The organism is Spirosoma agri (assembly GCF_010747415.1).
Lineage (GTDB): Bacteria > Bacteroidota > Bacteroidia > Cytophagales > Spirosomataceae > Spirosoma > Spirosoma agri.
Map to the genome: position 1 here is coordinate 403,699 of NZ_JAAGNZ010000001.1, position 57,671 is coordinate 461,369.

A 57,671-nucleotide genomic window follows, 5' to 3' on the forward strand; every position below is an offset into this window, starting at 1 on the left:
GCAATCGGGGCGGAGACGGCGAGGTCACATTTGCCAATGCCGGCGCTGACTGGGGATTGACGCAGACGTCGAACAGTACCGGTGCTGCCTACGCTGATCTGGATAATGATGGGGACCTAGATCTGATCGTGAACAATACCAATCAACCCGCCTTTATCTTCCAGAATGAAGCGAATAAGGAGCGTAAACACCATTACCTATCTATAAAGCTTGCGGGGGCGGGAGCCAATACGCAGGGTATTGGCGCGAAACTAACGCTCTACCGGGCTGGAAATCAGCAATATGTTGAACAGATGCCAACACGCGGCTATCAATCGAGTATGTCGCCCCGGCTTCATTTTGGATTAGGCACCGATTCGCGAATCGATTCACTGCGCATTGTCTGGCCAACCGGTAAGCAACAGCTGCTGACAGGTATGAAAGCGGATCAACTGCTGACAGTGCAGGAGAAAGACGCGCTGGAAAATTTTAAAGCCCCGAGAATGGCACCGGCCCTTTTCCGGGAAGTAAAAGCACCGATGGCCTTCGCTGATCCGGTGAATACAGCCAATGATTTCAAGCGGCAAACGCTGTTGGTTAATGCACAGTCATTTAACGGTCCTTGTCTGGTTAAGGCCGATGTAAATGGGGATGGGCGTGAGGATGTCTACGCCGGAGGGAGTGGCGAACAGGCGGGTGCTTTGTTTATTCAACAGGCGAATAATCAGTTCAGTCGATTGGCGCAGCCTGCCTTCGAGGCTGATAAGGCTTGTAACGATGCCGACGCGGTTTTCTTCGATGCCAACGCCGATGGGTTTCCGGATCTATACGTAGGTAGTAGCTACTACAGCGATTGGCTGGCGGACGACCCCCGGTTGCAGGATCGCCTGTATCTGAACGATGGGAAAGGCCACTTTACCAAAAGCCCTAAGGCGTTGCCTGCTCTGTTGATGAGCACGGGCTGCGTGCGCGTTGCCGACGTTAATGGGGATGGGAAACCGGACCTGTTTGTCGGTGGACGCGTGACGCCGGGCCGCTATCCCGAACCGCCCCGCAGCTACCTGTTGATCAATGATGGGCAGGGTAAGCTGCCGCATTTTACGGATAAAACAGCTCAGATCGCGCCAATGCTGGCGCAAATCGGTATGGTTACCGATGCCGCCTGGACTGATCTGAACGCCGATCGCAAACCGGAATTAGTCCTTGTTGGGGAGTGGATGCCCATTACGGTTTTCGGGCTGAACAATGGTCAGTTGACTGACCAGACAAAAACGTACTTAGGAAAAGAATACCGGGGCTGGTGGAATAAACTGTTGATCGACGATTTCAACGGCGATGGCAAACCCGATCTAGTCGTTGGTAACCAGGGGCTGAATACGCAATGCCGAGCCAGCGATCAGGAACCCGCCGAACTCTACTACAAAGACTTCGATAATAACGGCAAGATAGACCCCATTCTGTGCCTGTACGTACAGGGCAAGAGCTATCCACACGCTACCCGCGACGAAATGCTCGAGCAGGTGGGTATGTTGCGCCATCGCTTCACCAACTACGACAGTTATTCGAATGCGACGCTCACCGACGTATTCAAGAAAGAAGAACTGGATGGTGCCAAGCTCCTGACGGCTAACTACTTCAAGACCGCTTATTTCGCCAGTACGCCAGATGGGAAACTAGCCGAAAAATCGCTTCCATTGGCTGCCCAGACAGCTCCTATTTTCACGTTAACGGCACTAGACTACAATCAGGACGGACGAAAGGATTTGCTTTTGTGCGGTAACACAACACAGGCTCGACTGCGGTTTGGCCGGTCAGATGCCAATTCCGGACTTTTGTTGCAGGGCGATGGTCGGGGGGATTTCTCACCTGTGGCGCAGCAGCGAGCTGGTTTCATGTTGTCGGGCGATGTCCGATCGGTGCTACCCGTTGGCAATACATTGCTATTCGGCATCAATCAGCAGCCAGTACGAGCGTACACGGCTCTGAAGTAAGTTGGTAGCGGGTAACGTCTTTTGTACAAGCGATTAAGTAGTCGTCTGACAGGCTGGTTGTAACATAATCAGCGCTTGCGTAGTTTATTTCCATCAGTGCGTCTTTTATCACGTAACTAGGTGGCCATCGTTCGAAATTTACTTAGCAAAGTCTGTCGGTTTGGAAGTCTTTTAGCCGTAACTGCGTCATTTTCTGTGGCGCAGGTGCCCGCATCAGAATGGCCCGATCAGCCGGAAATTTATTTTCCCCAAGCACCCCGTCCCGGTCAGTGGCGTAAGTCACTGGGGGCCGTATTTACAACAACGCCCCCTGAACTGACGGAAGAAGTCCGGGTCAGCGTTCCGGCCATTGATTTTCACCTTCAGCGGGGTTTGTCGAAACATTTTTTTGCGATCAGTCGGCTACAGACGCAGTTTGTGCAAAGCAATCTGGCCCTTGGCCTACGCTGGGTTACGCCCGTAACCGATCGTCTGCATGTAGGCGCTGGTTATGATGTGACGGGCTGGTTTGGTGCCTTGCAGATCAAGGACGTGTTCAATAGCCAGGCTTACGGTATACAGACGTTTCCCAATTTGTCTGTAGGGTATCGACTCACCCGCGATCTGGAAATTACCGTCAAGGGCGAAGCTATCATGGATCTGTACTATCGGTCACAGGTGGGTAGTTTGGCTGTTGTGTACGATCGGCGGCAGGTCAACGGTGTCGCTTTCACGGTTATGCTCGAACAGCCGTTCTATAATAACCGCCACGTGTCGATCGGTTTCCGAGCGGCTTACTCCAACTTCAACTGGCAGCTCTGGTCGCTCTACGATACGTTTGATCGCAATTTGCTTTATCCCCAACTCATCTTCGGCTTTATCCTGTGATACGATCCATTTATCTTCTAGCAAGCTTAGGAGCGCTGCTCTTTTTCGGGTGCCGAAAAGAATATGAGGCACCTGTGCCCTATTCCTTCGCGGATCAGGCTGGTTCCGGTAAGTTCACACCGTCCACCCGGCGGGCCATTGAAGGCGTTTACCGCGTGACGGACGGGAACGGGGATTTTGGTGATCAGGTTGCGTTGAAGTGGACCTATACCCATGTCGGCACGGACACGACGCATTACCTGTCTATCTTCACCGGGACGGATGCGGGTTATTTTAATCTGGAAATCAATACACAAGCGGATAGTCTGGCAATGGCGGGCTACTGGCGGAAGTTGGTCAATACAAAAACGGGTATTACTCGTCTGGCTGTTCAAGTTCGGCATTCGGGAGCGTTAAAGCCATTTACGGGTAATAATCTGGTGGAGGGCGATACGCTGGTTGTCAATGGCGTTTATGGCAATCAGGAAGCCGCACCCACCCAAAAGCTAACGCTTACTTACAATAGACCGCTCAACCCAAGGCCATTTGCTATTATGGCCCACCGGAGTGGTGGACGAACATCGGATCTGCTACCGGCGTCTGAAAATTCGGTCGAGATCATCAAACTGGCCTCCCGGTTAGGAGCGACGGGTATCGAAATCGATGTGCGTTATACGAAAGACGGCGTACCTATTCTTTACCACGACAACACGCTGAATTTAAGGCTGATCCGTAAAAACGGACTGGCCGGACCAATCGAAGATTATACCTATCAGCAACTGAACACGTTGATTCGTCTTGTTAACGGCGAAAAAATCCCGACGTTGGAGGAAGCGCTGGAAACAGTTGTCAACAACACATCGTTAAATTTCGTCTGGCTCGATACGAAATACATTGGTTCGATGGATCGGGTGCAAGCTATTCAGCAAAAATACCGGCAACTGGCAATCCTAGCCAAGCGTGATCTGCGCATCGTGATTGGTTTGCCAACAACCGACGCGGTTGATCAGTACAATGCCCTGAAGAACAAAGAAAACACGCCCATCCTGTGTGAACTGGACACGTCGATAACCCGAGGTCTTGGGGCCAGGATTTGGGCTCCGCGCTGGACACTGGGCCCGCAAACCGACGAAGTGAAAGCGATGCAGGCGGAGGGAAGAACGGTGTTTGTCTGGACGCTCGATGAGCCTGAGTTTATCCGGGAATTCATTGCTGAAAATACGTTTGACGGTATTCTGTCAAATTATTCACCGGTTGTTGCTTACTATCACTACGTAGATCAATAGTCGCATGAACGCTCGTTTACATATAGTTGTCTGGGTAGCTTGCTTCCTTCTGCTGAGCGATTTGGCTAGTGCTCAGGTAAGGCGACGGTCATCGGACTCAACCCGAGTCCGTCGCCCCTGGCGGTTGTCGTCCGACTCAACCCGAGTCCAGCGGCCCCGCCTTGCTGACTCGATCCGAACCCGACGCTGGGATTATGCGCTGGTGGTAACCGCTGGTGGTGGCTTATCCTATTACGCCACGCACCTGAGAGTCCCGATTGCACTTGAACAAACTCAGGTCAGCAGATTCGGTGTTCCCGCTTCGCTTCGGGTTATGTGGTATCCCGATCATCGTCTGCGGGTAGGCGTAGAAACTGGCTGGACGACCATGTACAGCTACAAAGGGCAGCTCGCAGACGAGCGTGCGCACGTCTACGTGTCTACCGTGCCGATACTGCTGGTTTTCTCGATGCCGCTTGCCTGGGTAAAAGGATTTGAGCGCAACCTGGTTCGGCGCATGGCGCTGACGGTCGGGACGGGTGCATATATCAACCATTCACGGCTGGACTATGTTGGTACCGTGCAGTCTAACACAATTAGCCCCGGATGGATGGCAGCTGCTTCGTACACTTATCCGATAGGTCGTCGTTTTAGAGTAGCGGGCGAACTGAAATGGTTTGATGCCGTGGCCGTCGAGAATGCCGCCTTTACGGCTGAACTACAACTCGTATGGCGGGCGTACTCATGGTAGTGTTCTCTTTGGGCTTTCAGAAGAGTTTGAGAAGACTTCATACGCCGTATCTTGGAGATACGGCGTATGAAGTCTTCTCAAACTCTTCTAGAATCACCGGTCCTAAACGAGTAATGTAAAACTGACTTAAGAAAAAGGGTATGAATCAGGACGATAATCATAGAGAAATTCTCTTTTTAAGCGATACACAAGCCCCGATGTGGGTCGAACGGTTAGTGTTGCGAACGCATCAGAATACGAAGGCGACCACAACCATCTTCGCCGAAATTATACGCCTGAAACCCGCTGTGCTCTACTGGCTTGGTGACATTGTATCGTTAGGCTATCGGACGACCAAATGGCGGGTTATTGACCAATTCCTGGCAAAATGTACTGAAGTCGGCACTGCGGTCTATGCGATCATGGGTAACCACGACGTTATGGGACGTCCCCGGAAAGGAGCCCGTAATTTTCAGCAACGGTTCCCCGAACACATTCCGACTGGCTACGTGAAAACAACGGACAGTATTGCGGTGGTTATGCTGAATTCAAATTTTACGACTCTTTCGGTAGCTGATCTGGTCAAGCAGCAGACATGGTATGAGCAAACCCTTCAGGACCTCGACGCCGATCCAGAGGTAAAGGTTGTCATCGTCACCTGTCACCATGCGCCTTATTCAAACAGCAAGTTGGTCGGCTCGTCGAAGCTGGTTCAGCAGCGGTTTGTCCCTGCCTACACAAAATCGCAGAAGGGGCGATTATTTATTACGGGTCATTCGCACGCCTTCGAGCGGTATCAGTTCGAGGGGAAAGAGTTCCTGGTCATTGGTGGTGGCGGTGGTCTGCGCCAACCCCTGAATATGTCGCCGAGCCGTCTGCCGGATATGGCAACGACGTATAAGCCACTGTTCCATTATCTTTCCGTTCGTCGGGAAGGGGAAGGGCTGATGCTGACATCCTATTGCCTGCGCAACGATTTTTCGGGCTTCAATCAGGGCTATCAGTTTGAGATTCCGGCGGAGGTTACTGCCTCATAAGAACAACCTACTCTTCGGCCACCGTTCCAACGCCTAATTCTGAAAATAATGTCTGCCAGTACTGCGTCACGGCGGGGTTGTTTTCCTTAACCGACGCATTCGGTTCAAAGGGCAACACCATCGTGATTTCCGGACTACCCAGGGTATAGCGTTTCAATTGGTTAGCATCGGCTTTGGCCCACTCGTCGGCCTGTGCGTTATCTTTAGGTGCTTTCACCTGAAAATCACGTCGGCTTGCACCTTTCACGCTTTCGATCATGTCGCTCAGGTAGTAAACTTTAACCGTTGCCCCCGTCTCGTTTGCTTTGGCGATAACGGGCAAACTGGCCCAGATATCCGTTTCCTGGTTCGATGAGCCCGTATTTTGGGAAACGAGCTGTTGCAACACCCGCTGGCGGATCTGTGCTTTTTCGCGGTTAAGCGTCATCGTAAACTCGGTTTCGGCCATTTCGCGGTCGGTTGGGCTGGCTGCTGAAACGTCTTCCATCTCCGAACGAACTGATACATTCAGCGCACGGGCCTTCGACGTGTTCTCATGGATGAAATACACCTCAAGCCGGTCGCCTTTCTGCCGGATATTTTGTTCGATAAGATCGGTGATAGCCTGCTGGTATTTTTGCGCGACAAATGCCTTATTGACATTGACGCTTCGGGTTTTATCCAGAAAAATCAGCGTGTATATAGGGCCTTCCGTGTTTACGCTTGCTTTCTCCTTGTCGCCGGAGCAGGCCAGGAATGCTATCAAAAAAAAGCCGGTTACGGCCCAACTGAGCCGAAGCCGACCAATGGTGAACATACGTTTCATACTACAATAAATGCCGGGCCTTACCGGTTCGATAACAACGTTTTGCGCAATGTGCTGTCAGCAGGTGCGTTGTGGTTCCAGTAATCGGTCAGAATGGTTTTCTTTAAAACGGCTCTGGATGTCAGAAGGTTGTCTTTGCTCTTATAGATTTCTTCCCAGCCAACGATTTTATGGGGAAACTGGCTCTCAAAAATAATCGTCAGCGTCCGGTCGTCGGTGGGGTATTCAATAACATACGATTTAAGAAATTTACCCGGATACAGCACTCCTTCGTAGTTGTCGATTTTTAGTTTAGCGGGTAGCGGATCAAGTTTCTTATGCCGCAATCGGGCCGCCATTGTACCGGGAATCAACTGAATTTCGCCGGTGGGAAGCTTCTCCGGATTGAGCCGGATGCGGTTCCAGAGTTCATCTTCGAGCATTGCCTTGCCCACCGTATAGTCTTCATCAACTTCTTTCTCGAAATACGATCTTCCGGTTATCCGATAGCCGTTATTTTGATAATTGAGTTGCAGGTAACTATGGCCACACCACTCCTGTCCTGAGGTACTGACTTTTAACGTATTGGGGAAGAGGGCTGGGTTATCAATACCGCTGTTGATCGGCGTAAAAATCGATGTAAAGAGCGAGTAATCGTAAATGCCTGTCACGAATTTCTTGGAAATGTTGGTCTTTAAAACGGGTACCGCTTTATCACGGCTCTCCGGCGTTTCGGCCTTTACCTGCTTATCGGTCCGGAAATCTTCCGTCACAAAAATCATGACCGCTTCGCCCGGATGTAGGGCACCGTACTGCGCCTGTTCGAGCGTATAGCTATTCAACTCGGCTTTGCCCCCAAACCAGTACCCGCTAAAATCAGCCGAGGTGGCGGTCGTTGTTGGTTTTTGGGTCGGTGGCTGTTGAAAAATAGTCGCTTTCATCGCGAAGGCGAACACGACGGCCAGCGCGAGAACGATCAGAAGAAAGTTTCTGGTGATGGTTTGTTTCATAAAAATGAGTAGGTCAGGCGTAATCGTCTAAGCTACCTGCATACAAAAGTCAGGCTGTTTCGATTATCTTACAACTCTTTATCAAACAATTGCTCCTCATGATACAACCTTACTCAAGACTACGCCTACTAGTTTACTGTACGTTCTTCATGTGTCATACCCTGTTCGCACAGGTCGAAAAAGCACCGGCCCGGCAGGAAGGCGAAGGCCCGTTCGGGAAACTCATCATTCGGGGTGTTACACTGATCAACAGCACGGGAGCGCCACCGGTCGGACCGATTGATATTGTAGTCGAGAAAAATCGCATTACCCAAGTGAAGCAGGTGGGTTATCCCGGCGTGCCCATTGACCCCAAAGGACGGCCAAAAGCGGCTCCCGGCGATAAAGAGCTGAACTGCGAAGGCATGTACCTGATGCCCGGTTTTGTGGATATGCACGGGCACATCGGCGGACAGGCGCAGGGGGCAAATGCTGAGTACGTATTCAAACTCTGGCTCGCGCATGGCATCACAACCATCCGCGATCCATCGTGCGGCAATGGGCTGGACTGGGTGCTCGAACACCGCGCCAAAAGCGAACGCAACGAAATTACCGCTCCTCGCCTGAAAGCGTACACTGTGTTCGGGCAGGGCGCGAAAGAGCCGATCAGTACACCAGAACAGGCCAGAGCGTGGGTGCAGCAGAACGCCAAACGCGGAGCCGATGGGATCAAATTCTTCGGAGCAGAACCCAACATCTTCAAAGCCGCTCTGGAGGAAAACAAAAAATTGGGCTTACGGTCGGCCTGCCACCACGCTCAACTGGAAGTGGCCCGGATGAACGCACTGGCAACGGCTAAAGCCGGTCTGACCTCCCTCGAACACTGGTACGGTCTGCCCGAAGCGTTGTTCGATGATAAAACAATCCAGAATTATCCGGCAACCTACAATTACGGCAACGAGCAGAATCGATTCGAAGAGGCTGGTACCCTGTGGCAGCAAGCTGCTAAACCCGGCACCGACCGCTGGAATAAAGTCATGGATGAACTGATCGCTATGGACTTTACGCTCGACCCGACGTTCAATATCTACGAGGCCAATCGCGAACTGATGCTGGCCCGTCGAGCTGAGTGGCACGATGACTATACGATGCCGAGTTTATGGCGGTTTTACGGCCCCAGCCGGATTTCGCACGGGTCGTACTGGCAATCATGGGGCACGGAGCAGGAAGTCGCCTGGAAAAAGAATTATCAGCTCTGGATGGCCTTCATCAATGAGTACAAGAACCGGGGTGGCCGCGTAACGGCCGGTTCGGATTCAGGCTTCATTTACCAGCTCTATGGATTCGCCTACATTCGTGAACTGGAACTCCTGCGCGAAGCTGGTTTTCACCCGCTCGAAGTGATCCGGGCGGCAACGCTGAAAGGAGCGGAAGCACTCGGCATGGCCGATCAGATCGGTTCGGTAGAAGTAGGTAAGCTGGCCGATTTCGTGATCATTGATCAGAATCCACTCGCCAATCTGAAGGTACTCTACGGTACGGGTGCTATTCACCTGAACGAGAAGAACGAAGTAGAACGGGTTGGTGGCGTAACGTATACCGTAAAAGATGGCGTGATCTACGACGCCAAGAAACTGCTGGCCGATGTGCGCAAAATGGTAGCTGATGCTAAAACGAAAGAGAATTTCGAAATCAGCCAGCCGGGCGTGGCTCCTAAACCGGGAAAGGTATCGACCGGTAAAAACTAAGCAAAGTCATTACTGAAATCGTATAGTGGCTGGTTCAGGCAAATTGCCGGGACCAGCCACTTTTTTATTGAAAGGCCGAAGAGTAATAGCAGGGGAGGAAATTACTTTTAGGCAGTACTCATCAACAGCTATTCACAAACCCACTTAAGAAAAACAGGAGCATGATTTATCGGAAGTTGTGGTGCTTTACGCTGTTTGTACTGTTCGCCGTTGGCCATATTGATGCGCAGAAACTACCTAAAAAGAAGGCTATACTGGCTATAATGACCTTAGCCAACGAGTACTTCATGAAAAAGTGGCCCGATACGGGTAAAGAAATTGTCACGAACAAAACGCGGCCCAGCAACATCTGGACGCGGGCCGTTTATTACGAAGGCCTGATGGATTTATACAAAACCGACCGTCAGCCCCGCTATTACGCCTATGCCGTTGACTGGGGCGAAAAACACCACTGGGGTATGCGTTCGGGCAACAAAACGCGCAATGCCGATGATCAATGCTGTGGCCAGACGTACATTGAGCTATACCTGATTGATAAAAAGCCCGAACGTATTCATGACATCAAGGTGTCCATTGATTCGATGGTAGCCAGCCGAAAAGTCGACGACTGGAACTGGATCGATGCGTTGCAGATGGCCATGCCCGTCTTTGCTAAATTGGGCGTTATCTATTCCGATACTGCCTATTTTGAGAAAATGTACCAGATCTACCAGTTCGCGAAAACGCAGCACGGCGGCAGTGGACTGTACAATCCGGTCGATCATTTATGGTGGCGTGACAAAGATTTCGTTGCGCCTTACAAAGAGCCTAATGGGAAAGACTGCTACTGGTCGCGGGGCAACGGTTGGGTGATCGCGGCACTGGTCCGGGTGCTCGACGTTATGCCCCCAAACGCTCCACACCGCGCCGAATATCAGCAACTGTTCCTCGACATGATGCCCGCTTTAGTGCCAATTCAGCGACCCGATGGATTCTGGAATGTGAGTCTGCTCGATCCGACCAATTATGGCGGGAAAGAACTGTCTGGTACCGCCCTGTTTACCTACGGTATGGCCTGGGGCGTCAACAACGGTTTACTGGACCGGAAAGTCTACCTGCCCATCATCGCCAAAGCCTGGAATGCGATGGCTACCGAGTGCGTTCATCCCGACGGTAAACTGGGTTTCGTGCAGGGGACGGGTAAAGAACCGAAAGATGGTCAGCCGGTGACCTACGAGAGTACGCCCGATTTTGAGGATTACGGATTAGGCTGTTTCCTGCTGGCCGGAAGCGAAGTGTATAAAGTAAACGAGAAGAACTAATGGAAGAAGTTGCGTTCACCATGAAGCTCAAACCGGGCGTCGAAGCGGAGTACAAACGGCGTCATGACGAAATCTGGCCGGATTTGTCGGCAGCTTTAGCTGAAGCTGGTATCCGGGATTATTCGATTTATCTGGATCGCGCAAGTGGCACACTATTTGGTGTCCAGAAACGCCTTGACGGTCATACCGCTGATCGGTTGCCGGAACTGCCCGTTATGCAACGATGGTGGGCGTATATGGCCGATCTGATGGAAGTCAACGCGGATAATTCACCGGTCGTGACGAATCTGGAGCCGGTTTTTCACGTAGCGTAAGGCAATTAGGCGGAATGCTCATGGAGTCGACGGGCTTTCTGGCGGATCAAAATGGGTACGATCAAGAAGCTAATACTGCTGAGCAACAGGGCAAAGCCGGTCTGTACCGCGTGCATAAAGGTCGCTTTGGCTACACTTTCGGCTTCAGGCATTCCATAGAGCATTAATACCCGACTGACCAGAAAATGATACGTACCAACCCCGCCCTGGGTAGGTACGGCTAAGCCGCCAAGTGAACTGGCTGCCATAACCGAAAGGGCCGCTGCCGGGGGGAGGGTAACTGTCTGCGTCGACGCAGCAAATAGCGTATAATTAGCCAGATAGATCAGTACATAACTCACCACGGTTAAACAAACGAACCAACCGGGCTGCCTGAGTCTTTGAATACTCATAAAGCCACGGCCAATCTCACGACCGATGGTCATAAGTTTACGCACGAGGGTATGCTGCCGGAAGCCTTTGGTCTGGACGAACCAGCCCACGAATCCGAGTAGAAGTAAGCCGGCCAGTACCGCAGTCAAGAACAAGGGAGCAAGCGGTTGATTCGGTGCTAATCGGGCTAGTAGGGGAGTGAGCAAGTCTGAAAAATAGACGCCAACCCGCTTAAATTCAACGAGTATCGTCAGGCCAACCAGCAGACCCAGCATGAGCAGATCAATAACGCGTTCGGCAACGACGGAGCCAAAGCCCTGAGCCAGCGGAATATCGTCGGTCCGTTGCAGCGTACCGCAACGAGTCAGTTCACCCGCCCCCGGAATGATCAGGCTGGCCAGGGTTCCGGCGAGGATCGCAATGGTTGTTCGGACTAAAGAAGGTTGATAGCCAAGCGCCTGTAAGGTTAACCGCCACCGGGCTGCTCGCACAACCGTATATAAACCAATCTGAAACGCCACCAGAAGCAGCCAGCGATAGTCGGCTTTGCGAAACTGATCGCCAATACTGGCAAGCGACGTATCTTTAAGTGCGTACAGTAAAAGCAGGATGGCCAGCCCAATCGGAAAAATGCGCCGGAGTAGTCGCTTCATGAACAGGATCAATAAACGGGTGCAAGATAAATAAACATACTGAGAGAGTATGGCACAGAATTTGGACCATACGCGCCGTAGCCTTAATTTTGAGTAGCTCCCTCATAGACAGGGTCTGGACAACCTCTTTTCTGTTTTTTTGACGAATGAAAGTCGCTCTGAGCATACTGGTTGTTGTACCGTGTTTTAATGAAGAAGAAGCGATTACGGGGGTTGTGTCGGAGCTGAACGTTGTCCGTGATCAGCATAAACTGAATCTGGATGTCCTGGCGGTTAATGACTGCTCGACCGATGGAACGCTGGCGGTTATCAGAACGCTGGATTGCCTTTATCTGGACTTACCCGTAAATCTGGGCATCGGTGGGGCTATGCAGGCGGGTTACCGCTACGCCTTTCGTCACGGCTATGCTATTGCGATACAGGTGGACGGTGATGGGCAGCACCCCGCCAATGAGTTGCTGAAGCTTATCCAGCCCGTATTGGAAGACCGGGCTGATGTCGTTATCGGCTCTCGTTTTCTGGAGCGCGTCGGTTTTCAGTCTTCAGTTACCCGGCGTCTGGGCATTCGTTACTTTCGCTGGCTGAATCAATTGCTCATTCGTAAAACCATTCACGACAGTACATCGGGTTTTCGGGCGTTCAACCGCCGGACCATTGAACTGGTGAATCGCTATTATCCGGACGAGTATCCGGAACCCGAAGCCATTGTTCAGTTTGGATTGAATAAACTGCGTATCGCCGAAGTGCCGGTCGTGATGCGGGAACGTCAGGGAGGAAAATCATCGATTACCTTTATCCGGTCATTGTATTACATGTTCAAAGTGACGATGGGTACGTTATTCGTCTATATTCGTTTACGCAAACAATGACCTTGTTATGGAATCGTTACCGATAACAATTCAGGTATTGAGTCTGCTGGGGGCCATCAGTTTCATGGTGTTCATTGCCCGGCTTATTGTGAAAGGCAAGTTGCGGGAAGAGTATTCCTTTATCTGGATTGCCTGCACGATTGTACTGATCATCTTCTCGGTCTGGCGAACGGGTCTGACGCAGATTTCACTGCTGCTGGGCGTTTATTACCCGCCGTCGCTGATCTTTCTGCTTGGCCTTTTTGCTGTCATTGGGTTCCTGGTTCACCTGTCGGTCGTTATTTCTAAGTTACAACAGTCTATAAAAGATCTTACCCACGAAGTGGCCTTTCTAAAAAAGGAAATGGCCGAGAAAAAACGCCATGATGGGCTGGTATTGAGTGAGGATACAGAACAGACTCCTGCCCATTAAGACGCTTTTTCGGTAAGGCTCATCCGGGTAAGTTACGGGTCGTCAAAAATAGCCTTATCGCAAAATCCGCGTATTGATAAATGGCCGCTTACTTTTGTCATAACTTCTTGCCTAACCCATGTCAAAAAAGAAAAAAGCCGTAGTGCCCAGCCAACCAAGTCAACCACAACCGGCTAGCAAAACAACCCCCCTACCTGTACAAAAGAACGCCGTTGGTAAATCGGCTACTCCGCCTGAACCCTTCGTTGAACCGGCTGATCAACCCTTTGAACTGATCCGTTTTGATAAACGGGTAAAGTGGTTCACCGCCATCTGGCTCGGGTTGTTCCTGATCCTCGCGCTGAGCAAAATACACTTCTCGTCGATCCCCTACTGGAACCAGGTCATTCCAGATGGATCAAATCCGAAACGAGGGCTTATTGCGGGCACACCACGGGCTATTCGTATGGATGAGTGGGCGGCTATGGTTCCGTTTGTGCTGTCGCAGGCAAACAATGGGTATCCGCAGGAAAATCCGGCTATCGGTGGCGAAAAGCCGGGACTAGTTGTTTATCTGCCGATCAAGCACTTTATCACGGTTTTCAGACCCAACTACTGGGGGTTCACGTTTCTGGATACCGATCGGGGATTTGCCTGGAACGGTTTGTTCTATCCGTTTTTTGGCTTGCTCGTTGTCGTTTACCTGTTTCTGGTCCTGACGAAAAATCAGTTCTGGCTATCGCTGTTTGGTGCGGTTTGGTTTGTGTTATCGCCAGCCATAGCCTGGTGGTCTTTCTCCCCACTGACCCACGTTTTTTCGGGCTCGCTGATCTTACTGGCCTCATTCTATATCTTCTATGCCCGGCAGGCAAAAACGCTGATTTGGGCCGGAGTGCTGTTTGCCTGGGCGTTGATCACCTTCTCACTGAACCTCTATCCGCCTTATCAGGTCCCGTTTGGCTATCTGCTGATCTTCTTGCTGATTGGCTTTGTCTGGAGCAATTACCGCAAAGAGCTTCTGTTTAATCAGCTAATCGGCAAAATAATCACCTTTGGTCTGGCTGGCTTAGTGATTGCCGCGGTGGTTTATGCCTATTACGTGGATGCGAAACCGACCATCGATGTCATGTCGAATACCGTGTATCCGGGTAAGCGCAGCGATTCGGGGGGAACGGGCTTCATTGCCAACTGGCTCTCCGAATACTATTCGGGATGGTTATTGAATGATCAGCGCTTTCCTAAAGAGTGGCTGAATATCTGTGAGTTATCGCACGCGGTCACGTTTATGCCAGTCATTGCCATTTCGCTGGGACTTTACTTTTCAAAAACGAAAAAAATCGACCCGCTGCTAACGATCATACTGGCATACAGCGTTATTCTGCTTGTCTGGATTCAGTTTGGTTTCCCCACTTTTCTGGCTAAAGCAACGCTGCTGGATGTAAGCCCCACCCGTCGAACCCAGGTGCCACTGGGTATGGCGAATGTGGTGTTGGCGGTGTTGTATCTGGCTTACATACGGGGTCGTAGTCTGGCAATCTCGGCCTCCGTGAAGACAGCTCTGATTGCATTTGTCGTTGTGTTTATGGTCTATGCCGCCTGGCTGAATCTAACCGACTCAAATGGCTATTACAAAGCATACCAGCTGTTTATTCCAACGCTGTTCTTCATGGTGCTCAATTACCTGATGCTGCCTGTGCAGAGTTTTCGGTATAAGGCCGTTTTGGTCAGTGGATTAATGGTACTGTTTTCGCTGCCTAGTCTGGGAATCAACCCGTTATCGGTCGGTTTATCGCCGATTACGGAACACGTATTGTACCAGAAGGTCAGCGAGTTGCACAAACAGGAGCCTAAAGCCCGGTGGGTCGTGATTGGGAGTCAATACCTGACCTATCTGGTGACCGCTACCGGTGTCAATCAGTTGAGTGGTATCAAATTCATGCCCGACTTTAAGACGATGCGGGTACTCGATCCGACGGCGAAGCGTGATTCGGCTTACAACCGGTATGCCCACACGGTCTATGCATCGTATATCGACGGTCGCGATTCCACGATTATCGTCAATCAGTTTGAAGATGGGTATACAGTTGCGCTGGACCCCTGTTCGCCGAAGCTCAAGACGCTGGACGCCAAGTACTTTATTTTCGAGAAAAAACCACAACCTGTCGAAGTTCGCTGCATGACGCAGGTCGCTACCTTGGGGTCCATTGAAATCTATAAACGCAATGACTTCTGATCCACAACTAGCGGTGAATCTGTACGCCAGCAAATCGCAACAGTACTACACCAATGTCCGAACCGATCTGGTTAGTCTATTGCCCGCGTCGCCCACGCTGAAAGTGCTGGAAGTGGGCGCGGGCGGGGGCGACACGCTGGTGTATATCAAGGCGCAGAAACTGGCCAGTGAGGTGGTAGGCATCGATATCTTCGATCTTCCCGACACGAACCAGCGAAACCCGCTCATCGATCGCTTTATCATCGTTGATATCGAAAAAGATGCTTTAGATTATGCGCCCGGCTATTTTGACGTCATACTATGTGGTGACGTTATCGAGCATCTGGTCGATCCCTGGGCTACCATAAAAAAGCTGGCAACGTATCTTAAGAAAGACGGGCTGCTGGTGATCAGTACGCCTAATTTTCGGCATCTGTACAATTTTATCACCATTTTTCTGCAGGGCGATTTTAAATATAACCCCGCCGGAGACTTGCTGGACAGAACTCATCTGCGCTTTTTCTGCAAGAAAAATATTGAAGAGCTAGTTCGAACGGAGGAGTTTGCTTTTCAGTCGATAGCACCGATTATTGCCTTTAAAGACTACAAACCTCGATTCTTCGTCCGGTTCTTCAATGCCGTTACCGGACGCTTATTCGAGCAGTTTATCGTGTCGCAGTACGTCGTTGTGGGCCGTAGGCGATAAGAAATTAAACGCGAAACCGCCTGTTCAATCTTGTGAGAGAGGCCCCTTTCGATAACGGATCGCGTCATGGATGGCTTTCAAAACCAGGCGGAGACGAACAAGTTTTTGATCTTCGAACAAGCCAATCTTAGCTGCTTCGATCAGAATCGTCAGGGCTGCCGTCAGGCTATAGCCGGGAGTGTGTTTCCAGTGATGCCGGGCTACAAGAATGCTATTGCGAATGAGGTAGTAATTGCGGGCCGGGCTGTGAGAAACAAACGTTAGAGACGTTAGAGGTAGCCGTTTTTGGGTGCCGAGTCGGTGAATTAGATACAGGTTGGTCAGTTCAACGATGCGGTAACCGGCGGCTTTTAAGCGCAGGTCAAAATCATGATCGACAACATCGATGAACAGGCCATCGTCGAAAGGGCCGACCTGTTTGTACGCGGCTAAATTGACTAGATTGCCCGATGTCATCGTCGTGATCACCTCATTAGCCCGCGCCCGTTCGGGTGTTGGCTGCTCCGAAACAAGGGCCGACAGGATATGTTTCGGCGCTAGAATACCTACGGAATCCGACTGGTTCGTGGTCAGATAATGGATCATGCTCGAAACCAGATTGGCTGGAGCCCGGCTGTCGTCGTCCATCGTTAACAGATACTGATACCCGTCGCTGATGGCCTGTTGAGCCCCTACATTCAACGCCGTAGCGATGCCAACATTCTGCGGGAAAGGATAATAGCGGATGCCTGGGTCATTGAGTAGCGTGCTCGTGATCCACGGCGATGTGATAGGTGAATTATCAACGACGTAAAGCCGGTCGATCTGAGCGCGGTACGTTCTAATGTTTTCCAGACAGTCGGGTGGGCTGTTGTACAGAACGACAACACCGGCAATATCGGTCTGGCTAATCGATGGGTCTGCGCTCATGGTGTGGGTTAGCCAATAGCGGTGTCGCTTTCTCGCCGTTTGCCGAGCAGTGTTTCGTATACCTGAACATGCAAAGCGAGTGTCGCTTCATTTGTGAACAAGTGAGCCGCTTGCTGTGACGTGGTCTGGTTCCGACTATCGATAATGCCTTGAGCCAGCGCCGAACTATTGGCGGGAGTGACCAGGTAGACGTTACCGCTGACCACTTCAGGAATCGATCCCGCCTTTGTGGCAACGACGCTCTTGGCGAGTCGACAGGCTTCTATCGCGGCATAGCCAAAACCCTCCGCCAGTGACGGAATTACCACGCAATCGACGCTTTGAAGGTAGGCAAACAGGTCGGCCCGCGTCTGTTTGTCCAGTACCTCGATGGCATCCGGTCGATTGAACGAGTGCAGCCGCTGAACCAGTGAATCCCGAAGGGAAATGAAGTTAGGGGCCGACGGCCAGATAAAGCGAAAGGACGCCCTGGGCAATGTGTCCAGTACACCGGGAACGGCATCTACCAGGTAGTCGAATCCTTTCGAGATACCGGGCCGCCCAAAGCCGAGTACCACGTAATCCTCCGCCGACCATCCTTTCGACCGTCTGAAAGCGGCCTTCTGCTCTTTGGTAAGCGTAACGTTGTCCATACTCGCGTAGTCAACGCCCGGATAAATGCGCTTGGCCCGTGACGTTGGAAAAAGTTGCTGATAATCCCGGAGTGTACTGTCTGAAATACAAATGACCTGATCGAAGTGGAAGCTAAGCAGAATACGCTCGATAAGCCGCAAGATGGTCGCTTTCAGCCGACTTTGTCCACTCAGGCTATACCATTTCTGATCCCACACTTCGTAGACCGTCAGCACCGTTTTTGTGCCGGTTACTTTTCCCGCAATCCAGGACGGGACAATTGAATTATAGGTAGCCGTATGAATCAAATCGTGCTTCCGGGCCAAGGTGATCGCCTTAACAATCGCCCAGAACGTGAAAAAATACCGCTGGGCAAAGGGAGGTACGCGCTGGCGAACGATGCGAACGCCGTTGTGAGACTCGTTATCTAGATAATCCGGGAAATTCTTTGGCGCGAGTACCGTTACCGTGTGGTTTTGCGCGGCCATACCCTCCGCCAACTGCTGAAACAGCAGTTCGGCCCCGCCAATATGAGGGTAGTAGTTGTCAACGATGTAAAGCAGCTTCATAGAGGAGAACGTTACATCGGTTTCTTGATCAGCGATTGCAACGACCAGAGCGTCTGAAATGTCCCCCGGAACAGCGGACGCAGCAGTTTGGCCTGTGGATTACCCAGCGACCAGAGCAGCAGCGAACTCCAAATGGGTTGCCGGGCGATCTGCTGCTCAACCTGATCGATACCGCGTCGGGTTTTTTCGACAGAGATGTTGCCCCGTACCGACCAGAACAAAGCGACTAGCAGCCAGCGCCTGGCCTGAAACAAACGCCATTCCCGAACGGTCGGATTGCCGGGTGCCAATACGGATGACTGTTCGACCAGGGTGCAGAGTTTGCCGGCATCACTGATAAACTCCAGAAAGCGGTCGTCGCTTGTTTTACCGTCAATGGCTGTCCAGTAACGCACCTTGCCGAGCGGTTTGTTGAGGTAAAAAACATCACCCAGTTCGTGCAGGGAAAAGACAATCGCTACGTCGAAAGCGAAAAAGAATTCACCCGAAAGCAAATGCCTGATTTGTTGATAGGCACTCCGGCGCATGATCAGTGACGGGAAGAAGCCCAATAGTGGCCGAACGTTGAGTAACTCCAGCAACGATTCGTTCGCTGGACGGTAAGCAGTGTCTTTTCGATGGTAGAAAAACCGAATCTTCTCCAGGTCATAATGTTCGACGCATTCCAGTTCCGCGTAGCCAAATGACGTGTTGGGTCGCTCGATTAGCTCGGGAATCAGGGAGCGGACAAAATTGGGGTAGAGGTAATCATCGGAGCACAAAAAAACGACGAACTCTCCCGTTGCCTGATCGGCGGCAAACTGAAAATTCTGGGCCATCGGCAAAAACTGATCGGGCTTGCGAACACGCAAGCGTGTATCAGTGACCGAAGCCAGATAAGCCGGCACGTCGTTGGTCGAATGATTGTCGGATACAACGACTTCCAGATGGGTGTAGGTTTGGGCAAAGGCGCTTTCGAGGGCTTCCCGCAGGTATTGCAGCTTCTGATTATACACCGGAATGACAATACTGACGAGCGGCTGCGACGGGGTGGGTGTAGACATGGCGGTTTCTGGGGACTATGCGGTGAGGATCGTTTCCAATTTCTGGCTGTTGCCCCAGAAAGCCAGCGGTTCGTAGTCTGGATACGGATAATAACCGAGGTTCAGCGTCAGCCGGTATTGATGTTCCTCCATAAATTGTTCCACCAGTGTTCGTACGGCAATCGGCCGACCACTACAGCAATTGATAACCCCGGTAACGGTTGTCTGCAAAGCAGCCTGTACGATGTAGTTCGCGACGGTATCGATGGGTAGATAATCGCGGAGTTGTTCCCCTTTCGACATGTTGAACACCATCTCGTTGCGTTGGGCAGCGGCTTCGACCTGGGCCAACAGCGACCTTGGATTTTGCCCTTTCCCATGCATATAGAACAAACGCAACCACCTGAACGATACGTTTTGACCCGTCAAAAATAAGTCGAGGGCTTTGCGCAGTGTATCTTTTGCCAGGCCATAGGCCGTTGTGGGCTGGGTCGGCAACGCTTCGGATAAGCAACCACTTTGCAGACCATATTCCAGGCAGGTACCCGTTACGGTCAGGTTGGTTAGGCCGTTTCGGAGCAAATTGGTCAGAAACCGATAATGCTGGAGCCAGTACGTGTTGATGTGCGCCAGAGATTTATAATCCGGTAGCCCCTGCCATGCCAGATGGATAACGAGATCGGGCTTGTTGAAATACGTAAATAGGTCAACGTCACTCGCGTCAGTACGTAGATCGAAGGGGATAAATTGCGTCTTTAATCGCGGAGTCGCTGGCTTAGTTCGGGCCGTAGTAATCACACGAACGCCATCCAAAGTCAGCAATTGATCCACAACATAGTGACCAACAAAGCCCGTTGCACCGGTGACCAGCACTGTTTTTACGTCGCTCACCATACGGTTAATTCAGGAATAGCTACAACAAATTGACCGCCCCACTCGCGGATGTAGGCCAGTTGGTCGGTAATTTCATCACGCAGATTCCAAGGCAAAATTAGGACATAGTCGGGTTCCTGCGCTTTTAAATGTTCTTCCCGTACTACCGGGATATGGCTGGCCGGCAAGAACTTATCCTGTTTGGCCGGGTTCGCATCAACGACGGACGCAATCAGATCATTTTTGACCCCGCAAAAGTTGAGCAGCGTATTGCCTTTAGCCGCAGCCCCGTAAGCCGCCACCGACTTGCCTGCCCGCTTCTGCTCGATCAGAAAACGGAGCAGATCAATTTTTACCTGAGCCGCTTTCTGTTGAAAATCGGAGTAATAAGCCAAATCCGTAAGCCCGGTTTCTTCTTCTTTCTGACGTAAAGCGGCTACGTTTGGGGAAATAGCCTTCGTGGTATCGTCCGCGTGTTTGGCGTAAATCCGCAGTGACCCGCCATGCGTCGGAATTTCCTCAACGTCGAACAGCACTAATCCCTGCGATTCAAAAATCTGGCTAACGGTATGAAGCGAGAGGTACGAAAAATGCTCGTGATAGATCGTATCGAACTGGTTTTGCTCGACCAGATTCAGCAGATGGGGGAATTCCATCGTGATCACACCCGTCGGCTTCAGCACGATCTTCATCCCGGCCACGAAATCGACAATATCCGGTACGTGGGCTAAAACGTTGTTGCCCAGGAGCAAGTCGGCCTTAGTGCCAGCCTGCGCCAGTTCGCCAGCTAATTGGGTTCCGAAGAAGCGCGTGATGGTGGGAATACCTTTCTCGATGGCTATGGCTGCGGTATTGGTCGTTGGCTCGATCCCCAAAACCGGAATCTGTTTCTCGTGAAAGTATTGAAGCAGATACCCGTCGTTGGAGGCAATTTCGATTACCTGTGAGTCGGTATTCAAACCAAAGCGTTCGGTCATGTCGGCTACGTACCGTTTGGCGTGGGCCAGCCAGGAGGTCGAAAACGACGAAAAGTAAACGTACTCGCTATCGAAAATAGCGTCCGACTTTTTGTACTCATCAATCTGAACGAGCAAGCAGTTCGAACAGGTGTAAACCTTCAACGGATAAAACGTTTCTGGCTCGTTCAACTGCTCTTGCGTCAGAAACGAGTTCGACGCGGGCGAGTTGAGCAGATCGATGAAGACGTGTTGAAGGGGCGTTTGGCAAAAGCGGCAATTCATAGTCGTATCACACAGGTATGCCGACGAATCGGTCGGTTAAGAGCGCGTGATTGGCATCGCGCTCCGAAAGGTCTGTAATGGGTAATGGCCAGGAAATGCCAATGTGTGGGTCGTTATACCGGACAGCTCCTTCGTGATCGGGTGAATAGGTTTCGCTATGGCAATAAATAAGCTGACAGTCAGTCGTAAGCGTCTGAAAACCATGCGCAAATCCTTTGGGAATATACAGCATCTGCTGGTTTTCGGCGGATAGTTCGGTCCCGAACCAATGGCCTAACGTTGGCGAACTCACCCGCAAATCGATAATAACATCGAATACCCGGCCCGCCACGCAGCGCACTAATTTTATCTCGGCTTTGGGCGATCGCTGAAAGTGCATACCCCGAACAGCACCCGGCTGATGCGTCATCGAGTGGTTCATTTGAACCCAATCGGCAGTGTGACCAATTTGCGCAAAAGCCGCCTTGTCGTATGTCCGGGCAAACCACCCGCGATGATCGCTGCGGGGGGATAGTTGGATCAGGTAAGCACCCGCTAGTGGAGTTTCGGTGAACGTCATCGGGTCCAGAGTAGGTTAGCGGCCTGCGCCTGTTGGATATACGCATTCAGATCAGCCTCCGTACGTAGTGGCTCATTGTCATAATACGCTTTGTACCAGTCAATGGTGCGTTCGATCGTGGTTCGCATGTCCCAGACGGGATACCAGCCGAGTTGCTGGTGTGCCTTTGTGATGTCGAGCCGTAGGAGCTGGGCCTCGTGCGGATTATTGGCCGATGTTACTTCGTCGATACCGATAGCAGACCAGCGGGTTTTTGCCAGTTCAACAACCGCTCGTACCGGGAGAATGTCATCCGGTGGAGGTCCGAAGTTCCAGCCGGTAGCTGCTGCCGTATCGCCCATGAGCAACCGCTGTCCAACGACTAGATAGCCCGATAACGGTTCGAGGACGTGTTGCCAGGGCCGCACCGCTTCGGGATTGCGAATAGCCACGCGCTGGTTGGAAACGCTCCCCCGGATCAGATCGGGAATCAGCCGGTCTTCGGCCCAGTCACCCCCACCGATCACGTTACCGGCGCGGACGCTGGCTACTAGGGTCTGGTGTGTTCTGCCGTAATTGGTCAGGCTGAAAAATGAATTTCGATAACTGTTCGTAACTAGTTCAGCGGCACCCTTCGACATGCTGTACGGATCATAGCCCCCCATGCGGTCGGCTTCGGTCAGGGGGCGGCCATCCTCCGGATTTTCGTAGCACTTATCGCTGGTCACGACCACGACAGCCCGCACCGATGGTGTCTGACGGGTGCATTCCAGCACATTCGCCGTTCCCAGTACATTGGTTTCGATGGTTTCAAGCGGATTTCGGTACGAATACCGAACCAGCGCCTGAGCTGCCATGTGAATGACGATGTCGGGTTGATGCGCAGCAAAAACAGACAGTAGCCGCTGTTGGTCATTGATTGTACCAATCTCTCCGACGATAGGTAACCCGAGCAGCTGCCAGTGGCTTGGATCAGTTGGTGCTGGCAGCGAATAGCCAATTACCGTTGCCCCCAGTTGATGCAGCCAGTATGCCAACCAAGAGCCTTTGAATCCGGTATGGCCCGTGAGCAGTACAGTTTTGTTGCGATATTGATCCGCGAAAAGGGGGGGCATGGGAGAGGTTTGTCTTACCAGATTTTCCATTCGGCAGTACCCGCATTCCAGGCTGTTTCGAGTTCCAGCTTATCGCGGAGGGTATCCATCGGCTTCCAGAAACCGTCGTGTTTGAAGGCCATCAGCTCGCCCTCAGCGGCCAGCGTTTCCATCGGATATCGCTCCCAGGTTGTTCTATCGTCAGCAATGTACGTAAATACATCCGGCTGGCAAACAAAGAACCCACCGTTGATCCAGGCCCCATCGCCCTTGGGTTTTTCCAGAAACGAGCGAACGCCGTTGGTATCGCTTACGTCTAGAGCACCAAACCGGGCCGAGGGTTGTACGGCAGTCAAGGTGCAACGCTTCCCGTGCGCCTGATGAAACGCTACGAGTTCGGTAATATTCACGTCGCCAACGCCATCGCCGTAGGTGAGCAGAAACGGTTCGTTACCAATGTGATGCCGAATGCGCCTGATGCGCCCACCCGTCATGCTGTCGTTTCCGGTATCGACCAGCGTAATTTTCCAGGGCTCCGCCTGTGAGTTATGCACCTGAACCTGATTAGTACTTAAGTCGATCGTAACGTCGGACTGATGGAGGAAATAATTAGCGAAATATTCTTTTATAAGGTAGCCTTTGTAACCCAGGCAAACGACAAATTCATTGAATCCGTGGGCCGAGTAAATTTTCATAATATGCCAGAGGATTGGCATGCCGCCAATCTCAACCATCGGCTTGGGCTTAACGACCGTCTCTTCACTCAGGCGGGTGCCCAGACCGCCAGCCAGTATGACCACTTTCATAGAGCAGGATTAGATACTGATTCGGGATAACAAGTTACTACGGACCTGACAAATATCATGCGAGCTGCTCCGATAGAAACGACGAAAGATCTGCTTTTTTTGCAATTTTTTTCGGGAAATCGGAATTGGTCACTGATTGATCCGTTGCGCTACACGTCTAGTGTAATCGTCAACGGTTGATACGCGTTTGTTTCGCCATCGACAAGGTGCAACCACAGCATATAATGACCTGGTCTGAGGTCTTTTTTGTCGAGGACACAGGAGAATCCAGGCTGGGTATATTTTCTGTCGAGCGTATGATCATCCAGATCGTCCCAGGCATGTTTCTTCACGTCGAACGCATAGCAATCCGTTGCTGAACGAGCTAGTAACTGAATGGTTGTTTTTCGGGATAACGAGCCATTCAATAAAGCCCCTGCCCGGTATAGAACCAGAAAATTACCTGTTTCGTACGGGTGTATGTCAGTTGTTATGTTATTGGTCGCGGTTAGCTGAGCCGGGCTGATGGGTTGAGGAACGGTTTTAAGATCGCTGAAGGTAACCGCTGGTACCTGGAAAATTTTCTTTTGCTGGGCATCGGCAAAAATCGTTTTTGCGATCCCCGGATTAGCCCAGTGCAGAAACAGGTTAGCCGGGTTGTCGTTGTAAAAGGCACTGCTGTACTGCAACGTGCGTTTGCGGTCGTCGATTCGGCGACGGTTGTCCTGGTTGATAGCCGACAAATAAACGAACAGGGCTACCGACAGATAGCCGATCAGGACACCCAGTCGCAGGTAGCGATGCGTAATCGTTTCGAGCGCCAGCACCGACTGCGTAGCGAACAGCATCACCACCACAATGCCGTAGCGAGGTGTAGCCGCTTGCCCAATGCCCATTCCCGACCGGGTAGCCATGAGCGACAGGCAGGTGAGGTAAAGAAACAGCAGCCAGCCGATAAGCGGCAGGTAGTCCGTAAATCGTTTGGTGTACAACAAGTAGCCAAGCAAGCCGACCGACACCAGCAGCGACAACGCACCGAACAGGATACTCAACGTTGCCCGGCCCGGTCCCACCAGCATTCCGGTTAGCGTGAAAAAATAGCCAATGGCTCGTCCGGTATGGTTAAACAGCGAATCGACAATGTCGGGGTGATAAGGCGGTCGGATGTAACCCCAGAAATAAAGGGCAATCGTGCTGGCCATGATCACTAGCCAAAGCACCAGTTTTCGGTACGATTGGGTCAATAGCAACAAGGCCGCCCCCGCCAGAAAGGTAAACATCCCATTTCCGCTGGTGAAGGTCGCCAGTATAGCCGCTCCGCACGCCAATAAAAACGTATTTCGGCCGGACTTACTCAGGCTGTACAGGCTGAACATCGCAAACGGAATGACGTACAGATTTTGTAGCGCGGCCATGCTCCACGTCGATAACTCCCAATACTGAAATAAAAAGAGCGAATAAGCGACAGGAAGTAGGTAAAGCAGTTTCTGATTGAGCGGTAATCGCGGAAAAGCAACCGTCAAAAAAAGAGCGCAGATTAGCAGTAACGAAAGATTACCTATGATGATCAGATGGCTGAAATTCAGTTCGCTGAATAGTGCATAATCGGTCAGAAAAACCAGCCGGTCGAAGACGATCCGGTGTTCGTTGTACTGCGAAAAAATCAGTTTTAGTTTTCCCCAAAAAGTCAGGTTTCCAAAAGCGTAGTCAGAAATAAAGCTCAGCGCACTGTTAAAATCGTCTTCGTAAGGAAAGTTAAATGCGTTTTCGAAAATCGTTTTGTAGTAGATGAATACAGGTATCGCTAATAGGAAACACAGAAAGAGGCATTGAAAAACGGCCACTCGCCGGGATTTTTCTGATGAACCAGCGAGTGGAACCCCGAACCACGAAGGATGTAAAGAAGTTGTTGACCGGGCTTCCTGGTTCTGGTAGTTTTCAACGGGAAATAAGCGTCGGAAAATGTGTGCAGCCTCGGCGGTAAACGTTGCCATTGAGCAGATCATGAGAAAGTTGACGCGGTAAGTATAGCGCATTATCGACTAGCAGACAAGGAAGGGCTCCGCCTAAGTTATCCTGCGATAACTCGTGATAGAACGGTTAGTCCTGTCCGGCTTCGGCGTAAAATCAGTCGTTTATACGACAGAACGCAGATGAATTTGTGCTTTGATCAGCTGGTTGGCCCCTTGACAGAGTCAAACAGCGTTAGCTTATTAATCTATTCATTCCCAGCTCATAAAACTGCCCAACAAAGCCCCTAGGATCAAAAGAACTGACGCGTTGAAAATTGCGTTGGATTGACACAGAATCCCTGGACAAGTGGGTTGATGATACCTCTTTTTACCGGACGGTTGTGTAAATTTGCATCTTATACAGAAGCTATCTCTCAATGAAGTTGAACCTTCGTTACCAGGAGTCATTTGAAGAGCGTCACCACGGTTCCGGTCAAGCCGACGCATCTCAGGCCGAAATGCTCCAGACTATTTCTGCGACTGGCTTGCCGGTCGACTCCATCGACAAACTTATTGATCAGACGGTTCCGGCCACAATCCGGCTCCCTCGCCCGCTTAATCTGCCAGCGCCCAAATCGGAAACGCAATTTCTGGCCGATTTTAAGAAGCTGGCTGGTCAGAACAAAGTTTTTAAATCGTACATCGGTACCGGTTACTACGATACCGTCACGCCGAATGTTATCCTTCGTAACATTCTGGAAAATCCAGGCTGGTATACCGCTTACACGCCTTACCAGGCCGAGATTGCACAAGGGCGTTTAGAAGCACTGCTTAATTTTCAGACGGTCGTGTCTGATCTGACTGGTATGGATCTGGCCAATGCTTCGCTACTCGACGAAGGTACGGCGGCTGCGGAAGCCATGCATATGCTGTACGCAATGCGTCCGGCTGCGCGGAAATTGGCCAGTACCTTCTTCGTCTCGGAGCGTTGTCATCCCCAAACGATCGATGTCCTGCTGACGCGGGCAACCCCGATTGGCATTAACGTGCTCGTGGGCGATCACCGTACTGTTGACCTCACCAGTGGCGACATTTTTGGTGTTCTGCTTCAATACCCAGCCTCCGACGGTGAAGTATTTGACTATACAGACCTTATTTCGGCTGCTCACGAACTTAACATTACCGTTGCCGTAGCGGCTGACTTATTGGCGCTGACACTGCTGACCCCTCCGGGTGAAATGGGAGCCGATGTGGTGGTTGGCTCGGCACAACGCTTTGGCGTTCCGATGGGATATGGTGGCCCACATGCGGCTTATTTCGCTACCCGTGACGCGTTTAAACGACAGATTCCTGGTCGGATTATCGGCGTTTCGCAGGATGCCGAAGGAAAACCCGCCTTGCGGATGGCTCTGCAAACGCGTGAACAGCACATCCGTCGCGAAAAAGCAACGTCGAACATTTGCACCGCGCAGGTTTTACTCGCTGTTATGGCGGGTAGCTACGCCGTTTACCACGGCCCACAGCGGTTACGGACCATCGCCGAAAAAGTGCATGGTCTAACGAAAGCGTTTGCTACAGCCCTTCGCTGGAGTGCACATGAACTCAGCACCGAAAATTATTTCGATACGGTTACCGTGAAAGTTGGCGATACCGAATCGTTGAAGAAGTCGGCCCGTGCTGCCCAGATCAACCTGCGGTATCTACCCGACGGCGAACGGGTGAGCGTATCGTTCGATGAGACAAAAACGCTGGATGACCTTGTTGAACTGCTTGGCGTTTTTGGCGTAAAATGCGATCTGGAAGCAATTGAGAATGAACTGGAAATTGGCTGGCCCGAACGGCTGGTACGTCAGTCGGCTTATCTGACCCATCCTGTTTTCAATACGCACCATACCGAACACGAGATGCTGCGTTACCTGAAATCGCTGGAAGAAAAAGACCTGTCACTGGTTCATTCCATGATTTCGTTGGGTAGTTGCACCATGAAACTCAACGCCACCGCCGAAATGATTCCGGTAACGTGGCCTGAGATTGGTAAGCTGCATCCCTTTGCCCCCAAAGACCAGACCGCCGGTTATCAGCAATTATTTAGCGATCTGAACGACTGGTTGTGTGAAATCACGGGTTTTGCCGCGATGTCATTGCAGCCTAACTCGGGTGCACAGGGTGAATATGCCGGGCTGATGGTCATTCGGGCCTATCACGAAAGCCGGAATGATCACCACCGTAACGTCTCGCTGATTCCACAATCGGCGCACGGTACTAATCCGGCCAGCGCCGTGATGGCAGGCATGAAAGTCGTAATCGTCAAATGCGACGAACGCGGCAACATTGACGTGGCCGACCTGAAAGCTAAAGCTGAACAGTACAGTAATGACCTGTCCTGTCTGATGGTCACCTACCCATCGACCCACGGCGTTTTTGAGGAGAGCATCAAAGAAATCTGCGAAACCATTCACCAGCACGGTGGACAGGTTTATATGGATGGGGCCAACATGAATGCGCAGGTTGGCCTGACATCGCCCGCAACGATTGGAGCCGATGTTTGTCACCTGAATCTGCACAAAACGTTCTGTATTCCTCACGGTGGTGGTGGTCCTGGTATGGGTCCTATTGGCGTCGTTGCCCATCTGGCACCGTTCCTGCCCGGCCACGCGCTGGTACAAACGGGTGGTGATAAGGCCATTCATGCAGTATCAGCAGCTCCGTATGGTTCAGCAAGTATCCTGGTTATTTCGTATGCCTACATTGCCATGATGGGCGGTGAAGGACTGACAAATGCGACGAAGCGGGCGATCCTGAATGCGAACTACATCAAAGCACGGTTGAATGGCCATTACGAAGCATTATACGCGGGTGCCAATGGTCGGGCTGCTCACGAGATGATCATTGACTGCCGTCCGTTCAAAGCGGTGGCGGGTGTTGAGGTGGAGGACATTGCAAAGCGGTTGATGGATTACGGTTTCCATGCACCGACGGTTTCGTTCCCGGTAGCCGGAACGATGATGATTGAGCCAACGGAATCGGAGTCGAAAGCTGAACTCGACCGTTTCTGTGATGCACTGATCGCAATTCGTGAAGAAATCCGCGAGATCGAAACGGGTGCCGCCGACCGGACAAGTAACGTCCTGAAGCACGCGCCACACACGGCTATGGTAGTACTAGTCGATAACTGGACTCGCCCCTATAGCCGCGAGAAAGCTGTTTATCCATTGCCCCAGGTTCGCGCCCGTAAGTTCTGGCCGAGTGTGAGTCGGATCGATTCAGCTTATGGTGACCGGAATCTGATCTGCGCCTGTGTGCCAACAGAGGCTTATGCTGCGGAAGCTGAAGAAGCCAGCCTAGAACAACAGGCCTAGTGCCGCTATATTTTTGCAAAAAGGCCTGTCTGTTACGTTCAGACAGGCATTTTTTTTATCGGTAGAGACCGGCGGACCGGTCTTTATCGAAATGGCAATTCCAACAACAGGATAATGGCGTCGTTAGACAGCGCTTCAAACTCTAGCTGATCCGGCTGGTTGTAGCGTAAGGACAGGCTATCTTTTGCGTGAAGGAGTCGATTCGCTACTTCGAAGGCACCCTGTAGAACGAACACAAACATACCGGTATCGACCAATTCTGCCGCTGGAGCGATCGGATACGTACCTTCCTGACGACCAGTATAGCGGCCAATAAATCCCTTTACTGTCGGGTGATCGCTATGGTCAAGATTGGTTGACCCAAAAATTGGTAAGAGTGTATTAATCGTCGTCAGGTCGAACGGAATTTGGTCAATCGTGAGCTGAAGATCGTCAGATGGGTTCGTTAACCACAGTTGTAAAAAATTAATCTGTTCCTGCTCGTATGGATTACTGACGGAATAAGTCGTTCCGGTGGGTACTGCCAAAACACCGAGTTGCCCAGGTTCCAGAAAGTCAATGCTCCCGTCAACGGTATATTCTAGCCCACCCATCACCGGAAACAGTACGACCGTTGTTGGTTGTTCTACTCGCATGGTAAGGCTGGCCCCAACGCGAAGTGTGTCATCGTTCAACAGGTGCAACGGGCCAAATGGCTCCCGATCCTCGGCCGTATACGGCCCGAAATTGAAGGTGTGATAGCTCCGAAAGAAGGGCGTTTCGGAGCAACCACGCTGATCGGCCAGATAGATTTGCGCTTGCGTTTGAGTGTCCATCATAGGATTAACTGACGAGGTGTGGCTGGAATGACCAAATATTGAGATAGGGCTGTAAAGCGACGAGGTCGGTGCTGACTTCATGACCGGATCGGATGGCTTCCCGCTGATCACCGTACGCAATCAACAGGTTATTGTCGATCGTATCCAACCAGGTTAGCGGATCACTGTAGAAATAAATAGCGATCTTATGCGCTGCTTTCTGCTGAACATGCGACGCCAGGATCTCAAACTTAAATTGGGTAAACGGCAGGCACTGATTACCGAACGCATTGACTACATCCGGCATAACCTGATTCAACTGTTTTAGGTAGCCCATCGCTACGCGGCTGGTCAGGTAATGTAGTTGCTCGGCCCTAGGTACATTAATCAGCAGATCCTGAAAGGTCTGGTATCGATTCGCCTGATCGTACTGTTGGGCCTGTATAAAGAACTCCTGGTGCGTTTCGTCAAAGACGGCTTTGTCCCAGCTTTTCTGCGATGATGCGTCGATAATTTTACAATAGCTTAACCGAACCAGCCCTTTCACCATGAGTACGTTTAATCTGCATTTGCGGAATAGCCCGATGAACGATCTACACGAGTTCACCGAGCTACTTTCCTGATCGAGATAGACAAGTCAATTAAGCACTAACGACAATCGTATGCGTCAGGGTATAACCCGCCGAAATACTCCCGGCAACAGTAGCCAGTTCCGTCGTGAATCCGTCTGAAAATACGTTATCACTTTCGTTTTTAGTATCCTGTGATCCCTTGGTATAGCCGTACGACTGAGCGGTAGTATAAACGGTGTTCGAGATGTCGTACGGGAAGGCAATCTGCGTGACCAGCAGTGATTTTCCGGTCGAGCTGTAAACGTGAACGTGAATATGGGGAGCACGACCCGAATACCAGCCAGGGAAAATCGAGGTGAACGACACCAAACCATTCGCATCGGTTGTCTGTCGACCACGTAGAAAATCGACCGTAGTAAAGTTGACGCTTTGCATGCCCGTACCGCCGTACTCAGAGTAATAACCATCTTTGTCGCAATGCCAGATGTCGACCAAGGCACCCGACAGCGCGGCACAGCTACTGTTCGAGTTCTTGATGGTGATGTTGATGGTGAAGGCTACACCGGTCCGGTCATCGCGAATATCTTTGCGGACGAAGTTAGCTGGCACTTTGGTTGGAAATGGGCCTTCGGTTTCTGAGGGCGTAACGGAGCAGTTGCTGGAGGAACTTCCGTTCGTTGAGCCAGTCGATGTGCTCGTGCCGGTGGTCGTGGTTGTACTGGGCGTGACATCCGTTGATGAGCAGGCATTAATGGCGGGCAAAACAGTGGCTATGCCCAATAAACTCCCGAAGCCTCGTTTCAAAAACTCTTTACGTTCCATGTCAATCAGTCGATAGGTTGATTTATATACTCTAGTACGCTGATAGTGAGCAGAACGTTGTATTGATAAACGACTTTGAGGTAAACAGGCTGATTGTGTCGGTTAATGCAGGCTTTTCCTGTTTCGCTAAGAAACGGTGACGTGATTATGGCAACCTAGGTCCCAAATTGCCGGAAAAAGTCAGCTTCATAACTCGCCCCAATCGGAATTTCGTGGCCCGCCAGTAAAATGGTTTTGTTGCGGACAGCTTCAATGCGATTCATGGGAACGATAAATGAGCGATGAACGCGACTAAAGCGTTCGGGTGAGGCCGCCGTTTCGGGAAGTTGTTGCAGGATCGCCTTCATCGTCATGCGACAGACAACGGGCTTTTCCTGCTGCCGGTGGATTTTAAGATAATCGTCCAATCCCTCAATGAACAGAATGTCGGACAACGGAATCTGATACAGCCGGTAGTCGGCCCGAACGTATAAATAAGCCGGTTTACCCCGTTCAGTCTGCTGCTGCCTGAATTGATAGGCGTCACGTGCTTTGTTAACCGCCTGCTCGAATCGGTCGAATGTAAACGGCTTAAGCAGATAGTCTGCTGCGTTGAGCGTAAACCCTTCTACGGCATATTCAGAGTAAGCCGTCGTAAAAATAACCAGCGTGGGCTGCGGTAATAACTTATGAAAATCAAGCCCCGACAAGGCGGGCATATTGATGTCGAGAAAAATCAGATCAACGGCGTTGGTAGCCAGAAAATCCAAGGCTTCGTTAGCCCTGAAGAACGTTTTTTGCAGCTCGATGAAATCAACGCGCCCGCAAAAATTGCTAAGGATCCGGAGAGCTGGTGGTTCATCATCGACGGCAATGGCTCGAATCATGTCAGCGTGAGGTATAAATCGACCGTGAAGTCAGCAGGCTGGTCGTTGATCTGTAACTGGTGCTGCTTCGGATATACTAACTGCAAGCGGGCCTGGGTGTTTGCCAGGCCAATACCGCTGGTGGTAACGGTGTCCTGCGAAATACGGACTTTCTTATTGAAAACGTGGCAGTGCAGTTCATTCGCCTGAACCGACAAGCTGATTTGAATGTGCGAATCGTCGCTGGGATTTACGCCGTACTTGAACGCATTTTCGATGAACGAAATCAGAATCAGCGGAGCAATCTGATGACCGTTGGGTTGACCGCTGATCGAAAAATCGATTTGAACTGTTTCGTCCAGCCGTATTTTTTGCAGGGCAACGTAATGGCTGATGTACTCCAGTTCTTTAGCCAGTGGCACCTGCTTGACGGCAGCGTCCTGAATCACGTAGCGCATCAAGGAAGAAAGGCGGGTAATGGCTTCGGCGGTCCGATCCGACTGTTCGAGGGCCAACGAATAGATACTGTTCAGCGTATTGAACAGAAAATGCGGATTAATTTGAGCTTTCAAATACGATAATTCAGTATTTAGTTTTTCGCGTTCCGTTTCCCGCCATCGGTTGTTAACGCGAATAGCCAGCGACAGCAAAAAGCCGATCAGAAAAAGGAAAAATGTCTGACTAATTTCGGGCGGCAAGCCCGGTTGTTGTGATTGTCTTGGTTGAGGAAAGCCGTTCGGTGGCATCGGCGGACGACCACCTGGATTGAAAGGAGGCTGGTATCCTAGTTGATCGGGCGGTGGGGGAGGGAGCTGCTCCTGCCTTTGTGGTTTTAAAGACAATCCCCGGCGATTGATGCTGGTTAGCGTCTGTTCGATGATCAGGAAACAACCCAGAACGGTTAAACTGTATACTATATAATTTCTCGCAAAAAAGAACTGCGGGATCAGCACGTAGAAATTCGTGTAGAAAAAGGCTATTGTTAGCAGGTAGGACAGGAGATTGCGCTGCTCGTGCGGATTGTAGGCCAATTCAGCTACTTTCGAAAGACCGTCGTCGTCAATAATGTAAGGCAAAGCCAGGAAGGTCAGGCAACCGAACAGGTGAATGGCAATAAGGGATACCTTCTTATTCATACGGGTAGGCGAATAAGGAAAGTTACTGAACCTGATCATTACTTGAGAAGAATCGCGGTAGAGATGCCGAATCTGCCGGTAAACGGCACAGCTTACAAAAGCAGAAGCGTTCTGCTACTACGAACAGAACGCTTCTTTATGAATTGCAACCGTACGGGTAGCTGCCTAGACAACAACAGCTTCGGCAAGAACCAGTACTTTATTTTGTAATACCTCAACGACACCACCATCAACGGTGAATGTCTGCTGGCCGGACGCTGTTTGCACAACAATCGGCCCGCGATCCAGGGTGCTCACTAACGGGGCGTGATCGTTCAGAACCTGAAACTGACCTTCGCTGCCCGGAAATGTAACGGCACTAGCCTCACCGGAAAAGACCTTACGGTCGGGAGTGATAATGTCTACTGTCATACGATAGGTATGATATAGGATGTATGCTATAGGATTGGCTGACTAACCTTCCTCCTATAGCCTATGCCTACATCGTTTATAAAACTCCTTTTACTAAGTTAAGTAAGCTACTGATCTGGGTCTTTGCCGCCGGTTCAGCCGCTTTTGCCGTTAAACCACCCTGATCTAATTTACTGACAGTACTCAATGCTTTGGAGAGCAACGACTGGCTAGTCGATTGGCTCGTGCCGCTAAGTCCTGACAGTGCGCTGCCAATGCCACTCAAACTGCTTGTTAGCTGACTGCCTTTGCCAATCAGTGATCCGGCTGCCAACAGTCCTTCGAGTTTGTTACCGCCTGATGCCAGCTTAGCCAGATCAACGGCCTTCCCGAGCAAACCGCTTCCCAATGCTCCGGTTGGAATCAAGGGTAGCAAGGCTTTCAGTTTACTGGCCTGAGCCAATAACTTTGTCTTGAAGGAAGTTGGCTTTCGTTCCGCTTCCGCTTCTAAACCGGCAATACCCGTTTTAAGCTCCTCCGTTGTTGTGGTCTTATCCCCTTTCGCTAGCGCAGCTACGGCACTGTCCAGATGGGCAGTCGCGGTCGATGAACTATCCTGTGGTATAAGCGCAACCTCACTGATCGCACCTGTTGCTAAAGATGCTTGAACTAATGGCGTTACGGTCTGGGCGACACCAGCGGTTACAAGAAACAGGCTCAAGGGTAGCAACAACATGCCCGAACTAAATCTAATCGACGATTTCATAAAACTAATTGCATTTCTGTTTATGGACCGTTAGACTTAAAAACGGGCACTTGGTTTCTCATAGAGGCCTGACAAATAAAATAAAGCTGACAGACCTCTATGATTTTTATGCTTATTGACCGGCTTCTTTCAGCAGTTTCTCACCTTTCGCTACGGCGTCTTCGATCGTACCGACGAGGTTGAACGCTGCTTCGGGCAGGTAATCATACTTACCGTCAATGATTTGATTGAATCCTTTGATCGTGTCTTCGATGGGAACCAGAACGCCTTTCAAACCGGTGAACTGTTCCGCCACGAAGAACGGCTGCGACAGGAAGCGTTGTACGCGACGGGCGCGGGATACAACCAGTTTGTCTTCTTCCGACAATTCTTCCAGACCTAGGATGGCAATGATATCCTGCAATTCTTTATAGCGTTGCAGAATCTCTTTTACGCGCTGAGCCGTGTTATAATGCTCATCACCCAGAATTTCGGCGGTCAGAATCCGTGACGTAGAGTCAAGCGGATCCACAGCTGGATAGATACCCAGCTCAGAAATTTTTCGGCTCAATACCGTAGTGGCATCAAGGTGGGCAAACGTCGTAGCCGGCGCTGGGTCAGTCAAGTCATCGGCAGGTACGTAAACGGCCTGTACTGAGGTGATCGAACCACGCTTGGTCGACGTGATACGCTCCTGCATGACGCCCATCTCGGTAGCAAGCGTTGGCTGATACCCTACGGCCGATGGCATCCGGCCCAGCAGAGCCGATACTTCCGAACCCGCCTGTGTGAACCGGAAAATGTTATCGACGAAGAACAGAATGTCGCGACCGGCACCTTCACCATCACCATCGCGGAAGTGTTCGGCAATGGTCAGACCTGACAGGGCCACACGAGCGCGGGCTCCCGGCGGTTCGTTCATTTGACCGAATACGAACGTTGCCTGGCTTTTGGTCATTTCCTCCATATCTACTTTGGAAAGATCCCAGCCGCCTTCTTCCATCGAATGTTTGAACGCGTCGCCGTATTTGATGATACCGGCTTCGATCATTTCACGAAGCAGGTCATTTCCTTCACGGGTACGCTCACCGACACCAGCGAACACCGACAGACCTGAATAAGCCTTTGCAATGTTGTTGATCAGCTCCTGAATCAATACGGTTTTGCCAACACCGGCACCACCGAAGAGACCGATTTTTCCGCCCTTCGCGTAAGGCTCAAGGAGGTCAATAACTTTTATACCTGTAAACAGAACTTCGGTCGATGTCGCGAGGTCTTCGAATTTCGGAGAGGCCCGGTGAATCGGTAGGCCGATGCCCGTCGTTTTAGGCTGAGGAATACCATCGATGGCATCACCAACGACGTTGAATAGCCGTCCACGGATACCTTCGCCGGTTGGCATGGTGATTTGATGCCCAAGATCAATGACGTCTAAGCCGCGATACAGGCCGTCGGTCGAGTCCATGGCGATGGCGCGAATCCGGTCTTCCCCAAGGTGTTGCTGTACCTCCAGGATGACCTGTTGCCCATTGGCTTTAGTTACTTTGAGGGCATCCAGAATGGCCGGAATCCGAGCGCCTTCGCTCTCAAAACTCACGTCCACGACTGGCCCGATTATTTGCGTAATCTTACCCTTATTGACTGCCGTTGCCGTACTCATTTGTATATGATGTAGCTTTATTGAAATGTTGCCCATTGTTTGGGACTGCAAAAGTAGGAGAAAAACAGCGTAAGGTCAAGGCGTAGCCTAGTCATTTTCGGGTTATTAGACCCTAGAATGCATTTGGTAGTTAGGTTTTTATCCTGAGGAGTAAACAAAATCGGCCCGGAGCGGATTTGTACAAAAGTCAGTTGCTGGTGGTTGGCACTACCTGAGTTACTTTTCAATAATAAATGGATTACAACCGACTAACCACCAATTTGTCACTAACCACTCTGTTTCATGCTTCAACAACGCTCAAGCGGCCTTCTGCTCCATATTACGTCATTACCCTCCGCGCACGGCGTTGGGGACTTAGGGCCGGAAGCATACCGCTTCGCCGATTTCCTGTACGCTGCTGGTCAAACCTATTGGCAAATTCTGCCCCTGACGCCGGTCGATCCGGGAGCGGGCTTTTCACCCTACAGTAGCCCTTCGGCTTTTGCTGGCAATGTTCTATTGATTAGTCTGGAAAAGCTGGCCGAAGACAATCTGCTAAGCCCAGAGGATCTGGCGGTGTTCAATGAACAGTCGCTTCAGGGGGTTTCGGTAAGCGAAGCTCCGTCCACATCCGGTGATACGACATCGGCCGTGCTGGCCGGACCGCTTGTGCTGGCACCGTCCACGCTTCATGCTGCCTGGCTAAAAAAACGTCCTCTCCTGCAAGTAGCCGCCGAAACGTTCCTGCGCGAAGCAACGCCTGGTCAACGCAGTGATTATGATCGGTTTTGTCTCTGGCAGACTGACTGGCTCGAGGATTATGCCCTTTTTTCGGCCCTGCAAGAGGAAACCGGTGAACCGACTTGGGTGCGCTGGTCGGAGGATATCGTTCGACGCGAACCGGCTGCGCTGGCCCGTCAGCGGGAGTTGCTCCATGACCGGATTGAGGTGATCAAGGTCTTGCAATATTTCTTTCTGCGGCAATGGAATGAGCTGATCGCGTATTGCTACACTCGGAAAATACACCTCATCGGCGATATTCCGATCTACGTTCAGTTCAACAGCGCTGATGTGTGGGCCAACCAGACTCTGTTCAAACTGGATGATCACTTGCAGCCTTTGTTTGTTGCTGGGGCTCCACCCGATTATTTCAGTGAGTATGGCCAGCGATGGGGAAATCCGATCTATGATTGGGAAGAACATCGGCGAACGGGTTTTGCCTGGTGGATGCACCGCCTAAGGCATCAGATGTCGCTGTACAGTCTGACGCGCCTTGACCACTTTCTGGGTTTTGCGATCTATTGGGAAATTCCCGCCAGTGAGCCAACCGCCAAAGTTGGGGAGTGGGTAAAAGCCCCGATCGAGCCGTTTATGCACGCGATGTACCGCCAGTTCGTGCATTTGCCAGTCATTGCGGAAGATCTGGGAGCTCGTACGGCTGACATGCAGCCTCATCTGCGTCATTATGGTATTCCGGGTATGCGTGTGATTCAGTTTGGCTTCGGGGATGATTTGCCAACGTCTTCTCACGCCGTTCATAACCATACTGAAAATGTGGTCGTTTATTCGGGTACGCACGATAACAACACAACCCTGGGCTGGTTCCGTGAATCCAGTGCAGAGGTACGCCAACGACTGGATGAGTACATTGGCGTTCCCGTTGACGAAGATAATGTCGTCGATCAGGTTGTTCGCTTGACGATGCAATCCGTTGCCCGACTCGCTATTATGCCCGTACAGGACATTCTAAATCTTGACGAAACCAACCGAATGAATACGCCGGGGCTGGGCGGTCGAAGTTGGCAATGGCGATTACAATCTGGTCAATTGACCGATGAAGCCGCTGAAAAGTTGTTGAAAATCACAAAAATGACGGGCCGGGCCGAAGGCGCGTAACAGAGAACTATACGGATCAGGTAATGCGGGCGAGAGCCCATGAAGCCGAAGGCTACGCTGTCGAGTTGAATATCAAATCAACGTAGTATTCGGTTCCACGAGCTCCCGCCTGCGGTACTTGTTAAACTAATTCCAGCGTCTGGATTTGTTCATTGATGAACGCCAGTTCATCGGCTGAAAGTGTGATGTCGATGGCTTTGGCGTTCTGGATGGCCTGTTCAGCATTACGGGCTCCAACCAGTGCTGCGGTAATGCCCGGCTGTTCGATGGTCCAGCGGATAACCAGTTGGCCCATACTGGCGTTTTTCTCATCGGCCAATGGCTTGAGTTTCTCCAGAAATGCGCTGGTCTGAACAATGTTCTGCTCCTTAAAGAAGCGATACCCGGCCCGGTGATCGCCTTCGGCAAACTGGTGACCCGGCTTTATTTTTCCGGTTAGTAGACCCCGTTCCATAGGACTGTAGGCCAGAATACCTTTTTTATGTTCGAGTGAGTAAGGTACTAGCGAGTCATTGATCGCCTGGTTGAGCATACTGAACGGCACCTGATTCGATGCCAATTTCACCACGGACTCGGCTAGCTGCATCTGTTCGGCCGTATAGTTGCTGACTCCCGCTTGTCGAATCTTACCCTGCTCGATCAGCCGTAGCACGGCTTCCATGCTCTCTTCGATTGGAGTCGTTATGTCGGGCCAGTGCATTTGATACAGATCAATGTAATCGGTGCCAAGCCGTTTCAGACTGTCTTCACATTCCTTAATGATACTTTCCTTGCCAGAATATTTATAGACATCGATAGGCTTACCAGCGTTATCCTGACTTTTAAAGCCAAAATCACCTTTGGCAAGATCCCAGCGCATGCCGTATTTCGTCAGAATCTGTATTTTATCGCGGGGAAGATCCTTGATGGCTTCACCGACTATTTCTTCACTGGCTCCCTGCCCGTAGATGGGTGCGGTATCGATCGATGTCACGCCCAACTCGTACGATGCCCTAATGGCGTCAATAGCTCCTGTTTGTTCCGTGCCGCCCCACATCCAACCCCCGGCCGCCCATGCGCCAAATGTGATGACGGAAACGGATAGATCCGAATCACCTACTTTTCTGTATTCCATGTCTCTTTTGATAACGTTGTACGCTTCTTGTAAAAGAAGAATTTAGCCTTTTTGTTGCCAACAGGACCGTTACCGTTTCTTGCGGATGCACTTAGTCACAAGATGTTAATGAATACGATATAAGAAAAAGCATCAGAATTTTGGCGTTTACGCATACCTATTTTCGCTTCTGTTTATTTATAAAGATTCTTTATTTTATATATCGTTACAATGGCACAGTAAATGCTAGATGTCATTCAGGGTAATGCCTGGCTAACCAAGTGACGATTTCTCATCGATTTCGACGTTCGGTTAGCTTGTTCAACTCAATTTGTGCGACTAATGATCCGAACGTTATCAACTTCATTGCTGCGACTGGCTTGCCTGGTTCTCCTTGTCGTAGCCTGTACTAAGCCGGATGATCCGATGCCGACCAATGCGGGTAATTCGATCGAGTCATTTGTGTTTACGGGGTTCAATCCAACCATCGCTGGCGTCGTAGATTCGGTGGCTCACACCATTCACGCAACGGTTCCAGTGGGTACGGACCTGACCAAACTGGTGCCCACCATAGCCGTGTCGTTAAATGCGGTCGTGACACCAGCCTCTGGCGTTGCCCAGAATTTTAGTAACCCCATTTCGTACACGGTTACGGGTGCAGATAACAAGAGTCAAGCCTACATCGTCTCGGTCAGTGTGGCTAGCCCCGTTACCAATGCCGGTACGTTTGTGTACATAGGCAACGGAATCGGTAACTTTTTTGCTTTAGATGGTGGCACGGGTGCTGTGAAGTGGCGTGTTTCAACCGGTTCTGCTATCTCGGCCAGTGCGTTTGTATCGGCAGGGATGGTGTTTACAGGTACAGAAAATGGTAATCTTTTTGCGTTCGATGCGAGAACGGGAACGCAACGCTGGAAGTACAGTGCCGGAAAAGGGATATTGTCAAGTCCGGTAGTTTCGGGAACGCTGGTGTTTGCGGGGAGTGAGGATCAGGTTCTTTATGCTCTTGATGCAATGACGGGTTCGTTGCGCTGGAAATTCGGCACTGCCGGTGGAATCACGTCCAGCCCGGTAGTTGTTGACGGGTCCGTCTATTTCGGCAGCCAGGACAGAACACTCTATGCGCTGGAAGCAGCTACCGGGAAACAGCGCTGGAAATTTAGCGCGGGCGATAAAATCACGTCCAGCCCGGCTGTGGTTGGTGGATTGATCTATGTTGGCACCGATGATTACAATCTCTACGCCCTTGATGCGTCAATGGGGACCATCAGGTGGAAATTTAGCACAGGCGGGCGGGTAACGTCGAGCCCGACGGTTGCTGATGGGGTCGTTTACGTGGGTAGTGATGATTACAATCTCTACGCACTCGATGCCATAACGGGAGCTGGTAAGTGGAAATTTAGTACGGGTGGCCGCGTAACGTCGAGCCCGACCGTTGCCAACGGATTAGTTTATATTGGCAGTGAAGACAATACGCTGTACGCCCTAAACACCAACACGGGAACGCAACGCTGGAAATACGGGACAGGGGCTGGTATCAGTTCCAGCCCGCTGGTCTATAACGGGTTGGTCTATTTCGGTGGACAGGATAGCGGTTTTTATTGTCTGAACGCAACGAGCGGAGTGTTCTGGTGGCGTGTTCCGCTTGATGCGAAGATTGGAGCAAGTCCCTGTCTGGCGAATACGAACGTAGTTGGCTTCACGGCGGGTATCAGTGGTGGGCAGCAGTAGTTCTTGATCGAGAGAAGAGTATAAGCCTGTACAACAAGATGGCGAGGCACGCACTAACCCGCTATTAACTGCGTTTCTGTTTCATGTCGTCCTTATTTTTCTGGTCTACGTGGGGCCGCACCGCTCGGTTTACGTATGTAATAGGTCTTCTTTTTAGTGCTATCAGCCTGGTCCTGTTTGTCGTTGCCTGGGCGCGGGGACTCGCTAATGTCGTACATTGGGATGTACTGAGTGAACTCAATGAATTGCCCGTAACTGCTCAATCGTTCTCGGATGGGTTACTCGATTACGCCGTCAATAGCAAAGCTTACGCCGTGTCGGAGCAGTTTGTGGCCTCGGCAATGCAGATTCGTCCTGGTGTAGCCACCGCCTTTCTAATTGGTGTCAGTCTGGCCTTTGTTCTGCTGCTGAGTGCAGTCACCCGTTTTGACCGAGTGCGTTATCTGGTCAGTATGGCGCTTCTCATACTTGGACTCGCCTTTTTTCGGTGGGAAATGCTCGAAATTCCAGGGCTCGGCGGTAATTATCTTTTCCTGATCTTGACGTTCATTTTTGGATCGGTCAGTTACTATTTTCATGCCTTCCGGTCCGATCACCCAATTTTGATTCGGCTGGGCGTGTTTTCGTTGCTGATAGCTGTCGTAGCAACGCTTCTCGGCTTTTTGTCTCCGGTAGCGTTTCCGGGTATGATCCTCGTAAGTTATGGGATGCCCGTTCTGCTGGTGTTCAGCATCGGCTTTATTTTCTTTATCGCTCCCGAAATCATCGCCGGACTGGTCTGGATTACGTCGGCGGGCAAGTCGGAAAGCAACGCCCTTCAGGTAGGTCAACGGCAAACGTTAGGCTTTAACAACTTTCTGTTTATCAGTTTTTTGTACCTGCTTAATATGGGCCTTATCTGGCTCAAAAACACAAAATCCATTGATTGGGATATACTGGCGATCAGTCCGTTCGTACTCTACCTGATTTCGGTGACGCTGGGTGTATGGGGCTTTCGTCGGTTGATTCAACAACAGGAAGCCGTCTCATTCCGGGATTCGGGGGCATATCTGTACGTAGGTCTGGTCCTGATCACAACGCTGACAATGACGTATGCCTTCGCCACGGGAAATGACCCGCTGGTTGAGCTGTTCGAGGATGTGATTGTTTACACGCACTTGGCTGTTGGCCTCTGTTTTGTGGCTTATGTTGCCATTAATTTTTTGCCTATCTATCAGCAGCATCTGCCTGTTTACCGAGTGCTTTACAAACCCAAACGGCTCGAACTAAGCCTGTTCCGTATTGTTGGGGTTGTCGGGACTATCGTATTGGTAGCGTCGGGTGGTCTGATTACGTTTCGGCAGGGTGTTGCCGGTTATTACAACGGATTGGGTGATTATTACGTCGCGAGCAACGAGCCAACATCGGCGAACGCGTTCTACAATCTGGCATTGGAACAGGAATTTCAGAATCATAAGTCGAATTACTCGCTGGCATCGCTGGCTCTGGCGCAGAACAACCAGACGGCAGCGGCTTTTTATTTCCAGCAAGCCTTGCTGAAACAGCCAAATCCACACGACTACGCCGGACTGAGCCAGACCTTTCTGCAAACGGATTTATTTTTTGAGGCCGTCAAGACGCTGCAACGTGGGCTTCGCGCTTTTCCCGGCAGTGGCGAATTGCAGAACAACCTCGGTTATCTCTACGCCCGCACGAGCGTGGCGGATTCTGCTTATTATTACCTGAAAGCAGCGACGGGCAATGTCGCGCGCGATGAGGTGCCGGAATCGAACCTGCTTTCGTTCTACGCGAGAAATCCGACGGTGCTGGCCGCCGATTCGACGCTGGCAAAGAGTATGACCAAGTCAACGTACGAATCCTATCAGGCCAATGCATTGATCCTACGTCTAATGAATCAGTCCCGGCTAGCCCAACCAGACACAACACAACCGGATAAACCAGCCTGGCTGACGAATGGGCCGGTCAATCAGGGACTAAGCGTTGGACGCTTTGCGAGTCTGTACAATTACGCTCTGTTGAGCCAGCAACCGGATACGAGCCTGACCGGAACGATTAAGCGCTTATCGGTCAATCCCGTAAATCAGGATTTCTCGGATGATTTACTGGTGGCTCGCGCGGTAGCCGAATACACAAATCATAATCACTTGGATGCGTTTGGGCTGATGAATCAGCTGGCTGAAAATGATCAGCAGAATGGTTCTACGTATCGATCAATCGCCGGACTTTGGTTTCTGGAGCAGGGACTGAATCGTCGGGCTGCGGAATCATTCGCTTACAATTCGGATACGGCATCGATTTATTACCGGGCGGTGGCGCTGACCAAAGCCAATGAGCTGGCTATTGCGCAGTCGCTCTGGGAAACGGCTTCCAAAAACGATCCGGCGGTGGCTGCGTTGACGCAGGTACTATATGATGAACGGAAGCCGCAGACGGACCTGGAAAAAGCAGTGTACGCCACCTATCGGACAGATGATCTTAATCGGGGCGCTTACTGGGAAACGATTATCGATCCGAACCTGAAAACCGTTTCGGGTGTCGCGCTGGCCAACAATTACCTCGACGATCTGCAATGGCGGAATGCCCAACTGGTTCTATCCGGTCTGCCGGATTCGGACAAGATCACTTCCGTGGCTATGTCCATGCGGACCATCGCTGCCCTGCGGTTGTCGGCTTTTCGGCGTAGTGTCGGTTCGGCGGAAACAATGGCTAAAAAGCCGATACTAGCCAGCTACCAGGCTGAACGTAACTACTGGCTTGGGCAGACATACGAACGAAATCGCCTGTTTGCCAAGGCGAAACAGGCTTATCAGACTGCTGTGCAATTGGCTCCGCTAAACCCTGACATTGTTTCCGCTGCTGCTCAACTTCAGCGACAACAGAAGCAAGCCAGAACAGCCTATGATCTGGTCGTACGAGCGTTGCCCTACAACGAAGACAACGCCGAATTGCTCAAAACCTACGTTAGCCTGAGCCTTGATCTGAGCCTGCGCGATTACGCCGAAAATGGATTGGAAAAGCTCCGGGCCGCTACTACACCCGCCGATTATCAGACGTTTCTGGCAACTTATCAGGAAAAAATGGCGTCAATCGAAAACAGTCGTCAGAAATTTCGTCAATAGGGTAGCTTTGTTTGGTCAAGATCTCGGATATATCGTCGTCCATGATGCGAATCTGACATCGACTAGCGATATTGTTGTTCTTAACCAGATAGACAAACTTACGTTCGAGGCCATTGCTGACGCTGCCCGACTTCATCCACTATGAATATTATTGAAACTCGTGCTATCGCCAGACGCTACGTAATGGGAACTGAAGTTGTCGATGCATTAAAATCCATCACAATCGATATTCAAAAAGGGGAATACGTCGCCTTTATGGGACCGTCTGGGTCTGGTAAATCGACGCTGATGAACATTGTCGGTTGTCTCGATACGCCAACATCCGGTCAATATATTCTGAACAGTCAGGATGTGAGCAGCATGGGCGAAAACGAACTGGCTGAAGTACGTAACAAGGAAATTGGGTTCGTCTTTCAAACGTTCAATCTGCTACCTCGTCAAACCTCACTCGAAAACGTAGCGCTGCCGCTCATTTACGCGGGTTACAACAAAGCCGATCGGACGGAGAAAGCCATGCTGGCTCTCAAAAATGTTGGTCTGGAAAACCGGGCCGGACACCGTCCCAATGAGCTTTCGGGTGGTCAGCGACAACGGGTGGCTGTAGCGCGGGCATTGGTCAATGACCCCAGCATTCTGCTCGCCGATGAACCGACGGGGAACCTCGACACCAAGACGTCCTATGAGATTATGGATCTGTTCGACCAGATTCATAGCAAGGGAAACACCGTAATTATGGTAACGCACGAAGAAGATATTGCCGAATACGCCCATCGGATTATCCGGCTTCGCGACGGCCTGATCGAAACAGACCGGGTAAATACCAACATTCGCAAAGCGCACGCACTAATTCAGTCATTAGAATAAAAGGGTGATCTGAAATCGTGCGCTTCGTGAAATACCTGTTTTAGCTCTACGTCATTAACTGGTTTCTCCCAGAGGCACAAAGAGTACAGAGATAAACTTTGTGCCTCTGTGGGAAAAAACTAACGGGTAGTCATTGCGCTTTATGCTTTCAGATTGATCTTCCGGCCTGTTTCGGCGGCTTGATAGATCGCCTGCAACAAGCGAACATCACGCAGACCTTCGGCGCCGGTAACATGATCCGGGAGTTTTTTATTGTCCAGGAGGTCTTTGCAAACCCCATCCATGTGCGCAGCCTGATGGTTTACAACCGGTTGCTCGATCGGGCCTTTACTCGTCATTCCCTTCAGTGGACCATAACCAAAAGCGGGTGATAGCTCAAACCATCCTTTCTCGCAGGAAGCGCGAAGTCGTTCGATACCCGCTGTATAGCTGGTCGTTGAGTTCGAAACGGCTCCACTCGGAAATTGGAACTGCCAGAACATGGTCTCTTCAACGTCCTTGAATTTGTCGGGTTCGGTTTTAGGCGAAAACTGGGCCGTGACGGAAATTGGCTCTTCGCCCGTAACATAACGGCTGCCCTGAACAGCATAAATGCCCACGTCCATCAACGGTCCACCGCCCGCCATGCTTTTCTTCATACGCCATTGGGTGGGATCGCCGATTCGAAAGCCATCGCTGCTTTCAACGAATTTTATAGGACCAAACACTTTTTCCTGGCCGAGCCGCATCACTTCTTTCGTGAATGGCTCGTAATGGAGCCGGTAGCCGATGGCTAGTTGTTTGTTCGCTTTATTACAGGCGTCGATCATATTTTGACACGCTTTCGGGGTAATTGCCATCGGCTTTTCGCAGATGACATGCTTGCCCGCCTGAGCCGCCCGAATCACGAATTCTTCGTGCATTGAGTTCGGCAGCACGACGTAAACGACATCAATATCTTTATTGTCGGCGATGCGGTCAAACGTTTTGTAGTCGTACACGTTCGCCTGTGGAATGTTGTACTTCTGTTTCCACTCGTCGACCTTCGATGGAGTACCGGTTACAATGCCCGCCAAGCGACAATTCTGTGTTTCCTGCAAAGCGGGTGCCAGCAGATTCTTGCTATAATAACCCAGACCAACCAGGGCAATACCCAGTTTTCGGCCCTGCTGTGAGGGGTCGGATTGAATAGGATTACCAAAAACATCGGTCAGCATGGGTAGTGTCAGAGCCGATGCGCCAATGCCCGCCAGAAAGTTTCGGCGCGAAAGAGAAGTTGCTAGCATGATTGAGTCGATTTTATAGAACTCGTCGTGAAAAGCCAGTTCTGGAACTTATCTACCCAACCGCGAAAGAGCCGCCCCTGTTGAACGAGGGCGGCTCTTTTCGTGACTAAGGCGTATGTTTCTCAGCACTTGACGGGATCAGAACCCGTGTCGTGTCTAAAAAATATATTTGTTTTCCGCAATGAGTGCATCGGCAATCACACGGCGGCTGTTTTTAAGGTTCATCGGCTCAATTTTGGTGAAGCGTTTCAGCCCCATCAGCATACCCCGTAGTTCATCGCCCTCGGCAAACGACGTGATGGCCGCACGACCCGAGTTATTGACTTTCTCAACGGCTTCGTGCAGATAAACCAGTGCCATCTGCTTTTGCAGGTCAACGGCATGCTCCCCTTTAAGGCCAATCAGCTTCTCAACGCGCAGCAGTACCGATTCAGCTACGTAGATTTCAATAGCCATGTCGGCCACATTCATCAGTATTTCCTGCTCTTCGGACAGGTTCATCATGAATTTCTGCACGGCGGCACCAGAAACCATCAACGCTGCCTTTTTCAGGTTCCGAAGTACTTTCTTCTCGGCTACGAAAAGTCCGTCTTCTTCATCCATATTGAAGTCAGGAATAGACATGATTTCTTTGGCTACAGCCATTGCTGGGCCCATCAGATCGAGTTCGCCCTTCATGGCCCGCTTCAACAGCATGTCCACAATAAGCATTCGGTTGATCTCGTTGGTACCTTCGAAAATCCGGTTAATACGGGCGTCTCGGTAAGCGCGATCCATGGGAGCATCGGCCGAATAGCCCATGCCACCGTATATCTGAACCCCTTCATCGACGACGTAATCCAGCACTTCGGATCCGTGGACTTTCATGATCGCACACTCAATGGCAAACTGTTCCAACGCTTTGAGTTTCGCCGGACCATCTTCCATACCCTGGCTTTTCAAATCTTCGATCAGCTCATCGATATTCTGGCCGGCACGGTAACTAGCTGTTTCCGATGCGTAGACCTTCAGGGCCATCTCGGCCAGTTTGTGCTTGATAGCCCCGAACTGTGAAATGGGCGTTTTGAATTGCTTGCGCTCGTTGGCGTACTGTATGGCCTGATTGATCACGCCTTTCGACCCGCCAACGGCTGCAATACCCAATTTGATCCGGCCAATATTCAGAATATTTACCGCTATCTTGAAACCATTGCCCCGTTCAGACAGCAAGTTTTCAACGGGCACTTTTACGTCGTTAAAGAAAATCTGGCGAGTATCGGACCCTTTGATACCCATTTTATGCTCCGGTTCGTTCATCGAAATGCCTTCGAAACCGCGATCAACGATAAAAGCCGACAAGTTCTTATCTAGCTGGCCATTGCCATCGTCAATCTTTGCGAAAACGATATAGACATCAGCGAAACCGCCATTGGTAATCCACATTTTCTGCCCATTCAGGACGTAATGCGTACCGTCTTCGGACAGAGTCGCTTTGGTTTTGCCTGAGTTGGCGTCAGAGCCGGAATCAGGTTCGGTTAGGCAATAGGCCGCTTTCCATTCGCCGGTAGCCAGCTTTGGCAGGTATTTCGATTTCTGCTCGTCGTTGCCGTAATAGACGATCGGTAACGTGCCAATACCCGTGTGTGCCGATAACGCCACTGAAAAGGAGTGACCCGCGCCCGTCACTTCGGCCACCAGCATCGATGTATTAAAATTCATGCCGAAGCCTCCAAACTCTTCGGGTACGGATGTGCCAAGTAAGCCCAGTTCACCCGCTTTGTCCATCAACGACGAAATCAGCTCCGGCGACTTTGCATTATCAATATCATTGAGTCGAGGCCAGATTTCGCGTGCTATAAACTCGCGGCTGCTGGCTGCAATCATCTGTTGCTCTTCGGTAAATTCTTCGGGAATAAAAACGTGTGCCGCTTCAGTTTCTTTGATCAGAAATTCGCCCCCTTTGATGGAAGCTTTAGGTTCTGTCGCAATCATGGTACAAGGGGTTTATTATGCGTGCATACTATTGATTAGACAAAGAACGCATTTTTATTATTAGTATGCAAGCATACTAATAATAAAAAGTAAGGCTTTGCGCTTGTAATGGAGGCAAGATCACTTCTATAATAAATCGCTAATTTCAATCATCACCATAAGTTCAGCAAGTGAGTAAAATCAATGCGCTAATCGTTTTTAAGCCCTATATGGGCTCGGTTCCGCTCGAAAAATTCATCGGCAACAGTAGTAGGCCACTTGGCGAAAAGGATTACATTTACAAGGTCGATACGATAAAAAGCTTGTAATGAGGAAACTAACCCCTCCAGTTGGTGTGGTTGAAACCTGATCGGGCAGTTTTATCGACTTAGACGTGTATCGGCAGGCTTTTATAAATTATATTCGAGGACTTAAAAGAATAAAATGTTACTATTAATGAGGTTTGTATCGTTCTATTCTATGGTTTCGATTGAAATTTCTATTAGGGCCCTCGTTAATTTATCTATTTTACTGTCCTGTATAATCGGATTAGGGCTCCCTGTACGTAGTCAGTCTATTCCTGATGTGCCATACGACATTGATTTTGCCGGCGTTTCGGTTCATCTAACCCAACCCGGTCGATTACAGGTGCAACAGGAGGTACAGCAGCTGTACACGAATCGGGCTGGTATTCAGACCGATATGAATACGCTTCGGCAACTCACACCGCTCTTAAAGCCTCTATTTACCGAAGTTGACCTACCCGACGATTTTCGATATGCCGCGTTACCGTTTACGAATAATGACACAACCGGGTTTTGGGCGTTATCGCAGGCACATGCCCGAGACCTCAAACTTCGTATCGATCAAACGGTCGATGAACGATACCATCCCATCGTAAGCACGGAAGCTGTTTTAGTCAACATTTCTCAACTGCAAAAAACGCAGGGTAATTACGTACTGGCACTGCTACAGTACCTTAAAGGGGAGATAAATCCACCGGCTCCCGAGCGCATCGACCCGTCATATATCCTGCTCAAGCCGAATAGCCCACCGTTGATCTGGAAAATCTTGGCCCGTAAGTTAGTCTTTGAACACGAAGAACCGACCTATCGCCCGTCCGTAAGCTACATGCTGTTCGAGTATCAGAATGGTGAGGGGAAAGCCCTTCAGACTATTGCTGACCGCCTGCGGGTCACCGAAGAACGGGTCAAACCGTTCAACCAATGGCTTAAGACGACGGTTGTGCCGACCGGCAAAGAATACAGCGTATTTGTTCAGGTTACGCCCGATGAGTTCGCGCTTGTTCGCTCAATAGCAGAGTCAGGTATGGAGACGGCTGTCGTTCGCCGGATGGATGTTGGCTTTCCAATACTGACCAAAGTAGACGAGCAGGCTGAAGGATTGCGGGCACTGGCTATTTATTACAAGATCAATAATCGTCGGGGTGTGCAGGCGCAGAATTGCGATAACTTCATTACCCTAGCCTTCTATGGGAATATTACGATCAATGCTTTTCTGAATTTCAACGACTTAAGCATAAATGACATTGCCCGGCCCGGTGAGATTTACTACCTCGAGCGCAAGGCCAAACGCGCCAAAGTGCCGTTTCATGTTGTTCAGAAGAATCAAACCTTACGTGAAGTCGCAAGCATATACGGTGTGCAGTTGAAGTCGCTGCTTCGATTCAATGACATCACGGCTACCCAGCGAGTGCAAACCGGTCGGGTTTTGTGGCTGCAAGCGAAACGACCAGCTAACCGGCCTGCCGAGTACCGGCAGCTACCGGTCGATGAGCAAAAACAATTTACATCGCCAGAACCCGTCATCGCTGAAAAAAAAGGTCTGGAGCCTAGTCCAAGTTCGTTACCGGAGCAAAAGCCAGCAGTGATTACGTCCAGCCCGGTAACTGATAACAAAGCTGCGCTTATTAGCCCCAAAACACCGGATGATAGTTCAGCAAGGTCTTTAGATGAGGATTTACTGGCTGTGAGCGATAGCATCAGTCATGTTGACACGGCGCAGCACGAGGTGATTGAGGCCATTAAACTGCACGTTGTTACCCCTGGTCAGACGTATTTCGCGATTGCCCGCTTATATGGCGTTACAGTCAAGCAGCTTTATACCTGGAATAATTTATCCGAACGCATTCCACTCAAAGTGGGCCAGGAATTGATTATCGATGTTACGGAAAAACAACGCATCGCTCGGGAGAAACAACGGGTCGTGTCGGCTAAGCCAGTTGTTAAGAAGCAGCCGGGGCGGGGCAATCTGGTCAATCTATTTGTCGTTTCCCCCGTAAAAGAGGCTATTTATTACACCGTGAAAGCGGGCCAGACGCTGTATCGTGTCGCTTTGATTAATAAGGTACGGGTGGAAGACCTCATGCGCTGGAACAATCTGCCAAACTACGTCATCGAAATCGGTCAGAAACTGCTGATCCGGAAATGAAAGAAGCCGAACGCGACATTGATCACGTTCGGCTTCTTCTATAGATTGGCTTTAATTCAGTCGTTCGAAGATACCGGCAACACCCTGCCCACCGCCGACGCAGGCAGAAACCATCCCATACTTCTGATCGCGACGACGCATCTCGTTCAGCAGCTGAACCGACAATCGGGCTCCGGTAGAGCCAAGTGCGTGGCCAAGCGCAATCGCTCCGCCATTCGGATTGATTTTACTCTTGTCTAGTCCTAACTCCTGAATAACAGCCAGCGACTGAGCCGCGAATGCTTCGTTTAATTCGATCAGGTCTATGTCATCCTGTTTCAAACCCGCTTTTTGCAGCGCAATCGGAATTGCAGCAACCGGGCCAATACCCATTATCCGGGGTTCGACGCCAGCGGTAGCATACGATACCATACGCGCAATAGGCTGCAAATTCAACTCATTGACCAGCCGCTCCGACATAACGATCACGAAAGCCGCACCATCCGATGTCTGCGACGAATTACCCGCCGTTACCGATCCGCCCGCTGTAAATACTGGCTTCAATTTAGCCAGACCTTCGGCACTCGTATCTTTTCGTGGTCCTTCGTCCTGAGCAACAGTCCATTCGCGATTTTTCTTTTTGCCGCTCTCCGCATCAAAATAAGTTTCGCTCACGTTGATGGGGACAATCTCGTCCGTGAACTTCCCGTCTTTCTGAGCGGCTAATGCTTTCTGATGCGATTCATACGCAAACTCATCCTGAGCATCACGACTTATCTTGAACTGCTGGGCAACCTGCTCAGCCGTCAGGCCCATACCGATGTAATAATCAGGATGTGTTTTAGCGATTTCGTAGTTCAGTGCCGTTTTCCATCCCATCACCGGTACGAGCGACATGGATTCGGTACCACCGGCAATGATGCAATCGGCTAGTCCAGCATGGATCTTCGCCGATGCAATGGCGATTGCTTCCAGTCCCGAGCCACAATACCGGTTGATCGTCATACCCGGCACACTGTTGGGCAGCGATAACAAGGCGATATAGCGGGCAATCTGCATGCCTTGCTCTGCTTCGGGAACCGCGTTTCCAACGATGAGATCTTCAACACGGGCCGGGTCAAAATTGGGAACCTGGCTTATCAAATGCTTGATAACTTCAGCCGCCATATCATCGGGGCGAGTGAAACGGAGACCTCCGCGCGGGGCTTTACCCACGGCAGTACGGTATCCGGCTACAATGTATGCGTCCATAAAACAGACTGTTGATTACTGGTTAAGCAGGAAACTTACTGCAATAACCTAATTTTCGCGGGAAAAATCACAGTCCGAACGAAAATTATTATGCAAGCATACTATATCTGTACGCGTGCGTTTTTCATCATGCAGATGAGCCTCCACAATATGGCTGTAAGACAATAAGCCGTTCAGATAGTAGGAGAAGCGAGCGATATGGTACGTTGCTAGCGAGTTAGCTGCCGTTTGAAGAAAGCAAGCGATTCGAGATACACATCAATATCGTTCGGGTAGTCATGCTTCCCACCCAACACTTTCAGGAGCGTGACTTCGGGCTTCCCTTTTTGCTTATACGTGTATCGTTCGATCGTTTTTCCATCCGAGGGGTCCGTGTCGGGCAATAGCACTTTTGTCGGTTTATTCGTGTAACCCGCCAGCGTAGACCAGTACTGGAACGTCCGATCGGTGGAGCGCACCAGCCCCAAGCTGATGTTATTGGTCAGGACTTCACCACCCATGTATGGATTAACCTTGTCGTCGGTACCGTTGACAATCATAACGGGGATAGGAACCCGTTTTTCGGGACAGTCTAGATTGTTGGTGTCGGGAAGATTGGCGACGAGCGCCGATATGGCCCGAAATTTTTCGGGCATGGTCAAAGCAAGTTTGTAAGCCATATGGCCACCTCCCGACGTTCCCACGGCAAAAATTTGCTTCTGATTGATCGTATATTTATCAGCTAAATAGGTGATCATCTCCCCGAAAAACGTATTTTCATCTATGTTCTCTTTGTTGGCTGCTGAGTTGGCCGTTTTCCGGCATTCATTCCAGTACCGTTTGTAGCCATCCGGATAGACGAGCAGCAGATTTTCGTCATCTACTTTTTCCTCCAGTTTTCGCGCTCCCTCCCGAATGCCAAGTCCATTGCCGCCTGATCCATGCAAGATAAAGATCAGCGTTGCATTGGACTTAGGCGGTTTAATGAAATGAAATGTTCGATAGTGACCATCGACCCGAATAGAATCCGTAAGCAACGGCTCTTGCGCTGATGCGCTGCTTAATCCGAGAAAAGTGAAAAATAAGACGTAGCGAACCATATGATCGTTGTACAAATAGAATTGATCTAACACTCCATGCCGTTGTGCAGAGGCATGTGAAGGGAATAGATAAAGAAGGGAATGATCCAGTTGTTTTACTGGACAGGCAGGCCCCACGTCCATAAAAAAAGCCGCTCAATGAGCGGCTTACTATCAGTATGATCAAAATAACCCCTCAAATCAACGGTTAAAAATGACGGTCACCTGCTTCACGCTTACCGAGCATAACGGCACCGACCATAGCAACCAGAAAGAGCACGGATGCCAGTTCGAAGGGCAGAATATAATCGCTGTACAGCAGGTTGCCCAGGTTTTCAACCAAACCTGTTTTCGCGTTAAATGACGCCGAGTTTACGACTGGCACTTGAGCGCTTTTAGCCCGAAAAATGGTGATGAGCATCACCATCAATAAGCCGCCAACAACCACTGACGCTATTTTGGTTAGGTTCGTTTTCGATTCTTCATCATCTTTCCGCAGATTCAGAAACATGATGGTGAACAGAAACAAGACCATGATTGCACCCGCGTAGACGATAATATTGACCGCTGCCAGAAATTGAGCATTCAATAGAATGTAATGACCTGATAGGCAAAAGAAGGTCGCAATTAGGGCCAGAACGCTGTAAATAGGATTACGAGCCGTTACAACGCCAATGGCACAAAATAAGGTGATACCCGTAAGAATTAGGAACAGGTATCCGGTGGGCGTCAGAGACTTAAAAAAAGTTATAAATTCGGTCATGGTTCAGGTAAATGGAGAACGATGGGTGAGAAAGAACGACTAGGTAGCAGCTCGTGTCAGGCTAGGCTCCGTTGGTGTCGCTTTTACTTCTGAATTGGCGACACGAATATAGCGGTCGTCCATTTTCTCAACGAGCCGTTCCTTTCCGTAAATCACTTCGTCACGCTCCAGAAAAACGGGCACCATTTGATCGTGGCGCAGGTAAACAGCTTGTTTAGGACACGCTTCTTCACACAGACCACAGAAAATGCACCGCAGCATGTTGATCTCATAAACAGCCGCATATTTTTCTTCCCGGTACAGATTTTCTTCACCTTTCTTCCGTTCGGCGGCAACCATCGAGATCGCTTCGGCCGGGCAGGCGACAGCACACAGGCCACAAGCCGTGCACCGTTCGCGACCCTGTTCGTCGCGTTTCAGGATGTGATGGCCCCGGTATATCGGTCCGAGATATTTTTTTACTTCAGGATACTGAATCGTCGGCTTCTTGCGGAAAAAGTGACGGATGGTGATGGCTAGACCACTAACAACGGCTGGTAAGTACATCTTCTCCGCCAGCGTCATTTCCTTATTGCTGACTTGCTTGGAGCGATTTGTTAATTGCATGTTTTGTCCGTTTTCGACGCCTGATCTTCAGCTATTGATCGAGCTGGAAACCAAGCGTCATAAACTGTTAAGACTGTTGTGGAATGACAGCTTGCTTAGGTGTCCGGGCGGTCGATGTTACGGCTAGCACGGTCATTACGATAACAATGAGCCAGGACGCATATTTGAAATCATAAAGCAATCCAGCGCCCGTTAAGACAACGTTCAGAATCGACAGTGGAATGAATGTCTTCCAGCCTAAGTTCATCAATTGATCGTAGCGGAAACGAGGTAATGTCCAGCGAACCCACATGAAGAAGAAGATGAAGAATAAGATCTTGCCGAAGAAAACAACGAATTGGATTGCCGTTGCCACGTTATGCCCGGCTACTGCTCCTAGCGACCCTTCCAAAGCTCCTCCCACTTCGTTCATGAACGGGTAGTGAAAACCGCCGAAATACAAAGAAGAAATAAAGGCTGATGAAACGAACATATTGATGTACTCGGCAAACAGGTAGAAGCCAAGTTTCATCGAGCTATATTCGGTATGATAGCCCCCCACAAGCTCCGTTTCGCACTCCGGAAGATCGAAAGGTGTACGGTTACATTCGGCAAAAGAGCAGGTTAGAAAGATAATAAAGCCCAATGGTTGCGTGAACACATTCCATTCGAAGAAGGTAGCCTGCTCATTAACGATTGCCCGAACGGATAATGAACCAGTCATCATCAGAATCGTGATCATGGATAAGCCCAGCGCAATTTCGTAGCTGATGTTTTGTGAAGCGGCCCGAATCGCGCCCAGCAACGAAAATTTGTTGTTAGAAGCCCAGCCACCCACCATGACGCCATACACACCCAGCGAAACAACGCCGAAAATGTATAATACGCCAATGTTGATCTCGATTGCCTGTACGGGAATGTCGTAGTTGACTTTATCCCAAGCAAACCGGATGCTATCGGCGAATGGAATCACCGCGCTCGACATCAATGCAGTAAGCATCGCCAGGCAAGGCCCTAAAATAAACAGCCATTTGCTGGCCTGCGACGGAATAAAATCTTCTTTGAAGAACATTTTACCCGCATCGGCAATGGGTTGCAACAGCCCCCACGGTCCCGCACGGTTAGGCCCGATGCGGTCTTGCAGGAAGGCGGCCACCTTGCGCTCGGCGTAGGTTGAATAGGTCGCGATGAGAAGCGTTATCCCGAAAATAACCAGAATAATAATTCCCTTAACGATTAATATGGGTAGGTCCATTTTTTGTTTTTCTGTTTACAATTCTTCGGTCTACGACTCAACTCCAAACGGGAGAATGTAAACCACCTGTGAGCAGCTATAAACTAAATCAAGGTTCGGGCTCCATTGCCGATGGTAATTTGGCGAAGCGCTCCGGTGGTAACTGCTGAATCGTCAATTGCGAGGTGTCCCGTTCATCGTGAATGGGCTTGTACTCAGCGGCTGCCAATCGTTGACCAAAGCTTGGTTTGATCGTGTCGGCCCGGTATTTGTTGGCCGAGATGACGGAGCTACGCGAGACTTTTGTTGGTCCTTCAATGGTCCAGTCGCTGGTTTTCTTTTTCTCGAAGCGGCAGGTATTACAAATGAACTCAGTTACTTCATTCCACTCGTTTTTGCGAGCCGTTACGCGAATTACTTCCTCTCCCCGGTACCAGATCGTCACGTTGCCTGAGCAGGTCGGACAATCGCGGTGTGCATCAACCGGTTTCGTGAACCAGACCCGATTTTTAAACCGGTACGTTTTATCCGTCAGCGCACCAACGGGGCAGACATCGATTACGTTACCCGAAAAATCATTGTCGATTGCCTTCTCGATGTAAGTGCCAATCTCAGACGCATCACCCCGGCCTAATACGCCATGAACGCGTTTTTCGGTAATCTGATCAGCCGTGTACACGCAACGGTAGCACAGAATGCAGCGCGTCATGTGTAGCTGTATGTATGGACCTATATCGTGCTTTTCGAACGTCCGGCGATCCTCTTCGTAGCGCGTTGTAACCTTGCCATGATCGAAAGCGAAATTCTGAAGATCGCATTCGCCAGCCTGATCGCAGACAGGGCAATCAAGCGGGTGGTTCAACAGCAAAAACTCAACAATACCATTGCGAGCATCGAGTACCTGTGGATTCGTCGTATTTTCTACGATCATTCCATCCTGTACGGCGGTTAGACAAGACGCTACCAGTTTAGGCATAGGCCGTGGATCTTTAGCCGAACCCGCAGCTACCCGAACCAGACAGGCCCGGCATTTGCCGCCACTACCTTTCAACGGCTGGTAGTAACACATAGCCGGAGGAGCCACCTCCGGACCGATTTTGCGAGCGGCCTGCAGAATGGTTGTGCCCGGCTCTACCTCTACCTCAATGCCATCGATAGTGACCTTTAACAGTTGCGGCTTTACATCTTCCATATAGTCGTAGTGCGGCCCTGGAGCCGCTCTGTAAATGTTGATTATGGCGGCTAAAAAGCCACACGTTGGTTACACCAATGCCATTTCGCCCCGATAAACAGCGCCGGGTTGGGTTGCTTCCGCAGGATTGTCGATGTGCCACTGGAACTCATCGCGGAAATGCCGAATAGCACTGGCTACGGGCCAGGCGGCAGCATCGCCGAGTGGACAGATCGTATTTCCTTCTATTTTCTTGGCTACGTCTACCAGCAAGTCGATGTCCTGCTGATGGCCATGACCATATTCAATGCGATGTAAAACTTTTTCCATCCAGCCCGTTCCTTCGCGGCAGGGACTGCACTGTCCGCACGATTCATGATGATAGAAACGCGAGAAGTTCCAGGTGTTCCGAACGATACAGGACGTTTCGTCGAATACAATAAAACCGCCGGAGCCAAGCATTGTACCCGTAGCGAAACCACCTTCCGATAGCGATTCGTAACTCATCAGCCGCTTGTCGCCGTTTGCCAGCGTCAGGGCTAGATTCGCTGGTAGAATGGGCACAGACGAACCACCGGCTACCAAGGCTTTGAACTTATGCCCGGTCCGGATGCCACCACACCACTCATCGGCGTAGATGAAATCTTCAACCGGAACACCCAATTCAATTTCATACACACCCGGCTTGTTGATGTGCCCGGACGCTGAAATCAATTTTGTGCCCGTGCTTCGTCCAATGCCAATCGCGGCATATGCATCGCCACCATTATTAACAATCCACGAGGCCGTAGCGATGGACTCAACATTATTAACTACCGTGGGGCACTGATACAGCCCTTTTACAGCCGGGAAGGGGGGTTTATTGCGGGGGTTTCCCCGTTTGCCTTCCAGCGATTCGAGTAAGGCCGTTTCTTCCCCACAGATATAGGCACCACCACCGGGCTGCACGACCAGTTCGAGGTCATAGCCGGTACCCAGAATGTTTTTACCCAGAAAACCTTTCGCCTTTGCTTCGGCAATGGCTTTTTCGAGAATACGGATGACGTACATCAGTTCACCCCGAACGTAGATGAACGATTTGTTCGCGCCCAGCGCAAATGATGACACAATCATTCCCTCAATAAGCAGATGAGGGATATTCTTCATCAGGTAATGGTCTTTGAATGTTCCGGGT

Annotated in this window: 48 protein-coding genes (2 of these 48 only partly in view); 18 read left to right on the forward strand and 30 right to left on the reverse strand. The window is 50.7% G+C overall.

Annotation, left to right across the window (positions count from 1 at the left end):
- The 5 genes from GK091_RS01700 to GK091_RS01720 form a co-directional block, all read left to right on the forward strand.
- Positions 1-1,970, forward strand: the 3' portion of a protein-coding gene (locus GK091_RS01700; RefSeq protein WP_246202115.1) for a VCBS repeat-containing protein. 1,426 nt of this gene lie to the left of the window's left edge; only the last 1,970 of its 3,396 coding nucleotides appear in the window; the start codon falls outside the window, past its left edge; the stop codon is at positions 1,968-1,970.
- 195 nt (positions 1,971-2,165) lie between these two features.
- On the forward strand, positions 2,166-2,837 hold the full coding sequence (locus GK091_RS01705; protein WP_317166261.1) for a hypothetical protein: 672 nt from the start codon (positions 2,166-2,168) through the stop codon (positions 2,835-2,837).
- A 74-nt stretch (positions 2,838-2,911) separates the two neighbouring features.
- A complete protein-coding gene (locus GK091_RS01710; RefSeq protein WP_317166262.1) occupies positions 2,912-4,102 on the forward strand; it encodes a glycerophosphodiester phosphodiesterase in 1,191 nt (396 codons plus the stop codon).
- 4 nt (positions 4,103-4,106) lie between these two features.
- On the forward strand, positions 4,107-4,832 hold the full coding sequence (locus GK091_RS01715; RefSeq protein ID WP_164034902.1) for a hypothetical protein: 726 nt from the start codon (positions 4,107-4,109) through the stop codon (positions 4,830-4,832).
- Between the two features lie 140 nt (positions 4,833-4,972).
- Positions 4,973-5,848 carry a metallophosphoesterase family protein gene (locus tag GK091_RS01720; protein ID WP_164034903.1) on the forward strand — a complete coding sequence of 292 codons (876 nt, stop codon included), beginning with the start codon at positions 4,973-4,975 and terminating at the stop codon, positions 5,846-5,848.
- A 7-nt stretch (positions 5,849-5,855) separates the two neighbouring features.
- Here GK091_RS01720 and GK091_RS01725 read toward each other — a convergent pair whose 3' ends face one another.
- Together GK091_RS01725 and GK091_RS01730 are read right to left on the reverse strand one after the other, a co-directional pair.
- Positions 5,856-6,653 carry a hypothetical protein gene (locus tag GK091_RS01725; protein ID WP_394351853.1) on the reverse strand — a complete coding sequence of 266 codons (798 nt, stop codon included), beginning with the start codon at positions 6,651-6,653 and terminating at the stop codon, positions 5,856-5,858.
- A 20-nt stretch (positions 6,654-6,673) separates the two neighbouring features.
- The gene (locus GK091_RS01730; RefSeq protein ID WP_164034904.1) at positions 6,674-7,642 is read right to left on the reverse strand and encodes a hypothetical protein; all 969 of its coding nucleotides are present in this window, start codon (positions 7,640-7,642) and stop codon (positions 6,674-6,676) included.
- A 149-nt stretch (positions 7,643-7,791) separates the two neighbouring features.
- Here GK091_RS01730 and GK091_RS01735 point away from each other — a divergent pair, with 149 nt between their 5' ends.
- The 3 genes from GK091_RS01735 to rhaM all read left to right on the forward strand — a co-directional run bounded on the left by GK091_RS01735 (position 7,792) and on the right by rhaM (position 10,984).
- On the forward strand, positions 7,792-9,369 hold the full coding sequence (locus GK091_RS01735; RefSeq protein WP_212592938.1) for an amidohydrolase family protein: 1,578 nt from the start codon (positions 7,792-7,794) through the stop codon (positions 9,367-9,369).
- Between the two features lie 161 nt (positions 9,370-9,530).
- Complete coding sequence (locus GK091_RS01740) at positions 9,531-10,670, forward strand: glycoside hydrolase family 88/105 protein (protein WP_164034906.1); 1,140 nt, start codon at positions 9,531-9,533, stop codon at positions 10,668-10,670.
- Positions 10,670-10,984: an L-rhamnose mutarotase gene (gene rhaM / locus GK091_RS01745; protein WP_164034907.1), complete on the forward strand. Its 315-nt coding sequence runs from the start codon at positions 10,670-10,672 to the stop codon at positions 10,982-10,984. Before GK091_RS01740 ends, rhaM begins: the two co-directional genes overlap by 1 nt.
- 5 nt (positions 10,985-10,989) lie before the next feature.
- On the opposite strand, the gene GK091_RS01750 is transcribed toward rhaM, so the two are convergent.
- Positions 10,990-12,009, reverse strand: coding sequence for a lysylphosphatidylglycerol synthase transmembrane domain-containing protein (locus GK091_RS01750; protein WP_164034908.1), 1,020 nt, complete (start codon positions 12,007-12,009; stop codon positions 10,990-10,992).
- A 146-nt stretch (positions 12,010-12,155) separates the two neighbouring features.
- Between GK091_RS01750 and GK091_RS01755 the strand changes: the two genes are divergently transcribed.
- The 4 genes from GK091_RS01755 to GK091_RS01770 all read left to right on the forward strand — a co-directional run bounded on the left by GK091_RS01755 (position 12,156) and on the right by GK091_RS01770 (position 16,187).
- Positions 12,156-12,878 (forward strand): glycosyltransferase family 2 protein, encoded by a 723-nt coding sequence (locus GK091_RS01755; RefSeq protein WP_164034909.1) that lies wholly within the window; start codon positions 12,156-12,158, stop codon positions 12,876-12,878.
- A gap of 7 nt (positions 12,879-12,885) precedes the next feature.
- A complete protein-coding gene (locus tag GK091_RS01760) occupies positions 12,886-13,290 on the forward strand; it encodes a DUF2304 domain-containing protein (RefSeq protein WP_164034910.1) in 405 nt (134 codons plus the stop codon).
- Positions 13,291-13,408: 118 nt separating this feature from the next.
- Positions 13,409-15,502 (forward strand): DUF7657 domain-containing protein, encoded by a 2,094-nt coding sequence (locus GK091_RS01765; protein ID WP_164034911.1) that lies wholly within the window; start codon positions 13,409-13,411, stop codon positions 15,500-15,502.
- On the forward strand, positions 15,492-16,187 hold the full coding sequence (locus GK091_RS01770) for a class I SAM-dependent methyltransferase (protein WP_164034912.1): 696 nt from the start codon (positions 15,492-15,494) through the stop codon (positions 16,185-16,187). Before GK091_RS01765 ends, GK091_RS01770 begins: the two co-directional genes overlap by 11 nt.
- A 24-nt stretch (positions 16,188-16,211) precedes the next feature.
- Here the strand turns inward: GK091_RS01770 and GK091_RS01775 are convergent, their stop codons facing one another.
- The 9 genes from GK091_RS01775 to GK091_RS01815 form a co-directional block, all read right to left on the reverse strand.
- Positions 16,212-17,096 carry a glycosyltransferase family 2 protein gene (locus GK091_RS01775; RefSeq protein WP_164034913.1) on the reverse strand — a complete coding sequence of 295 codons (885 nt, stop codon included), beginning with the start codon at positions 17,094-17,096 and terminating at the stop codon, positions 16,212-16,214.
- 8 nt (positions 17,097-17,104) lie between these two features.
- Positions 17,105-18,277 carry a glycosyltransferase family 4 protein gene (locus GK091_RS01780; RefSeq protein ID WP_164034914.1) on the reverse strand — a complete coding sequence of 391 codons (1,173 nt, stop codon included), beginning with the start codon at positions 18,275-18,277 and terminating at the stop codon, positions 17,105-17,107.
- Positions 18,278-18,288: 11 nt separating this feature from the next.
- On the reverse strand, positions 18,289-19,320 hold the full coding sequence (locus tag GK091_RS01785) for a glycosyltransferase family 2 protein (RefSeq protein WP_164034915.1): 1,032 nt from the start codon (positions 19,318-19,320) through the stop codon (positions 18,289-18,291).
- A gap of 15 nt (positions 19,321-19,335) precedes the next feature.
- Entirely contained in the window at positions 19,336-20,193 is an 858-nt protein-coding gene (locus GK091_RS01790; protein WP_164034916.1) for an NAD-dependent epimerase/dehydratase family protein, read from the reverse strand.
- Positions 20,187-21,413, reverse strand: coding sequence for a class I SAM-dependent methyltransferase (locus GK091_RS01795; RefSeq protein WP_164034917.1), 1,227 nt, complete (start codon positions 21,411-21,413; stop codon positions 20,187-20,189). The genes GK091_RS01790 and GK091_RS01795 overlap by 7 nt, the downstream gene beginning before the upstream one ends.
- 7 nt (positions 21,414-21,420) lie before the next feature.
- Complete coding sequence (gene rfbC, locus GK091_RS01800) at positions 21,421-21,972, reverse strand: dTDP-4-dehydrorhamnose 3,5-epimerase (RefSeq protein ID WP_164034918.1); 552 nt, start codon at positions 21,970-21,972, stop codon at positions 21,421-21,423.
- Complete coding sequence (gene rfbG / locus GK091_RS01805) at positions 21,969-23,066, reverse strand: CDP-glucose 4,6-dehydratase (protein ID WP_164034919.1); 1,098 nt, start codon at positions 23,064-23,066, stop codon at positions 21,969-21,971. The genes rfbC and rfbG overlap by 4 nt, the downstream gene beginning before the upstream one ends.
- Before the next feature lie 14 nt (positions 23,067-23,080).
- Positions 23,081-23,851, reverse strand: a complete 771-nt coding sequence (gene rfbF, locus GK091_RS01810; RefSeq protein ID WP_164034920.1) for a glucose-1-phosphate cytidylyltransferase — start codon at positions 23,849-23,851, stop codon at positions 23,081-23,083.
- A 149-nt stretch (positions 23,852-24,000) separates the two neighbouring features.
- Positions 24,001-25,824, reverse strand: coding sequence for a hypothetical protein (locus GK091_RS01815; RefSeq protein WP_164034921.1), 1,824 nt, complete (start codon positions 25,822-25,824; stop codon positions 24,001-24,003).
- 395 nt (positions 25,825-26,219) lie between these two features.
- Between GK091_RS01815 and gcvP the strand changes: the two genes are divergently transcribed.
- Positions 26,220-29,141, forward strand: coding sequence for an aminomethyl-transferring glycine dehydrogenase (gene gcvP, locus GK091_RS01820; protein ID WP_164034922.1), 2,922 nt, complete (start codon positions 26,220-26,222; stop codon positions 29,139-29,141).
- Between the two features lie 83 nt (positions 29,142-29,224).
- Here the strand turns inward: gcvP and GK091_RS01825 are convergent, their stop codons facing one another.
- The 8 genes from GK091_RS01825 to atpD form a co-directional block, all read right to left on the reverse strand.
- Positions 29,225-29,959 carry a pirin family protein gene (locus GK091_RS01825; RefSeq protein WP_246202116.1) on the reverse strand — a complete coding sequence of 245 codons (735 nt, stop codon included), beginning with the start codon at positions 29,957-29,959 and terminating at the stop codon, positions 29,225-29,227.
- Positions 29,960-29,963: 4 nt separating this feature from the next.
- Positions 29,964-30,488, reverse strand: coding sequence for a hypothetical protein (locus GK091_RS01830; RefSeq protein ID WP_170312617.1), 525 nt, complete (start codon positions 30,486-30,488; stop codon positions 29,964-29,966).
- Positions 30,489-30,579: 91 nt separating this feature from the next.
- The gene (locus GK091_RS01835; RefSeq protein ID WP_164034923.1) at positions 30,580-31,332 is read right to left on the reverse strand and encodes a dioxygenase family protein; all 753 of its coding nucleotides are present in this window, start codon (positions 31,330-31,332) and stop codon (positions 30,580-30,582) included.
- A gap of 155 nt (positions 31,333-31,487) precedes the next feature.
- Positions 31,488-32,198: a LytR/AlgR family response regulator transcription factor gene (locus tag GK091_RS01840; RefSeq protein ID WP_164034924.1), complete on the reverse strand. Its 711-nt coding sequence runs from the start codon at positions 32,196-32,198 to the stop codon at positions 31,488-31,490.
- Complete coding sequence (locus GK091_RS01845; protein ID WP_164034925.1) at positions 32,195-33,313, reverse strand: sensor histidine kinase; 1,119 nt, start codon at positions 33,311-33,313, stop codon at positions 32,195-32,197. The genes GK091_RS01840 and GK091_RS01845 overlap by 4 nt, the downstream gene beginning before the upstream one ends.
- Positions 33,314-33,478: 165 nt before the next feature.
- Entirely contained in the window at positions 33,479-33,724 is a 246-nt protein-coding gene (atpC, locus tag GK091_RS01850; protein WP_164034926.1) for an ATP synthase F1 subunit epsilon, read from the reverse strand.
- Between the two features lie 76 nt (positions 33,725-33,800).
- Entirely contained in the window at positions 33,801-34,469 is a 669-nt protein-coding gene (locus tag GK091_RS01855; protein ID WP_164034927.1) for a hypothetical protein, read from the reverse strand.
- Between the two features lie 112 nt (positions 34,470-34,581).
- Positions 34,582-36,108 carry a F0F1 ATP synthase subunit beta gene (atpD, locus tag GK091_RS01860; protein WP_164034928.1) on the reverse strand — a complete coding sequence of 509 codons (1,527 nt, stop codon included), beginning with the start codon at positions 36,106-36,108 and terminating at the stop codon, positions 34,582-34,584.
- Positions 36,109-36,390: 282 nt separating this feature from the next.
- On the opposite strand from atpD, the gene malQ reads away from it, so the two are divergent.
- Complete coding sequence (gene malQ / locus GK091_RS01865; RefSeq protein WP_164034929.1) at positions 36,391-37,983, forward strand: 4-alpha-glucanotransferase; 1,593 nt, start codon at positions 36,391-36,393, stop codon at positions 37,981-37,983.
- A gap of 121 nt (positions 37,984-38,104) precedes the next feature.
- On the opposite strand, the gene GK091_RS01870 is transcribed toward malQ, so the two are convergent.
- Positions 38,105-39,097 (reverse strand): aldo/keto reductase, encoded by a 993-nt coding sequence (locus GK091_RS01870; RefSeq protein WP_164034930.1) that lies wholly within the window; start codon positions 39,095-39,097, stop codon positions 38,105-38,107.
- Between the two features lie 321 nt (positions 39,098-39,418).
- Here GK091_RS01870 and GK091_RS01875 point away from each other — a divergent pair, with 321 nt between their 5' ends.
- From GK091_RS01875 to GK091_RS01885, 3 genes are all read left to right on the forward strand, one after another.
- Positions 39,419-40,807: a beta-alanine-activating enzyme beta-propeller domain-containing protein gene (locus tag GK091_RS01875; RefSeq protein ID WP_164034931.1), complete on the forward strand. Its 1,389-nt coding sequence runs from the start codon at positions 39,419-39,421 to the stop codon at positions 40,805-40,807.
- A gap of 83 nt (positions 40,808-40,890) precedes the next feature.
- Positions 40,891-43,926 carry a tetratricopeptide repeat protein gene (locus tag GK091_RS01880; RefSeq protein ID WP_164034932.1) on the forward strand — a complete coding sequence of 1,012 codons (3,036 nt, stop codon included), beginning with the start codon at positions 40,891-40,893 and terminating at the stop codon, positions 43,924-43,926.
- 141 nt (positions 43,927-44,067) lie between these two features.
- Complete coding sequence (locus tag GK091_RS01885; RefSeq protein ID WP_164034933.1) at positions 44,068-44,790, forward strand: ABC transporter ATP-binding protein; 723 nt, start codon at positions 44,068-44,070, stop codon at positions 44,788-44,790.
- A gap of 140 nt (positions 44,791-44,930) precedes the next feature.
- On the opposite strand, the gene GK091_RS01890 is transcribed toward GK091_RS01885, so the two are convergent.
- Positions 44,931-46,055 (reverse strand): Gfo/Idh/MocA family protein, encoded by a 1,125-nt coding sequence (locus GK091_RS01890; RefSeq protein ID WP_164034934.1) that lies wholly within the window; start codon positions 46,053-46,055, stop codon positions 44,931-44,933.
- Positions 46,056-46,211: 156 nt separating this feature from the next.
- The gene (locus GK091_RS01895; protein ID WP_164034935.1) at positions 46,212-48,026 is read right to left on the reverse strand and encodes an acyl-CoA dehydrogenase family protein; all 1,815 of its coding nucleotides are present in this window, start codon (positions 48,024-48,026) and stop codon (positions 46,212-46,214) included.
- Between the two features lie 564 nt (positions 48,027-48,590).
- Here GK091_RS01895 and GK091_RS29945 point away from each other — a divergent pair.
- A complete protein-coding gene (locus GK091_RS29945) occupies positions 48,591-50,456 on the forward strand; it encodes a LysM peptidoglycan-binding domain-containing protein (RefSeq protein WP_164034936.1) in 1,866 nt (621 codons plus the stop codon).
- Positions 50,457-50,507: 51 nt separating this feature from the next.
- Here the strand turns inward: GK091_RS29945 and GK091_RS01905 are convergent, their stop codons facing one another.
- The 7 genes from GK091_RS01905 to nuoF all read right to left on the reverse strand — a co-directional run.
- Positions 50,508-51,686 carry an acetyl-CoA C-acyltransferase gene (locus tag GK091_RS01905; protein WP_164034937.1) on the reverse strand — a complete coding sequence of 393 codons (1,179 nt, stop codon included), beginning with the start codon at positions 51,684-51,686 and terminating at the stop codon, positions 50,508-50,510.
- A gap of 209 nt (positions 51,687-51,895) precedes the next feature.
- On the reverse strand, positions 51,896-52,765 hold the full coding sequence (locus GK091_RS01910) for an alpha/beta hydrolase family esterase (RefSeq protein ID WP_164034938.1): 870 nt from the start codon (positions 52,763-52,765) through the stop codon (positions 51,896-51,898).
- Between the two features lie 187 nt (positions 52,766-52,952).
- Positions 52,953-53,507 carry an NADH-quinone oxidoreductase subunit J family protein gene (locus GK091_RS01915; RefSeq protein WP_164034939.1) on the reverse strand — a complete coding sequence of 185 codons (555 nt, stop codon included), beginning with the start codon at positions 53,505-53,507 and terminating at the stop codon, positions 52,953-52,955.
- A 39-nt stretch (positions 53,508-53,546) separates the two neighbouring features.
- The gene (locus GK091_RS01920; protein WP_164034940.1) at positions 53,547-54,113 is read right to left on the reverse strand and encodes a NuoI/complex I 23 kDa subunit family protein; all 567 of its coding nucleotides are present in this window, start codon (positions 54,111-54,113) and stop codon (positions 53,547-53,549) included.
- Between the two features lie 67 nt (positions 54,114-54,180).
- Positions 54,181-55,347 (reverse strand): NADH-quinone oxidoreductase subunit NuoH, encoded by a 1,167-nt coding sequence (gene nuoH, locus GK091_RS01925; protein ID WP_164034941.1) that lies wholly within the window; start codon positions 55,345-55,347, stop codon positions 54,181-54,183.
- An 88-nt stretch (positions 55,348-55,435) separates the two neighbouring features.
- On the reverse strand, positions 55,436-56,518 hold the full coding sequence (locus tag GK091_RS01930; protein ID WP_164034942.1) for a 2Fe-2S iron-sulfur cluster-binding protein: 1,083 nt from the start codon (positions 56,516-56,518) through the stop codon (positions 55,436-55,438).
- 69 nt (positions 56,519-56,587) lie between these two features.
- A protein-coding gene (nuoF, locus tag GK091_RS01935) for an NADH-quinone oxidoreductase subunit NuoF (protein WP_164034943.1) crosses the window boundary here: on the reverse strand, positions 56,588-57,671 show its 3' portion. The gene runs 257 nt beyond the window's last position; only the last 1,084 of its 1,341 coding nucleotides appear in the window; its start codon lies off the right edge, out of view — the gene reads right to left on this strand; it ends in the stop codon at positions 56,588-56,590.

Coding starts and splice junctions, on each gene's coding strand:
- GK091_RS01930 (WP_164034942.1), bottom strand. CDS start 56,518: ATGGAAGATGTAAAGCCGCAACTGTTAAAGGTCACTATCGATGGCATT.
- rfbG (WP_164034919.1), bottom strand. CDS start 23,066: ATGCCCCCCCTTTTCGCGGATCAATATCGCAACAAAACTGTACTGCTC.
- GK091_RS01730 (WP_164034904.1), bottom strand. CDS start 7,642: ATGAAACAAACCATCACCAGAAACTTTCTTCTGATCGTTCTCGCGCTG.
- GK091_RS01790 (WP_164034916.1), bottom strand. CDS start 20,193: ATGGTGAGCGACGTAAAAACAGTGCTGGTCACCGGTGCAACGGGCTTT.
- GK091_RS01830 (WP_170312617.1), bottom strand. CDS start 30,488: ATGGTGAAAGGGCTGGTTCGGTTAAGCTATTGTAAAATTATCGACGCA.
- GK091_RS01885 (WP_164034933.1), top strand. CDS start 44,068: ATGAATATTATTGAAACTCGTGCTATCGCCAGACGCTACGTAATGGGA.
- rfbF (WP_164034920.1), bottom strand. CDS start 23,851: ATGAAAGTGGTCATACTGGCTGGCGGTCTGGGCACCCGCCTGAGTGAA.
- GK091_RS01715 (WP_164034902.1), top strand. CDS start 4,107: ATGAACGCTCGTTTACATATAGTTGTCTGGGTAGCTTGCTTCCTTCTG.
- GK091_RS01795 (WP_164034917.1), bottom strand. CDS start 21,413: ATGAATTGCCGCTTTTGCCAAACGCCCCTTCAACACGTCTTCATCGAT.
- GK091_RS01915 (WP_164034939.1), bottom strand. CDS start 53,507: ATGACCGAATTTATAACTTTTTTTAAGTCTCTGACGCCCACCGGATAC.
- GK091_RS01780 (WP_164034914.1), bottom strand. CDS start 18,277: ATGAAGCTGCTTTACATCGTTGACAACTACTACCCTCATATTGGCGGG.
- rfbC (WP_164034918.1), bottom strand. CDS start 21,972: ATGACGTTCACCGAAACTCCACTAGCGGGTGCTTACCTGATCCAACTA.
- GK091_RS01895 (WP_164034935.1), bottom strand. CDS start 48,026: ATGATTGCGACAGAACCTAAAGCTTCCATCAAAGGGGGCGAATTTCTG.
- GK091_RS01870 (WP_164034930.1), bottom strand. CDS start 39,097: ATGGAATACAGAAAAGTAGGTGATTCGGATCTATCCGTTTCCGTCATC.
- GK091_RS01770 (WP_164034912.1), top strand. CDS start 15,492: ATGACTTCTGATCCACAACTAGCGGTGAATCTGTACGCCAGCAAATCG.
- GK091_RS01720 (WP_164034903.1), top strand. CDS start 4,973: ATGAATCAGGACGATAATCATAGAGAAATTCTCTTTTTAAGCGATACA.
- gcvP (WP_164034922.1), top strand. CDS start 26,220: ATGAAGTTGAACCTTCGTTACCAGGAGTCATTTGAAGAGCGTCACCAC.
- GK091_RS01890 (WP_164034934.1), bottom strand. CDS start 46,055: ATGCTAGCAACTTCTCTTTCGCGCCGAAACTTTCTGGCGGGCATTGGC.
- GK091_RS01825 (WP_246202116.1), bottom strand. CDS start 29,959: ATGATGGACACTCAAACGCAAGCGCAAATCTATCTGGCCGATCAGCGT.
- rhaM (WP_164034907.1), top strand. CDS start 10,670: ATGGAAGAAGTTGCGTTCACCATGAAGCTCAAACCGGGCGTCGAAGCG.
- GK091_RS01880 (WP_164034932.1), top strand. CDS start 40,891: ATGTCGTCCTTATTTTTCTGGTCTACGTGGGGCCGCACCGCTCGGTTT.
- GK091_RS01845 (WP_164034925.1), bottom strand. CDS start 33,313: ATGAATAAGAAGGTATCCCTTATTGCCATTCACCTGTTCGGTTGCCTG.
- GK091_RS01760 (WP_164034910.1), top strand. CDS start 12,886: ATGGAATCGTTACCGATAACAATTCAGGTATTGAGTCTGCTGGGGGCC.
- GK091_RS01910 (WP_164034938.1), bottom strand. CDS start 52,765: ATGGTTCGCTACGTCTTATTTTTCACTTTTCTCGGATTAAGCAGCGCA.
- GK091_RS01920 (WP_164034940.1), bottom strand. CDS start 54,113: ATGCAATTAACAAATCGCTCCAAGCAAGTCAGCAATAAGGAAATGACG.
- GK091_RS01840 (WP_164034924.1), bottom strand. CDS start 32,198: ATGATTCGAGCCATTGCCGTCGATGATGAACCACCAGCTCTCCGGATC.
- GK091_RS01815 (WP_164034921.1), bottom strand. CDS start 25,824: ATGGCAACGTTTACCGCCGAGGCTGCACACATTTTCCGACGCTTATTT.
- malQ (WP_164034929.1), top strand. CDS start 36,391: ATGCTTCAACAACGCTCAAGCGGCCTTCTGCTCCATATTACGTCATTA.
- GK091_RS01905 (WP_164034937.1), bottom strand. CDS start 51,686: ATGGACGCATACATTGTAGCCGGATACCGTACTGCCGTGGGTAAAGCC.
- GK091_RS01740 (WP_164034906.1), top strand. CDS start 9,531: ATGATTTATCGGAAGTTGTGGTGCTTTACGCTGTTTGTACTGTTCGCC.
- GK091_RS01835 (WP_164034923.1), bottom strand. CDS start 31,332: ATGGAACGTAAAGAGTTTTTGAAACGAGGCTTCGGGAGTTTATTGGGC.
- GK091_RS01735 (WP_212592938.1), top strand. CDS start 7,792: ATGTGTCATACCCTGTTCGCACAGGTCGAAAAAGCACCGGCCCGGCAG.
- GK091_RS01765 (WP_164034911.1), top strand. CDS start 13,409: ATGTCAAAAAAGAAAAAAGCCGTAGTGCCCAGCCAACCAAGTCAACCA.
- GK091_RS01725 (WP_394351853.1), bottom strand. CDS start 6,653: ATGAAACGTATGTTCACCATTGGTCGGCTTCGGCTCAGTTGGGCCGTA.
- atpD (WP_164034928.1), bottom strand. CDS start 36,108: ATGAGTACGGCAACGGCAGTCAATAAGGGTAAGATTACGCAAATAATC.
- atpC (WP_164034926.1), bottom strand. CDS start 33,724: ATGACAGTAGACATTATCACTCCCGACCGTAAGGTCTTTTCCGGTGAG.
- GK091_RS01855 (WP_164034927.1), bottom strand. CDS start 34,469: ATGAAATCGTCGATTAGATTTAGTTCGGGCATGTTGTTGCTACCCTTG.
- GK091_RS01750 (WP_164034908.1), bottom strand. CDS start 12,009: ATGAAGCGACTACTCCGGCGCATTTTTCCGATTGGGCTGGCCATCCTG.
- GK091_RS01785 (WP_164034915.1), bottom strand. CDS start 19,320: ATGTCTACACCCACCCCGTCGCAGCCGCTCGTCAGTATTGTCATTCCG.
- GK091_RS01755 (WP_164034909.1), top strand. CDS start 12,156: ATGAAAGTCGCTCTGAGCATACTGGTTGTTGTACCGTGTTTTAATGAA.
- nuoH (WP_164034941.1), bottom strand. CDS start 55,347: ATGGACCTACCCATATTAATCGTTAAGGGAATTATTATTCTGGTTATT.
- GK091_RS01875 (WP_164034931.1), top strand. CDS start 39,419: ATGATCCGAACGTTATCAACTTCATTGCTGCGACTGGCTTGCCTGGTT.
- GK091_RS01775 (WP_164034913.1), bottom strand. CDS start 17,096: ATGAGCGCAGACCCATCGATTAGCCAGACCGATATTGCCGGTGTTGTC.